Origin of the sequence: Floridaenema aerugineum BLCC-F46, assembly GCF_041929345.1 — a bacterium.
Taxonomy (GTDB): domain Bacteria; phylum Cyanobacteriota; class Cyanobacteriia; order Cyanobacteriales; family Aerosakkonemataceae; genus Floridanema; species Floridanema aerugineum.
In genome coordinates, this window is record NZ_JBHFNQ010000198.1 from 1 (window position 1) to 43,686 (window position 43,686).

Annotated in this window: 44 protein-coding genes, 1 tRNA gene and 1 pseudogene; 18 read left to right on the top strand and 28 right to left on the bottom strand. The window is 40.6% G+C overall.

What is annotated here, in order from left to right; translation table 11 throughout:
• Positions 1 to 446: 446 nt before the first annotated feature.
• The 3 genes from ACE1CC_RS25330 (at position 447) to ACE1CC_RS25340 (ending at position 2,818) form a co-directional block, all read left to right on the top strand.
• On the top strand, positions 447 to 704 hold the full coding sequence (locus ACE1CC_RS25330; RefSeq protein WP_413273211.1) for a hypothetical protein: 258 nt from the start codon (positions 447 to 449) through the stop codon (positions 702 to 704).
• 317 nt (positions 705 to 1,021) lie between these two features.
• Positions 1,022 to 2,074 carry a fatty acid desaturase gene (locus ACE1CC_RS25335; protein ID WP_413273212.1) on the top strand — a complete coding sequence of 351 codons (1,053 nt, stop codon included), beginning with the start codon at positions 1,022 to 1,024 and terminating at the stop codon, positions 2,072 to 2,074.
• A gap of 237 nt (positions 2,075 to 2,311) precedes the next feature.
• Positions 2,312 to 2,818, top strand: a complete 507-nt coding sequence (locus ACE1CC_RS25340; protein ID WP_413273213.1) for a hypothetical protein — start codon at positions 2,312 to 2,314, stop codon at positions 2,816 to 2,818.
• Here the strand turns inward: ACE1CC_RS25340 and ACE1CC_RS25345 are convergent.
• Positions 2,808 to 4,034: a glycosyltransferase family 4 protein gene (locus ACE1CC_RS25345; protein WP_413273214.1), complete on the bottom strand. Its 1,227-nt coding sequence runs from the start codon at positions 4,032 to 4,034 to the stop codon at positions 2,808 to 2,810. The two genes, ACE1CC_RS25340 and ACE1CC_RS25345, sit on opposite strands and share 11 nt — an antisense overlap.
• A gap of 173 nt (positions 4,035 to 4,207) precedes the next feature.
• On the opposite strand from ACE1CC_RS25345, the gene ACE1CC_RS25350 reads away from it, so the two are divergent.
• A complete protein-coding gene (locus ACE1CC_RS25350; protein WP_413273215.1) occupies positions 4,208 to 4,966 on the top strand; it encodes a hypothetical protein in 759 nt (252 codons plus the stop codon).
• Positions 4,967 to 5,040: 74 nt separating this feature from the next.
• On the opposite strand, the gene ACE1CC_RS25355 is transcribed toward ACE1CC_RS25350, so the two are convergent.
• Entirely contained in the window at positions 5,041 to 5,775 is a 735-nt protein-coding gene (locus ACE1CC_RS25355) for a ParB N-terminal domain-containing protein (protein WP_413273216.1), read from the bottom strand.
• Entirely contained in the window at positions 5,775 to 7,169 is a 1,395-nt protein-coding gene (locus ACE1CC_RS25360) for an AAA family ATPase (RefSeq protein ID WP_413273217.1), read from the bottom strand. The genes ACE1CC_RS25355 and ACE1CC_RS25360 overlap by 1 nt, the downstream gene beginning before the upstream one ends.
• Before the next feature lie 511 nt (positions 7,170 to 7,680).
• Between ACE1CC_RS25360 and ACE1CC_RS25365 the strand changes: the two genes are divergently transcribed.
• Complete coding sequence (locus tag ACE1CC_RS25365) at positions 7,681 to 8,613, top strand: ParA family protein (protein WP_413273218.1); 933 nt, start codon at positions 7,681 to 7,683, stop codon at positions 8,611 to 8,613.
• A 193-nt stretch (positions 8,614 to 8,806) separates the two neighbouring features.
• On the opposite strand, the gene ileS is transcribed toward ACE1CC_RS25365, so the two are convergent.
• Together ileS and ACE1CC_RS25375 are read right to left on the bottom strand one after the other, a co-directional pair.
• Positions 8,807 to 12,172 (bottom strand): isoleucine--tRNA ligase, encoded by a 3,366-nt coding sequence (ileS, locus tag ACE1CC_RS25370; RefSeq protein WP_413273219.1) that lies wholly within the window; start codon positions 12,170 to 12,172, stop codon positions 8,807 to 8,809.
• Positions 12,173 to 12,361: 189 nt separating this feature from the next.
• Positions 12,362 to 13,087, bottom strand: a complete 726-nt coding sequence (locus ACE1CC_RS25375) for a Ycf66 family protein (protein WP_413273220.1) — start codon at positions 13,085 to 13,087, stop codon at positions 12,362 to 12,364.
• Positions 13,088 to 13,237: 150 nt separating this feature from the next.
• Here ACE1CC_RS25375 and gndA point away from each other — a divergent pair, with 150 nt between their 5' ends.
• Together gndA and ACE1CC_RS25385 are read left to right on the top strand one after the other, a co-directional pair.
• Positions 13,238 to 14,740, top strand: coding sequence for an NADP-dependent phosphogluconate dehydrogenase (gndA, locus tag ACE1CC_RS25380; protein WP_413273221.1), 1,503 nt, complete (start codon positions 13,238 to 13,240; stop codon positions 14,738 to 14,740).
• 220 nt (positions 14,741 to 14,960) lie between these two features.
• Positions 14,961 to 16,718 (top strand): sensor domain-containing diguanylate cyclase, encoded by a 1,758-nt coding sequence (locus ACE1CC_RS25385; protein ID WP_413273222.1) that lies wholly within the window; start codon positions 14,961 to 14,963, stop codon positions 16,716 to 16,718.
• A 32-nt stretch (positions 16,719 to 16,750) separates the two neighbouring features.
• On the opposite strand, the pseudogene ACE1CC_RS36935 reads toward ACE1CC_RS25385, so the two are convergent.
• The 6 genes and pseudogenes from ACE1CC_RS36935 to ACE1CC_RS25410 all read right to left on the bottom strand — a co-directional run.
• Positions 16,751 to 16,879 (bottom strand): annotated as a pseudogene (locus tag ACE1CC_RS36935) (type II toxin-antitoxin system PemK/MazF family toxin); the annotation flags it as partial.
• The gene (locus ACE1CC_RS25390) at positions 16,857 to 17,084 is read right to left on the bottom strand and encodes a hypothetical protein (protein ID WP_413273223.1); all 228 of its coding nucleotides are present in this window, start codon (positions 17,082 to 17,084) and stop codon (positions 16,857 to 16,859) included. The gene ACE1CC_RS25390 and the pseudogene ACE1CC_RS36935, both read right to left, overlap by 23 nt.
• Before the next feature lie 367 nt (positions 17,085 to 17,451).
• Positions 17,452 to 18,399: a WD40 repeat domain-containing protein gene (locus tag ACE1CC_RS25395; protein ID WP_413273224.1), complete on the bottom strand. Its 948-nt coding sequence runs from the start codon at positions 18,397 to 18,399 to the stop codon at positions 17,452 to 17,454.
• A 90-nt stretch (positions 18,400 to 18,489) separates the two neighbouring features.
• On the bottom strand, positions 18,490 to 18,672 hold the full coding sequence (locus tag ACE1CC_RS25400) for a hypothetical protein (RefSeq protein WP_413273225.1): 183 nt from the start codon (positions 18,670 to 18,672) through the stop codon (positions 18,490 to 18,492).
• 224 nt (positions 18,673 to 18,896) lie between these two features.
• Positions 18,897 to 19,190, bottom strand: a complete 294-nt coding sequence (locus tag ACE1CC_RS25405) for a hypothetical protein (protein WP_413273226.1) — start codon at positions 19,188 to 19,190, stop codon at positions 18,897 to 18,899.
• A 121-nt stretch (positions 19,191 to 19,311) separates the two neighbouring features.
• Positions 19,312 to 20,226, bottom strand: coding sequence for a WD40 repeat domain-containing protein (locus tag ACE1CC_RS25410; protein ID WP_413273227.1), 915 nt, complete (start codon positions 20,224 to 20,226; stop codon positions 19,312 to 19,314).
• 155 nt (positions 20,227 to 20,381) lie between these two features.
• Between ACE1CC_RS25410 and ACE1CC_RS25415 the strand changes: the two genes are divergently transcribed.
• Together ACE1CC_RS25415 and ACE1CC_RS25420 are read left to right on the top strand one after the other, a co-directional pair.
• On the top strand, positions 20,382 to 21,530 hold the full coding sequence (locus tag ACE1CC_RS25415) for a tocopherol cyclase family protein (protein WP_413273228.1): 1,149 nt from the start codon (positions 20,382 to 20,384) through the stop codon (positions 21,528 to 21,530).
• Positions 21,531 to 22,206: 676 nt separating this feature from the next.
• The gene (locus tag ACE1CC_RS25420) at positions 22,207 to 22,839 is read left to right on the top strand and encodes a YdcF family protein (protein WP_413273229.1); all 633 of its coding nucleotides are present in this window, start codon (positions 22,207 to 22,209) and stop codon (positions 22,837 to 22,839) included.
• 11 nt (positions 22,840 to 22,850) lie between these two features.
• Here ACE1CC_RS25420 and ACE1CC_RS25425 read toward each other — a convergent pair whose 3' ends face one another.
• From ACE1CC_RS25425 to plsX, 7 genes are all read right to left on the bottom strand, one after another.
• The gene (locus ACE1CC_RS25425) at positions 22,851 to 23,894 is read right to left on the bottom strand and encodes an AI-2E family transporter (RefSeq protein WP_413273230.1); all 1,044 of its coding nucleotides are present in this window, start codon (positions 23,892 to 23,894) and stop codon (positions 22,851 to 22,853) included.
• Between the two features lie 83 nt (positions 23,895 to 23,977).
• Positions 23,978 to 24,289, bottom strand: a complete 312-nt coding sequence (locus tag ACE1CC_RS25430) for a DUF2288 domain-containing protein (protein WP_413273231.1) — start codon at positions 24,287 to 24,289, stop codon at positions 23,978 to 23,980.
• Between the two features lie 302 nt (positions 24,290 to 24,591).
• Complete coding sequence (locus ACE1CC_RS25435; RefSeq protein WP_413273232.1) at positions 24,592 to 25,230, bottom strand: lysophospholipid acyltransferase family protein; 639 nt, start codon at positions 25,228 to 25,230, stop codon at positions 24,592 to 24,594.
• Positions 25,231 to 25,390: 160 nt separating this feature from the next.
• Positions 25,391 to 26,275: an ACP S-malonyltransferase gene (fabD, locus tag ACE1CC_RS25440; RefSeq protein WP_413273233.1), complete on the bottom strand. Its 885-nt coding sequence runs from the start codon at positions 26,273 to 26,275 to the stop codon at positions 25,391 to 25,393.
• Positions 26,276 to 26,356: 81 nt separating this feature from the next.
• On the bottom strand, positions 26,357 to 26,491 hold the full coding sequence (locus tag ACE1CC_RS25445; protein WP_413273234.1) for a hypothetical protein: 135 nt from the start codon (positions 26,489 to 26,491) through the stop codon (positions 26,357 to 26,359).
• 35 nt (positions 26,492 to 26,526) lie between these two features.
• Complete coding sequence (locus ACE1CC_RS25450; protein WP_413273235.1) at positions 26,527 to 27,543, bottom strand: beta-ketoacyl-ACP synthase 3; 1,017 nt, start codon at positions 27,541 to 27,543, stop codon at positions 26,527 to 26,529.
• A 2-nt stretch (positions 27,544 to 27,545) separates the two neighbouring features.
• Positions 27,546 to 28,580: a phosphate acyltransferase PlsX gene (gene plsX / locus ACE1CC_RS25455; RefSeq protein ID WP_413273236.1), complete on the bottom strand. Its 1,035-nt coding sequence runs from the start codon at positions 28,578 to 28,580 to the stop codon at positions 27,546 to 27,548.
• A gap of 240 nt (positions 28,581 to 28,820) precedes the next feature.
• On the opposite strand from plsX, the gene ACE1CC_RS25460 reads away from it, so the two are divergent.
• Positions 28,821 to 30,212 (top strand): D-alanyl-D-alanine carboxypeptidase, encoded by a 1,392-nt coding sequence (locus tag ACE1CC_RS25460; protein WP_413273237.1) that lies wholly within the window; start codon positions 28,821 to 28,823, stop codon positions 30,210 to 30,212.
• Between the two features lie 103 nt (positions 30,213 to 30,315).
• Here ACE1CC_RS25460 and lptC read toward each other — a convergent pair whose 3' ends face one another.
• The 3 genes from lptC to metG form a co-directional block, all read right to left on the bottom strand.
• Positions 30,316 to 31,449, bottom strand: a complete 1,134-nt coding sequence (gene lptC, locus ACE1CC_RS25465) for an LPS export ABC transporter periplasmic protein LptC (protein ID WP_413273238.1) — start codon at positions 31,447 to 31,449, stop codon at positions 30,316 to 30,318.
• Positions 31,450 to 31,738: 289 nt separating this feature from the next.
• The gene (locus ACE1CC_RS25470; protein WP_073595429.1) at positions 31,739 to 32,350 is read right to left on the bottom strand and encodes a LabA-like NYN domain-containing protein; all 612 of its coding nucleotides are present in this window, start codon (positions 32,348 to 32,350) and stop codon (positions 31,739 to 31,741) included.
• Between the two features lie 97 nt (positions 32,351 to 32,447).
• Positions 32,448 to 34,052, bottom strand: a complete 1,605-nt coding sequence (gene metG, locus ACE1CC_RS25475) for a methionine--tRNA ligase (RefSeq protein WP_413273239.1) — start codon at positions 34,050 to 34,052, stop codon at positions 32,448 to 32,450.
• Between the two features lie 327 nt (positions 34,053 to 34,379).
• Between metG and ACE1CC_RS25480 the strand changes: the two genes are divergently transcribed.
• The 5 genes from ACE1CC_RS25480 to ACE1CC_RS25500 all read left to right on the top strand — a co-directional run bounded on the left by ACE1CC_RS25480 (position 34,380) and on the right by ACE1CC_RS25500 (position 37,540).
• A complete protein-coding gene (locus ACE1CC_RS25480) occupies positions 34,380 to 35,099 on the top strand; it encodes a lysophospholipid acyltransferase family protein (protein WP_413273240.1) in 720 nt (239 codons plus the stop codon).
• A 67-nt stretch (positions 35,100 to 35,166) separates the two neighbouring features.
• Complete coding sequence (locus ACE1CC_RS25485; RefSeq protein ID WP_413273241.1) at positions 35,167 to 35,991, top strand: alpha/beta fold hydrolase; 825 nt, start codon at positions 35,167 to 35,169, stop codon at positions 35,989 to 35,991.
• Between the two features lie 117 nt (positions 35,992 to 36,108).
• Positions 36,109 to 36,180 (top strand) — tRNA-Lys (locus ACE1CC_RS25490).
• Between the two features lie 440 nt (positions 36,181 to 36,620).
• Complete coding sequence (locus ACE1CC_RS25495; RefSeq protein WP_413273242.1) at positions 36,621 to 37,226, top strand: tetratricopeptide repeat protein; 606 nt, start codon at positions 36,621 to 36,623, stop codon at positions 37,224 to 37,226.
• Positions 37,226 to 37,540 (top strand): hypothetical protein, encoded by a 315-nt coding sequence (locus ACE1CC_RS25500; protein ID WP_413273243.1) that lies wholly within the window; start codon positions 37,226 to 37,228, stop codon positions 37,538 to 37,540. The genes ACE1CC_RS25495 and ACE1CC_RS25500 overlap by 1 nt, the downstream gene beginning before the upstream one ends.
• A gap of 70 nt (positions 37,541 to 37,610) precedes the next feature.
• Here the strand turns inward: ACE1CC_RS25500 and ACE1CC_RS25505 are convergent, their stop codons facing one another.
• The 6 genes from ACE1CC_RS25505 to ACE1CC_RS25530 all read right to left on the bottom strand — a co-directional run bounded on the left by ACE1CC_RS25505 (position 37,611) and on the right by ACE1CC_RS25530 (position 40,691).
• Entirely contained in the window at positions 37,611 to 37,994 is a 384-nt protein-coding gene (locus ACE1CC_RS25505; RefSeq protein ID WP_413273244.1) for a hypothetical protein, read from the bottom strand.
• Positions 37,994 to 38,320, bottom strand: a complete 327-nt coding sequence (locus ACE1CC_RS25510; protein ID WP_413273245.1) for a type II toxin-antitoxin system RelE/ParE family toxin — start codon at positions 38,318 to 38,320, stop codon at positions 37,994 to 37,996. Before ACE1CC_RS25510 ends, ACE1CC_RS25505 begins: the two co-directional genes overlap by 1 nt.
• Complete coding sequence (locus ACE1CC_RS25515) at positions 38,317 to 38,568, bottom strand: ribbon-helix-helix domain-containing protein (RefSeq protein WP_413273246.1); 252 nt, start codon at positions 38,566 to 38,568, stop codon at positions 38,317 to 38,319. The genes ACE1CC_RS25510 and ACE1CC_RS25515 overlap by 4 nt, the downstream gene beginning before the upstream one ends.
• Positions 38,569 to 38,602: 34 nt before the next feature.
• Positions 38,603 to 39,178 carry a Uma2 family endonuclease gene (locus tag ACE1CC_RS25520; RefSeq protein WP_413273247.1) on the bottom strand — a complete coding sequence of 192 codons (576 nt, stop codon included), beginning with the start codon at positions 39,176 to 39,178 and terminating at the stop codon, positions 38,603 to 38,605.
• Positions 39,179 to 39,317: 139 nt separating this feature from the next.
• Positions 39,318 to 39,872, bottom strand: a complete 555-nt coding sequence (locus ACE1CC_RS25525) for a Uma2 family endonuclease (RefSeq protein ID WP_413273248.1) — start codon at positions 39,870 to 39,872, stop codon at positions 39,318 to 39,320.
• Between the two features lie 39 nt (positions 39,873 to 39,911).
• Positions 39,912 to 40,691: an alpha/beta hydrolase gene (locus ACE1CC_RS25530; protein ID WP_413273249.1), complete on the bottom strand. Its 780-nt coding sequence runs from the start codon at positions 40,689 to 40,691 to the stop codon at positions 39,912 to 39,914.
• Positions 40,692 to 40,818: 127 nt separating this feature from the next.
• On the opposite strand from ACE1CC_RS25530, the gene ACE1CC_RS25535 reads away from it, so the two are divergent.
• The 3 genes from ACE1CC_RS25535 (at position 40,819) to ACE1CC_RS25545 (ending at position 42,989) form a co-directional block, all read left to right on the top strand.
• The gene (locus ACE1CC_RS25535; protein WP_413273250.1) at positions 40,819 to 42,168 is read left to right on the top strand and encodes a protein kinase domain-containing protein; all 1,350 of its coding nucleotides are present in this window, start codon (positions 40,819 to 40,821) and stop codon (positions 42,166 to 42,168) included.
• A gap of 73 nt (positions 42,169 to 42,241) precedes the next feature.
• On the top strand, positions 42,242 to 42,640 hold the full coding sequence (locus tag ACE1CC_RS25540; protein WP_413273251.1) for a DUF433 domain-containing protein: 399 nt from the start codon (positions 42,242 to 42,244) through the stop codon (positions 42,638 to 42,640).
• The gene (locus ACE1CC_RS25545) at positions 42,633 to 42,989 is read left to right on the top strand and encodes a DUF5615 family PIN-like protein (protein WP_413273252.1); all 357 of its coding nucleotides are present in this window, start codon (positions 42,633 to 42,635) and stop codon (positions 42,987 to 42,989) included. The genes ACE1CC_RS25540 and ACE1CC_RS25545 overlap by 8 nt, the downstream gene beginning before the upstream one ends.
• A gap of 63 nt (positions 42,990 to 43,052) precedes the next feature.
• On the opposite strand, the gene ACE1CC_RS25550 is transcribed toward ACE1CC_RS25545, so the two are convergent.
• Positions 43,053 to 43,686 (bottom strand): RpnC/YadD family protein (locus ACE1CC_RS25550; RefSeq protein WP_459563919.1); only part of this gene is annotated, 634 nt, incomplete at its 5' end.

The following is a 43,686-nucleotide window of genomic DNA, read 5'->3' on the forward strand; positions in this document are numbered from 1 at the left end:
GGGGTTAGGGGTTAGGGGGTAGGGGTTAGGGAGAGTTGAAAAGTAGTTAGTTAAATTATTTTCCCCCAACTCCCCAACTCCCCAAACCCCCCCCCCCCCCCCCCCCCCCCCCCACCCCCCCCCCCAAAAAAAAAAAACAAGAAAAAAAAAAGGAAATATTTTATTTTTTTTTTTTTTTTTTTTTTTGGGGGGGTTTTTGGTTGGGGGGGGGGGGGGGTGGGGGGGTTGGGGTAGTTGGGGAGTTGGGGGAAAATAATTTAACTAACTACTTTTCAACTCTCCCTAACCCCTACCCCCTAACCCCTAACCCCGTCCCAGTCCCCAGTCCCCAGTCCCCAGTCCCCGACTTTAAAAAAAATTAATTCTGGAAAAACTTAACTTTGCATAACTTTACAGGTTAAAATTACCGAATGGTGTGAGTAAGCAAATATAACTAAGCAAAGAAAATGTCAACTGGTTTATCTGCATCAACTATTCAACGTCCTGCGATCGCCGTTCAAGAAGCGAGCAATATGTCTGTAACACTCACTAATCAAGTCCGCTTGATGGAAAAGATGAAGTCCGTATATCAGGCAGATCAGCAACTTAAGCTTTTAAATCTGCAAGCCGAAGTCGAAACTTTGTTGCAACAGCTACAAAATCTCAAGCAACAGCGTTTAATAGAAGAAGATTCAGAAATCAGCAGTCAGGACGATCGAGGATAGAAGAAATTAGCACTATCCATCCTCTGCCGTTGATAAATGAGTACCCTAGCTTTGATTTTGGCTTAGGCTAAATTCTTTATGGGTAGTCAGCAGCCTCACCTTATGGTATAAAAAGAAAAGTTTCGCTACGAACACATCTGTTTTTCTACAGAAAACCCAGTATTGTTCTCCAGCCAGACTACTACTCAGATTTAGCAAAAAAAGGAAAATATCCGCCCATATTGCCTGTTAATGATTTAGTTCTAGTAGGCAGCTTTGCATTGCCTATTTTGCTACACACTGTACGGTTACGCAGGAAGTTTAAGTTAAGTTAATTCATGACTCTATCATTTGTAAAACCCCAAGATTCAGGAACGACCCTAGAAGTTTCCTCAAATTTCCGCCTCAGAGATATTTTGCGGACTTTACCAAAAGAGGTGTTTCTGAAAAATCGCCGGAAAGCTTGGACTTCGGTGGTAATTAATGTATTGCTGGTTTGTTTAGGCTATGCCAGCATTGCTTTTTCTCCTTGGTTTTTGTTACCATTCGCCTGGATTTTTACAGGAACGGCACTGACTGGTTTTTTTGTTATTGGTCATGACTGTGGTCATCGTTCATTTGCTAACCGTCGTTGGGTGAATGATTTGCTGGGTCATGCGATGATGTTGCCTTTGATTTATCCTTTCCATAGTTGGCGGCTTCTCCACAACCACCACCACGCCCATACAAATAAGATGGATGAGGATAATGCTTGGCAACCTTTGAAACCAGAGTTTTATGATAGTTTAAACTTGTTGGGACAATGGGTTTATCAATTAGTACGAGGTCGTTTTTGGTGGGTAGGATCGATCGGGCATTGGGCGCTTTTACACTTTAATTGGAACCGATTTGAAGGTAAAAAGCGGGAACAGGTAAGATTTTCGGTATTGTTGGTTTTGGGGTTTGCGGCGATCGTATTTCCCACTTTAATCGCGACAACTGGGATTTGGGGTTTTGTCAAGTTTTGGTTAATGCCTTGGATGGTTTACCATTTCTGGATGAGCACCTTTACTTTGGTACACCACACTTACGCTGATATTCCTTTTAAACCGGAAGCAGAATGGAATGAAGCAATGGCGCAGTTAGCGGGAAGCGTTCATTGCGACTATCCAAGTTGGGTAGAATTTCTCTGTCATGATATTAACGTCCACATTCCCCACCACGTTTCTACTGCTATTCCTTCCTATAACTTGCGCTTAGCACATCGCAGCATCAAGGAAAACTGGGGAGAGTATGTCCGGGAATACACTTTTTCTTGGTCATTGATGAAACAGATTACCGATGAATGTCACTTGTATGACCCGGAAAAATGCTACGAGTCTTTTGGGAATCATCATGCTAAAGAGAAATAATAAACAGGTCTGTTGTGACGACTTCAGTCGTTCTATTTAGCAAGGAAACGACTTTAGTCGTGACAACAGACCTGTACGACTTTAGTCGTGACAACAGACCTAATGGAAACTCAGCTGTTATGTCGGCTGAGTTTTTTACGATGTTTGTAAAATAGTATTTACGAGTAGCAACATTGCCTAATTAATCGCTAAACTACGCGAATAAGACTTGTAAAAGGTTTAAAATCCTCAGTTGGGATGATGAATATACCAAAGCATTCGAGCAAACTAGCTCTTGAGAGCAGAAAACTTAACTATCATGATGCTTATAGTTGTCCAGTCTGTCGCTATGGTCATATTTCGGTATTGACTCTCACGGAAGCTTTTGCTTGTGACTTTTGTCGCCATATTTTTACGGCGAATATAGAAGAACAAATACTGATTATGGCTGATAGTACGCCGCCGATGGCTTGGCGGTGGACTGGTCGAAATTGGAAGTTAGCACATCAAAAAGATTCGGAATTATCTTTTGTAGTTTGGCTGTTGGGAATGGCTTTGGTAATTTTCCCAACTTTAATTGTGGGAGTTTCTACTTATATTTTCCCACCGGAAGAAGGAAGTCAACACTCTTCTTTTCCTTTAATTTGGCTGGTTTTGACTTTTTTATCTCATTTAATTTTGGTACTTTGGCTGTTAGCAGAAAGTTACCAATTGCCGTTTTACACTTATTTAAAAGTCAAAATTCGCAATTGGCTTAATCGGTGATTACTTGTTCGTAAAGTTGTCCTGCACGTTCCCAGGTGTATTCTGTTTCTACCAAATATCGCCCATTTTTCGATAACTCTTGCCGCAATTCTGGATTTTCAAATAAGCGACTGATGGCGTTAATATATTCTGGGAGGCTATTAGCTCTTAATGCTCTTAATGGTACATTGGGAGTGTCAACGGCTAATCCTTCTAATCCGCGATCGCTACCTACTACCGGAGTTCCCGCTGCCATTGCTTCTAAGGTTTTATTTTTAATCCCATATCCCGCACGCAAAGGTACTACACAAACTGTACTTTCGTGAAGATATTCTACCATTGATGGTACTTTTCCCGTAACAATAACTCCTTTGGTTTCTGCGAGTGCTAAAACTTCCGGTGTGGGACGTGCGCCGACAATACTAAAACTAGTATCGGGGTAGGTTTTTTGCAGTTCTGGTAACACTTCTAAAGCAAAAAATCTCACTGCGTCGATGTTGTGGGAAGCATCCATTGCGCCGACAAATGCTAGTTTATGTCCTCCTGGATCGCTGGCACGATAAGGGAATAATTCCAAGTCTACACCGTTAGGAATTACAGGGATTTTAGCATCGGCACGATATTTGAGAAATTGTTGTTTGTCGTCTTCGGTGGTGACAACTAAGTAGTTAAATTTGGCGGAATAGCGTTTTTCATAGCGTTCTAAAAGTAGGTTGAGGTAAAGGCGATCGCGCAGCGCATTCGGTGAAGCACCCATATCTAAATGATCGCGTATCCAACCATAAACCGAACTGTGAATATCGACAATTGTTTTAACATTATTTTTAAACTCTGGACGCACATAAATTTCATTAACGCTATGTTCGCAGGTGATGACATCACATTTTCCCGATCGCACAAACTCATCTACCCAAGATTGAATTTCGGGAGAATAACGATATAAAACATTTGGTGGCGTTGCTTTAATTAAAGATTCCGAAAAGCGAGAAACTTTACCAAATAATCCTTTAATTCCACTTAATTGAATTGGTTCTGGTGGTAGGGTAAAAATAACTAATTCTTTCACCCATTGGCGCAGTTCTGCAACTTCGGTGTCAGTGACTCCTGAGTGGCGCTGAGTAACGAGGGTGATTTGATGACGTTGTTGCAGGTATTTGAGTAAGTTAAAAGTTCTAATTTCCGTTCCCCCGCGAGTTGGTGGGTAAGGGAAGGTGGAGGAAAGCATAAGGATGTTCATCGTACTTAGGTAAAAGAGGTGATTTAGTGCTAAGTTTGCCACTGGCGACTTGAGTTACCACTATGTTAATCTAGGTAGTCTAGATAATTTACTATCCGCATACAGAAACTAATTAATTTCTAAAAAATTAATGTTGGTTGGGATAAAGCAGGGAAATTTTAAGTGCTAATATAGTGAGAATTTTAGCTGTTTTACTTATGTATTACGGTGCATCCAGTAAACAAACATTATTAAAATTAAAATTTGAGTTGCGTTCTTTTTGCAGTTTGTATCCTCAATTGTTTTTTCCATTGCGATCGCTATTAGGCAAAGGAACGATACAAGAAGTACAAGAAAATACACAATTAGTTATAGAAGGATTTCCGCGTTCCGCCAATAGTTTTTGTGTAGCGGCAATTCAATCTGTACAGCCAGAGCCTTTAATAATAGCATCTCACCTACACGCAGCCGCACAAGTAATCCGCGCCGCTGATTTGTCGATTCCCACACTAGTACTAATTCGTCAACCAGCAGAGGCAATAATTTCCTTAAAGAGTTTAGAATTAGAAATAAGTTATCGATTTAATATGGATTATCCTTGTTGGGGAGCTTCTGTTAAAAGTTATTTAAAAGCTTGGGTAAATTTTTATTTAAAAATATTGCCTTATAACGAAAATTATGTAATTGGATTATTTGATGAAGTTACTAATGATTTCGGTGGAATTATAGAGCAAATTAATCAACGTTTTTATACAAATTTCGCTAAGTTCAAACATACAGATGCAAATGTTAAAAGAGTTCATGAATTGGTAGGGTTCCATTCTGGGCCATCGGAAAAGCGTGAGTATTTAAAAGATTTGTTCATCAAAGAGATAGAAGAAGATCATTTGATACCTCTGTTGTTGAAAGCAGAGGCTATTTACCAGGAATTTGAGATATTAGCGAAAAGATGAATTTCTTTCCTCCGTGAGTGGGTGGGTAGGGGAATGTGGAGGAAAGAAATTGAGGCAAGCTTTTATTTGCTTAATTAAGTGCGTGACCAAGTATCAATTATTTCCAGCATTTTTTTGATGCTTATGGCTTTCACATCTTTTTTCCCTCTTCTAATGTGTACTCGTTCTACTAAATCATTCAATGATTTAAAAGCTCCTTTTTCTCTTTCCTTTGCAATACCTTCTACAACTTGTTCGGCTTTTGAGCCACCAAAAGCGCTACTTAATCTAGAAACTAAGAGAGCTTTTTTATTCTTAACATTGTTAAACAGCTCTAATGGTTCAGGATTTTTTTCTATTCGCTCTGTTAATTCCTTCAATTGGAATTTTAGCTGTTGATTGTCTAAAGTTTTTTGCAGGATGTCATTAATCCTCTTTTCTAGCCTAGATTCCAGGTTGGTTAAGCGATTTTCAATTCTTTCTGTTGCAACAGATCCTCCATTGACAGGAGCAATAGATTTAGGTTTTCTCAGTAATTTGATTTGCTCTATTATAAACTCCTCTTTTTCGTCTTCAATAATGTAGGCACTGACCATTTCTCCTCTAGCTAAATCAATTTCTCTTGCCCTAGCAGCAGCGTAATATTCAAAGTGTCCGTCAATTACCTCATAAGATTCTAAACTTGTTCGGCGAACGATGATAGGGTTAATTATTCCTTCTGTTTCTACAATTAACTTAGCAACCTTTTCTATCTCGTCATCTGGAAAAGTTGAACGAGGAACGTTAGAGGTAATTTTCCTGACAGCTACAAGCGAAGTGGATAGTTTCATTAATTCATTCCTATTTTTTCCAAGACTTCCATAGCTAGTAATTCAAATTCTTGAGATGCAACTGAATCAGGTTTAAAATCAAGTACCGATATGGGATCAGGAATTTCTAAATCTCCTACAATCATAACTCTTTCAGCACATTTCGCTAGATCATCTCTCTCATAAATTACGGTGTCCAAAACAGGAATACCATATTTTTTATCTATCTTTTCTAGGCGATTTTTTAAAGTGTGCTGAATGAACTTACTGTTAGTAGATATTTTGCAAGCTACAACTCCAATTATTTCTAGTGTTGGTTTTCCTATTTGTTTTCTAAATACATCAACTTTTTTGACCAAATCTTTAACATTAACTAAGCCTTGATTCGCAAAAGGTTTTAAATCGGAAGGAATGATTAGATAATCAGCTGTAATCAAAGCTATTCTTGCATACAAGTTCAAAGAAGGAGGTGTATCAATAATAACAATATCATATAGTTCTTTTACTGCCTCTAACTTTTGACCAAGCATCCATTTACAGTAATCTATTTGGGTTAACAGATGTTCTTCATTCATCAAACTTATATGAGAAGGAACAACGCTAATTTCAGGATTAGTAAATTGGGACTTTTTAGCAACTTGTTGGATTGGATATAATTCCTCAGAGCGCAATACATGAAGAATATTGCAATCTTTAATATCATCCATTTCTTCATCATCAAATTTAATTAATCCTGTAGCAAATGTTGTATTGGCTTGGCTATCCATATCTATAACAAGGACTCGCTTACCTTTCTTGCTCAATGCTGCTGCCAGATTGACTACAGTTGTGGTTTTACCGACTCCGCCTTTATTGTGATAAACTGCGATCGCTTTCATTGTATCTTTCCTCCTAGTTTCAAGATTAGGTTTAGAGATTTGAACAGTAGGTTTTATTTGTTCATCTTGAGATTTGATTATCACAGAAGGAACTTCCGTAGGTTTTTCTTTCAGGCTACCTCTGCCAATTAGAGATTTAATCTCATCTATGTGACTATCAAGTGCTTCGCCGGAACATTGATAAATCAACTGGATATCATCGTTGAATCTTTCATAAATTCTAATTTCTTTGGCATTTGTCAGTAGCGCATATCTGAGATTCAAACTGATTAAGTATCGCTTGAGTCTGGGAATATGCTTATCTAATTTTTGCTGTGGATGTTTGGCTTCCATCACTACGCCTAATGGCGAGTCGGCATCCAAGACAAAGGGGATTTTTTGGATGGCAAAAGCTAAAAAATCTAGACGAATTCTGCCGAAAGCGACTTCTTGATGCCAAGTGTCGGGAGTGTAGCCTAACTTAGGTAACAAATAATTGACGATAAGCTTACTTTCAACTTCGCTTTCGTTGCGGCAAAGTTGAGGATTAAAAGTCAAAATTTTTTCCTCTCTAGTGCAGCATTTATCAGAGATAAGCTGACTTTGATTCTATTGTCGATCAGAGTGTGGTCAGTTGATTCGGGGAAATTACTGATTTTGCGATCGCACCCATCACTACAAATTCCCAGCGAGATCCCCGATGAAAGCAGAAGTTGTCGGGGATCTGTCTTGATCTGTCTACCCTGCCCCCCTGCTTGCCTTAACTAGCAGCTTAGATGAATAACAACTGCTTATCTGTTGGGGAAAGAAAAGCTGCTTTACCAAGTGGCGAAAAATTTGCCAAGATTGTAGAGCTTATTGGCTAAAATAATCCAGTTGCCTAAAAGTTAAGGTTTATGGGAAAATCATCATCCGTTGACTCATCTATCTCTAAGGGGAAAGTTTCACCAGTTAACGCCCTTTTGCGCGACAAACATATTAAATTTATTCATGCGTCTTGATCGATGTGTTATCTAGGTATCTAAACACAGGTTGAAAACAGGGCGAAATTTTGGAGAGGACTTAAGGAATGGGTTTAATAATTGCAACTGCTAATATGAAAGGCGGCGTGGGTAAAACAACCCTCACTGTAAATTTAGCTGCTTCTTTAGTAAAAGATTTCGGTAAAAAAGTTTTGGTGGTAGATTTGGATAACCAAATTAGTGCCACTTTGAGTTTAATGTCTCCTCAAGACTTTTCTAAGCGGCGACGTGATAAACGAACATTAAGACATTTAGTAAATAGAGCAATTAAACCGGATATTAAGCTAACAATACCGATCGCAGATGTAATTAATCCATACATTTGCTCAATCAAAGGATTGGATTTACTACCGGGTGACTTGGATTTATATGATGAATTTTTAGTATCGGAAATGCTTTATGAAAAAGCAGTTCGTGCAGGTAGCAGTAACTTTGAGCAAATTTGGATTGACTTTGAAAGAGACTTGGTAAGAAATATTCTCACCCCTGTAGTTAAAGATTATGATTTCATCATTCTTGACTGCGCCCCAGGTTACAATCTTTTGACTCGTAGCGGTTTACTTGCCAGCGATTTCTACATTTTACCAGCTAAACCCGAACCTTTATCTGTAATTGGTATTCAGCTACTAGAAAGACGCATTGCTCAACAAAAAGAAGTTCACAGAAATGAACCTGATGTGAGAATTCAAATGTTGGGAATTGTCTTTACTATGTCCGCTAATTTATTAACAGGCAGATACTACAATCAAGTAATGCGAAGAGTTAATGAAGATTACAGTGCTACTAAATTGTTTAAAACTCGCATTCCTGTTGATGTGAATGTTTCTAAAGCAGTTGATACTTTTATGCCTGTGGTTTTGTGTAATCCCCAATCACCAGGAGGGAAAGCTTTTACTCAATTAACTCAAGAATTTCTCCAAAAAATTACGGTTGTTACTAATACGAAACAGAATCCGGCGAAAATTGATTTTGATGAGTAAGGGAGTGGGGATATTAAATCCAATTTTTCACCTCTATACGTAGGGTGCGAAGCGTGCTAACGTAACGCACCATTCTATCCTACGTATAGGAGAAGAGGTGATTTAAACATTGGGAAACTGAAAACAGGAAAAATGAATTTTCATCCTCAAATTATTTCCCAGTCCCCAGTCCCCAATCCCCAGTCCCCTTTTACTAAAACTTCCCTTGTAATGCAGGGACGCAACGTTCACAAAGTAGGGGATCTGAAAGAGATTTGCCTACATTGATGGAGTAGTTCCAACAACGATCGCACTTTTCTCCATCCGCCTTAACTATCCCAATTCCCAGCTTTTCTGTCTGCAATTTATATTGCAAATCTGCTAAAGCTTCCGGTGAATCTAGCAATTCCACTTGGGAAGAAATGAACAGATAACGCAGTTCATCTACTCCTTTAAGAATTCCTGGATCTTGGGGAAGAGTCTCAACTTCTAAAGTAATTGCTTCTGGTTCATTAGCTTCGGGTAAAAGTTTTTGTTCGCTAATTTCCGCTGTTTTACCCAGAATTTCTTCTTGGTAAGTGCTAATTTCTGCAAACAATTTTTCGCGGTCTTCTGCTAATAGTAAATACCTTCTGGCATACCACAGTGAGTAGAAAATTCCCACTATTTTGAAAAATGGTTCTAGTAGCGGAACTCGGTTAATTACGCCTAAAGTTCCCCCAATTACATAGACAGTGAGAATTGCCACCACAATTAAACCAACCGTGATTAAAGGTTGATTGTAATTGCGGAAAAAATCTCCGAAATTAACATTTAATTCTTGCAAAACAGGGGACTTTTTAGTACTAACAATTGCCCCCGGTGGCCTGTATGGTTCAACATCAATTAGATTGGTTTCTGCTGGTGATTCAGGTATATATTCGACAATTTCCGGGTTTAATTCCGCCAATTGTTCGCGCAGTTTTTCATCAGCAACATAAAGCAAAACTTTCGCTTCTAAAGAAGAACCGATCGTCTTTTCACTTCGCGCCTGTTCCATGACTTTATTTACTTCTTGGCGCAGTTGTCTTAATTGTTGCCATTTTGCTGCTAATTGGGGATTTTTCCAGCGTTCATCTATTTTTACCCAACCTGCTTCAAACACAGATTTGTCAGAAGTTGAGTAAGGGATAAATTGCCAAATATCTTCGGCTGTGTGGCATAATACGGGTGCGATCGCTTTAGCTAAATTTTCTAGTGCGATCGCTAAAACCGTTTGACAGCTGCGACGACGATAAGCATCAGGCGCACTAATATACAACCGATCCTTCGCCACATCCAAATAGAAATTAGACAAATCAACCACACAGAAATTTTGCACCGTTTGGAAAAATCGGAAAAATTGGAAACTCTCAAAAGCAGCTTCCACCTCACCGAAAACCTCCGTCATTCGATGCAACATATAACGGTCTAATTCCGGCAATTCTTCAAAAGGAACCGCATCTTTTTCCGGGTCAAAATCATGCAAATTCCCCAACAAAAACCGCGCCGTATTGCGGATTTTATTGCGGATATCGCCCATTTGTTTCAACAGATTTTTCCCCAAAGGCACATCAGTAGAATAATCTACCGACGACACCCACAAGCGCAAAACATCAGCACCATAAGGCGGTTCGTCTTTTTGATTTTTCCCACCTTCAATGACAATAGTTGGATCGACAACATTCCCCAAAGACTTACTCATTTTCCGGTTCTGTTCATCCAACACAAAACCATGAGTTAAAACAGTTTTATAGGGAGCACAACCATTACTCGCCACACTAGTTAATAAACTAGATTGAAACCAACCTCGATGTTGATCGGACCCTTCCAAATAAATCTCTGCTGGATAATGTAATTCCGGGCGTTGATTTGCCACAGCTGCCCAAGAAGAACCAGAATCAAACCACACATCCATTGTGTCAGTTCCCTTGCGGTACTTCTTGCCATTCTTGCGGAATTTTTCCGGCAAAAGTTCCTCAACAGAAAGTTCCCACCAAGCATCAGAACCTTTTTCGGCGACAATACTTTGAACGTGAGAAATCGTCTCTTCAGTTAACAGCGGTTCCCCGGTTTTTTCATCATAAAAAACCGGAATTGGTACGCCCCAACTGCGCTGACGAGAGATACACCAATCAGAACGTTCCGCTACCATTGGCGTAATCCGATTTTCCCCTTGGGCGGGAATCCATTTCACTTCCGAAATTGCCTTTAACGCAGCTTCGCGGAAACCAGCAACCGAAGCAAACCATTGTTCAGTCGCCCGATAAATCGTTGGTTTTTTCGTCCGCCAATCATAAGGATATTTGTGTCGATAAGGTTCTTCCTTCAGCAACACATTTTCCTTCGCCAACGCTTCCACAACAGCGGCGTTACCCTTATCGAGAACATTTAAACCTGCAAATTGTCCTGCTTCTTCGGTGAAATTTCCATCAGCATCGACGGGAGAAAACGCAGGTAAATTGTAACGTTTGCCGACTTGAAAATCCTCATCCCCATGTCCGGGTGCGGTATGAACTAAACCAGTACCCGAATCAGTGGTAATGTAATCGCCACCGATGACGATGGGACTGATGCGATCGAAAAGTGGATGCTTATAAGTACAATTTTCAAAAGACCGACCCACGCCAACAGCGCGAACCGTCAACTTCACCCCAAAAGTAGTAGCTAACCGTTCCACCAAATCATTAGCAACGATTAAATACTTAAACTTGCAGAGTTTTGCGCCTTTTTTGTCAAGTTCTACCACAGCGTAAAGCAAATCAGGATTCACTGCCACTGCCATATTCGCCGGAATAGTCCAAGGCGTAGTCGTCCAAACCGCAACTCCCAACTGGGGCAAATAAGGTGCTAGTGCTTCCTGCAACTCATCTGCTACGCTGACCACAGGGAAAGCAGCGTAAAGACTGCGGGAAACGTGAGTCGGATTGCCCTTTTCATCTTCAGGATATTCCAATTCCGCCTCTGCCAAAGCAGTTTTAGAACTCGGACTCCAGTGAACAGGTTTTAAACCCCGATAAATGTAACCTTTCAAAACCATTTGCCCGAAAACGCCGATTTGCGCCGCTTCGTATTCTGGTTTTAGAGTTAGATAAGGATTTTCCCAATCTCCCCAAACACCGTAACGCATAAAGCTGCGCCGTTGTTCGTCAACAGTTTTCAGGGCGAACTCTTTTGCCTTTTGGCGAAGTTCCAGAGGCGTGAGGTTTTTCCGTTCCTCTGGTTTCATTTGCTGCAAAACTTTTAATTCAATGGGCAAACCATGACAATCCCAACCAGGAACATAGCGCACCTTGCGCCCTTTAAGTAACTGGTAACGATTAATAATATCCTTGAGAATCTTATTCAGGGCATGACCAATGTGCAGCGAACCATTGGCATAAGGTGGCCCATCGTGCAATACAAATATATCGCCCGGATTGTTTTGGGACAATCTTTCGTAAATCTGATTTTCGGCCCAAAACTTCTGGATTTCTGGTTCCCGCTTGATAGCGTTCGCACGCATATCGAAGTCAGTTTTGGGCAAATTAACGGTGTCTTTGTAGCTTTTAGTTTCTGTCACGGTCGGAATGCCGGAAAAACAATTATGAAATGAAATGAGTCAATTTTTGGAACTACATTTTCCCAATGTATCAAAATTGGGAAAAAGAAAGGCAGAAGGCAGAAGGCAGAAGGATTTTTCAAGGCAGAAGGTAAAAGGGAAAAATTCTCCTTGTCCCCTTGTCCCCTTGTCCCCTTGTCCCCTTGTCCTTTAACTCCCCGACTTTTCAATCTTGTCAAAGGGACTTGGAGGTGAACTAGGCAGATTTTTCGCCTCTGCATCTTCCACAGCTTCTTCCACCAGTTTAGGGTCTGGAGGGTTGGGGCGGACTAGTTCCGGTGTTTCGCTTGAAGTTGTCTCTACATTTAGTGTGACATCAAGTTCCGGTTGTGGGTTTGCTGGGGTAATTTCGGTGATTGTCACCTCAGCTTTAGGAGGAGTTGTTACTCCGGCTGCGGAACTTGCAGCGGGAGGGGTAACAGTTGGTTTAACTTTGGGTGGTTTTGCGGTTTTCGGTTTTCCGCCCGCAAATAAACCGATGAGTTTTTGGGGTAGTTGGGAAACTCCTTGTGGTAAGGATACCTTAGAAGCTTGAGATTTGAGGTTTTCGGTGAGGTGTTTTGCCTCAGATAACACTTTTTCGGTTGCTTCTTCGGTACTGGGTAACTCGGTTTGTTGTGCTTTAGGGGTTAATTCTCTGCGTAATGTCAGGGTTTGCCAACCAAACCAACCTAATAAGGCAACGCTAGCAACTTGTCCTAGCAGAACTCCACCTGTAATTCTGCCAGCACAAATCCACAAAACTAAAGCATAAAACAATCCGACTCCACTCCAATAAAAATCGCTCTTACGGTGGATTTCTGGTAGGAAAAATGCGGCAAGGTAGATACCAAGACTACCTGTACCGACGACTAATGCCAAGATGTATGCGAGCATAAAACTCCCATCTAGTTAAACGGCTTATACCCGCTAATTTTACCTTTTCGATCGCAGTCTTAATTTCTTCTTCCAGGACAACACAGAAAGTTACCGCTAACCTGAAGGAGACAACTTTCGTAACAACAGCAGAATTAAGTAAAAAGTCCTATGGCACTACAGAGTTTCGGTGTAATTGGTTTAGCAGTGATGGGTGAAAACCTAGCATTAAACGTCGAACGTAATGGTTTTCCCATTTCAGTGTATAACCGCACCGCAGAAAAAACAGATGCTTTCATGCAGACACGCGCCCAAGGCAAAAACGCCGTAGCAACTTACACTATTAAAGACTTTGTTGCGTCCTTAGAACGTCCCCGCAGAATCTTGATTATGGTGAAAGCTGGTGCGCCTGTGGATGCAGTAATTCAAGAGTTGAAACCTTTTTTGGAAGAAGGCGATATCATCATCGACGGTGGTAACTCTTTATATGATGATACCGCACGTCGCACCCGTGAGTTAGAACCTGAAGGTTTCCGTTTCATCGGGATGGGTGTTAGCGGTGGTGAAGAAGGGGCGTTAAATGGCCCAAGTTTAATGCCGGGTGGAACTACGAGTTCCTACGAATATCTTGAGCCAATTTTTACCAAAATTGCGGCACAAGTGGATGATGGTGCTTGCGTAACTTACATTGGCCCCGGTGGTGCTGGTCACTATGTAAAAATGGTTCACAATGGCATTGAGTATGGTGATATGCAGCTAATTGCGGAAGCTTATGACCTACTCAAAAATGCGGCGGGTTTGAATGATAAACAGCTGCATGAAGTATTTGCAGAATGGAATACTACTGACGAACTCAATTCTTATTTGATTGAGATTACCGCTGATATTTTCAAATACATTGACCCAGACACAAACCAAGCTTTGGTGGAAATGATTTTGGATGCGGCGGGACAAAAAGGTACGGGTCGTTGGACTGTCCAAAGTGCTTTAGAATTGGGTGTTTCTATTCCCACAATTACGGCGGCTGTAAATGCCCGGATTATGTCTTCTTACAAGACGGAAAGGGTAGCTGCTTCACAAGTTTTGACAGGCCCAACTGCTAAATTTACGGGTGATGTTAGTACTTTTGTGACGCAAATTAGGGATGCGCTTTACTGCTCAAAAATCTGCTCTTATGCTCAAGGTATGGCACTTTTGAGTTCGGCATCTAAAGCTTATTCCTACGATTTGAATTTGAGTGAAATTTCTCGAATTTGGAAAGGTGGCTGTATTATTCGGGCGGGATTTTTGAATAAGATTAAGTCGGCGTTCAATGATAATCCTGAGTTACCGAATTTGCTGTTAGCTCCTGAGTTTAAACAGACAATTTTGGATCGTCAAGGTGCGTGGCGCGAGGTGTTGTCTCAAGCGGCGTTGTTAGGAATTCCGGTTCCGGCGTTTAGTGCTTCTTTGGATTATTTTGACAGCTATCGGCGCGATCGTCTACCGCAAAACCTCACTCAAGCACAACGCGACTATTTCGGCGCACACACTTACGAAAGAGTCGATAAATCAGGCTTCTTCCACACAGAATGGACTAAGGTTGCTGAAGAGTCAGTACAAACTTCAACCCCAGAACCTTTGCAAGCTCAAGAACCCGCTAAAGTAGCAAGTACTGCTGGTTCTGCTGAATAATTATTCATGGGTGGGTGATTCCCACCCTGATTTTTTTTCAGTCGATAATCGCGATCAAGTCCTTCGTTTTCTGGTGCATAACCTTTAAAAAATGTTTTATAATGGCTGCTTGCTTTAACTTTTGTTATCTAAAGGCATTTCCGACGATAATAAGTTAAAATTGTATATTAAATTACATCTATGAAAAGATTTTTCGTAGATTCACGCTCGGTTACATCCAGTGAGAAAAAAATTTGTAGATTTGATCTGCCGAATGGTTGGGATTCAACCTATCAGTCAACTAGAAGCTCAATTAAAGAATAGACACCTCGAACTTCAGGCGATCGACGAACAACAAAAAGCAGTTTACCGAGTGATTAGTAAGATTCGGGCATCTCTTGACCTGGATATAATTTTTCGCACCACGACAAAAGAAACTTGTAAACTGCTTCGAGTGGAGCGGATAGCAGTCTATCGATTTTCAGATGACTGGGGAGGTGAGTTTGTTAGTGATTTTGAATTTGCTGAACCTGGTTGGGATTTCGGCAGATTTGAAGAAAATACTGTCTGGAATGATTCATATCTGCAACAGCATCAGGGAGGACGATATCGCAACAATGAATTCTTAACGGTTTCTGATGTTTATACCGCAGGTTTATCGCAATGCCATCTAGAAATTTTAGAGCAATTTCACATCCGTGCATACGCCACAGTTCCGATTTTTATTGGGCAAAAGTTGTGGGGAGTTCTAGCTGCTTATCAACATTCCCAAACTCATGAATGGCAACATCAAGAAATTCAGTTTTTATCGCAAGTGGCAAATCAACTTGGGTTTGCGGTGAAGCAAGCGGAACTGATGGCGCAAACTGAGCGAAAAGCGGAGGAATTAAGGTTAGCTAATGAGCAACAAGAGATTTTATCTAATATAATTGCCGAAATTCGTGAGTCGCTGGATCTCAAAACATTATTTAAAACAACAACTCGTGAAGTTCGTAAAGCGTTGCATACCGATCGCGTTGGGATTTTTCAATTTAATATTGAGTCAAACTACAACTCTGGTGAATTTGTAGCTGAGAATGTATTGCCGGAATACGATTGTGCGATCGGAGTTAAAGCGAATGACCATTGCTTTGGAAACGAATACGCAACCCAATATCTTCAGGGACGGGTACAAGTAATACCAGATATCTATCAGGCTAGACTAAAGGATTGCCATCTAGAATTACTGGAAAAATTTCAGATTAAGGCTCAAATTGTTGTTCCTCTAATCAAAGGAGATACACTTTGGGGATTGCTATGTGTTCATCAGTGTCGTCATCCTCGGATTTGGAAATCCTCTGAAATTACATTCATCAAACAGTTAGCTACCCAGTTCAGTGTTGCCTTAAGTCATGCAGAATTACTGGCACAATCTCAATCTAAAACTAAACAACTTAATCAGGCGCTTCAGGAACTCAAACTAGCTAATGAAAAGTTAGAAGAGTTAAGCAATATCGATTCCTTAACCCAAATCTCGAATCGTCGATTCTTCGATCGGACCATAGAAAATGAGTGGCAAAGACTGACGCGCACAGCACAGTATCTATCTCTGATTTTATTTGATGTTGATTATTTTAAGGCTTATAACGATTGCTACGGTCATCCATCTGGAGATAAATGTCTGATTGAAATTGCCTGTGCAGCTAAATCAGTTGTGAAGCGGATCACAGATGTTCTAGCTCGTTATGGTGGAGAGGAATTTGCGGTGATTTTACCAAACACCGATCGAGCAGGTGCAGTTAAGATTGCCGAGCAAATCCGAGATGCTGTTAAGGAGTTACAGATTCCTCATAAATGTACGCAAATTGATCCTCCATACGTCACCATTAGTTTAGGTATTGCTAGCCAAATTCCTGCTAATGAGCGATCGGTTCAGCACTTGATTAATGAAGCTGATAAAGCGTTATATCAAGCCAAGAAATTAGGACGAGATAGGTTAGTTTGTGCAGATTGTATTTAATCAAACTGCCAAATTTTAATAGTAGTATCCTCAGTAACTACTGCGGTTACGACATCATCCCCATCTAACCAAAGTACAAGTACTGGGCGTTTTTTGAACCCTATACCACTTGTAAAGGTAACATTTGCGACCCAAAATTCACCCGGTTGGATAGTCGTCATAAAGCCCTTCGTCTTCTGGTGCGTATCCGTTTAAAAAAGCATCATGACTGCGGACAATGACTGGTGTTTCATCTTTTGTAATAGGCTGAATTGTAATTAAGCATCGTCCTGGGCTAAGACTTTCTGTTAAAGAGTCTGGGAGAGTTATTTTGTCTCCTGGCTGAACTTCTATTTCGTAAGTTAGATTGACTAATTTACTTTTCATAGGCTATGAGTGAGTTCACACTGTTAATTATAAATGTCTTCCGGGAAATTATCCTAATTTCTTTATATCCTTAATCAAATTGCCAAATTTTAATAGTCATGCCAAAAAATGCTTAACCGAGCAGTATTGACTCACCCCCTAACTTATACACAAATTTCGTTTACCTGTAGCTATTGTTCTTGTGATAAGAATACGAATATTAAGTAGGTGCAAATAAATAAAGTGGTAATCGTTATATGAGGATGGGGCGGGCTAGGAGAGCCCACCCCACAGTAGGGGCAATTCATGAATTGCCCCTACTGTGGGGTGGGCATCCTGCCCGACGAGAGTTTTCACTTTATTGACATCTACCTACTTACTGACTATTTCAATCACATCGCCAAATTTTGACTGTCATATCATTACTACCACTAACAATTCTATTTCCTTGAGGACAAAAAGCAACAGAATTAACCCAGTCAGAATGATCCCTAAGAATACAAATTATTTGTCCTGTTTCAATCTGCCATATTCTGATAGTGCGATCGGCACTTCCGCTAGCTAATATTTTACCATTGGGATGAAAAGATACTGACCAAACATTACTATGATGTTTGTTTAAAGTGGCTAGTTCTTCACCTGTGCTTACCTGCCATAATTTTATAGTTTTATCGTAACAACCACTAGCAATAATTTGTCCGTCTGGACTCATAGTTACAGAAGTAACCCAAGTTGAATGACCTGGAAAAGTTTGCGAAAATTTCCCTCGTTTTAGAGAACCTAATTTTATTGTTTTGTCATAACTTCCACTAACAAAACTTTGTCCATCAGGGCTAATAGCAAGAGAGTAAACAGAGTCAGAATGTCCTTTTATAACTTGTAAAATTTGCCCCATTTCTAAATGCAAAACTTTGATAATACCATCCTTGCTACCAGTAATAATATTCTGCCCATCTCGACTAAAACCAACAGACCAAACTGGGGCTGAGTTTATTGTAAAAGTTTTGAGTAATTTGCCTGTATTTACTTGCCAAATTTTAATACTGCTGTCATCACTTCCACTCACAAGAGTTTGACCATCTGGACTAAAAGCAAGACACCTCACCCATGCGGCATGACCATCTAATGTGTGTAATAATTTCCCTGTATCAAGATGCCAAATTTTTACACTTTTATCTCTACTAGCACTAGCGAAAATTTCACCATTGGGACTGATAGCAACAGCAAAAACCCAGTTAGCATGACTTAAAGTTTTTACACATTCCCAGGTTTGACAAAAGTTTGTGTTTTCGGGGTTTTGGGGTTTTGTAGAATTGGGGTTAAGGCAATAACTCATAATAGGAGGTAGATTAACTCAGTCTACAGTTAGTATTCCCTAGAGTTTGTTGAATGTAACAGTGCGATCGTACTTAACCCCAAAAATTCCTCAAATACTATTTTTCAACGTTGATTTCAACCTTTCCAAACGCTGTTGCCGACTTTGCTGTTCTAACATATCAATAGCTGCTTGCAGTTCTAAACCAGCTATTTCCATTTCTTGAATAGCACGACGAGCTTTGGCACTGGTTTGTTTAACTTTTTCTGGGTCGGGCATGGTAAAGTTAGTCATGGTAAACTCCAATCTTGTTTGATTTCTTGAACACTGCGCTGTAATGCTGGAATGCGAACTTGGGCGTTAGTTATTTTCTCATTTAAAAACTGTAGCAAATCCCCAGAGGCGATTGGTTGAGATTGGGCTATGGGTAACTGAATATGGCTCTCCCGGATTTATGGTGATAACAAAATCTTATTTAAATGTAGGGTGTGTTAGGCACGGGCGATAAATTCAGCATTTCAACCCATAAATAAGTTCCCGTGCCTAACGCACCGTTTCCCTAGTTTGTAACAAAAATGAACATTTTTCCCCATTAACCCGAAAGAGCCCTGAATATTAGCAAACTGTGAAAAGCGAGTCGATGCTTGTTCAGCTATATCCCTGAGATCATTAAGGGGAGTCATAGTCTCCGATGTTTCACCAAATCGCTCAAATAATGTTAACTCCGCTGCTGTAGCTTCATCAACAATATCTAATAACTGTTGTTTTAACAATGCAATATTTTGGCTAATTTCAGGAGTTAACTTTGCCATATTTTCAGGAAATAGAGATTACTGAATATTTTAATCACAACGCTAAATTATAATAGTAGTGTTTTCGCTACTATTATAATTTTACCATGTAACCAAGCCACTTTACAATGAAATAACCTTTTTACAAATCAACAGGCAAAATCGTAATATTTTTATCTCCACCCCCGCTAGCAAAATACTTACCATTAGGACTAAAAGCCACAGAATAAACAGCCTCTTGATAATTGATACTACCAATAATTTGCCCAGTAGCTAAATCCCATAACTTGACCGTTTTATCTTTACTAGCACTAGCCAAAATCTTACCATTTGGACTAAAAGCTACAGAACAAACCCAATCAGAATGACCTTGAAGAGTGTGAATTTCCTTACCATTTTCTCGCCCCCAAATCTTGATAGTCTTATCCTGACTTCCACTAGCAATAATTTTACCATCAAGGCTAACAGCAACAGAATTTATCCCAGCAAACCAATCAGAATGTCCTGCAAGAGTAAGCAATTTTTTGTTTGCTAAATACCAAATCCTGATAGTTTTATCATTACCACCAGCACTGCTAACAATAGCCCGATCGTCAGGAGTAAAAGCTACAGATAAAACTGCGTCTGAATGTCCATTCAGCGTTAATATTTGCTCTCCATTCTCTATGCGCCAAACTTTAATAGTTTTGTCATGACTGCCGCTAATCAAAAATTGCCCATCGGGACTAATAGCAACAGCACAAACTTTTTCTGAATGTCCTGAAAGAGTAAAGATTTCCTCTCGCTTACTCACATCCCATATTTTAATAGTTTTATCATCACTTCCACTAGCTAAAAGTTGCCCTTTTGGACTAAAAGCAACAGCATTAACTCCGCCAAACCAATCACTTTTTCCATGCCCTATCAAAGTATCAGATTCGCCATTAACCAAATGCCAAATTTTCACAGTTTTGTCTTGACTTCCACTAGCCAAAGTTCGTCCATCTGGACTAAACGCAACAGACATCACCGCAGAAGAATGCCCCTTAAGAGTATTGACAAAAATCAAATCTTGCATGGTTAACTTTACTGTAAATTGAGCGACATTCTGAGTATTCCCAAAAAATGATCGATACTAACAGATAACCCTCTCCTCTCTTCCTTCGCGTTCTTCGCGTCTTCGCGGTTCAAAAAAATTGCTCATACTAAAAAAGGTGTCAGTTAATTGAAGTTATGCCAAATCCACTACAAACACCCCATAGTGGCTATCATTGGGACGGAAGCGAAAGGCGTTTTTTTGAAGGTTGGTATTATCGAGTTACCCTACCCGAACATCGGCAAACATTCGCCTTCATGTACTCCATTGAAGATCCGATCGGCAGTAAACTACACAGTGGAGGTAGTGCCCAAATCCTCGGCCCAAATGATGAATATATTTGCCGCAGTTTCCCCGACATGAAAAAATTTTGGGCATGGCGAGACAGCTTAGGACTAGGACATTGGGGAAAAACGGAATGGCTTCCCCCTTTTCAAGGGGGACGGGAGGGGGATCTCTTAAACTTTCCTCCCCCTTACCAAGGGGGACAAGAGGGGGATCTCTTAAAACCCCGCCTTCTCCCACCAGAAGACTTTACACGCCACATCCAGCAAGGATACCAAGGAACAGCAAAATGGCATCAAGGAAGCCTTCACGACCCCGGCACAGGTCACACAGCCCATTGGCAATACGAGATCCAACCCATTTACGGTTGGGGAAACCCCGGACAACCACAACAATCAACCGCTGGCTTCTTCTCCTTCCTGCAAATATTTGAACCCGGATGGCAAATCTTAATGGCGCACGGTTTAGCCACAGGTTGGATAGAGTGGAATGGCAAACGCTACGAATTCACCAACGCGCCAGCTTACGCCGAAAAAAACTGGGGTGGCGCATTTCCCCAAAAATGGTTTTGGCTAAATTGTAATTGCTTTGACGACCAACCAGACCTCGCCTTAACTGCTGGCGGTGGTAGACGTGGAATTCTTTGGTGGATGGAGTCAGTCGCAATGGTAGGAATTCATTATCAAGGCAAATTCTACGAATTCGTTCCCTGGAACTCCCAAGTCAGTTGGCAAATTCAACCTTGGGGAAAATGGGAAATGCAAGCCAAAAACTCCCAATACGAAGTGGAATTATTAGGAACTACCGACTTACCCGGAACACCTTTGCGTGCTCCAACTCGTGACGGAATGCAATTTGTTTGTCAAGATACCATGCTGGGAAATCTCACCTTAGAATTGCGCGAAAAATCCCAAACTATCCTGAAAGCTAGCAGTTCCCTTTGTGGATTAGAAATTGGCGGTAGTCCTTGGGAACAACCCTGGATGTCTAAATCAGATTAAACTCAGATCCCCCAACCCCCTTACAAAGGGGGCTCTCTTAAATTCCCCCCTTTGTAAGGGGGGCTAGGGGGGATCTAGGTTTGGGGCTTCACTGCATAAATCCGATTAATTTTTGCTATGATGGCTTTGTATTTGGGGCTGTGGCTCAGCTGGATAGAGCGAGCGCCTCCTGAAATTCGGGCACCATAGCAGGAAACTCTATGTGTGAATGTGGTCAAAGTCGGTGAAACCTAAAAAGTGAAAAGAACCTTATTGAATTGTTGAGTGTTCTTACACTTCATGGCAATACCGAGCCAAGCCTGACTCCCTCCGACAAACTATTAACAGTAGAGGTTCGAGTCAGGAAGGTGTAGAGACAAGACGGCTACCACCTAAAAGCTTTTAGCTAATGGTGAAGGTATAGTCCAGAGAGTGGGGAAACTCACACAAATCTGAAGCGCTAGGTCATGGGTTCAAATCCCATCAGTCCCGTTATTCAATTTTAGATTTTGGATTTTCTAGATTTAGATACCCGACTTCTTCAAGAAGTCGGGTATCTAGGAAGCGTCCCTTCATCTGATACTCTCGAATCATCACTTTTTTTTCAGCAGATTGCATTTGGGGTTGAAGCTAAACCTCTAGTGGGGTATCATCGGCTGCGTGATTGCGAAAATTTAGCGTATTATTGTATCGATTCATGGTTCTCAAGATTCAACCCAGCCGGCGAAGAAAGAAGTTACGAGGTAAATCTTCTCGTAAATTCAGCAGCAGCCTAAAGTTACTGACGTTACTTTCACCCTTATTGTTTTGGTTTAGCTATAAGCAAATCAGAGGCTTAGAAACACCCCAAGCAGTTTTAATGCTGGGTGGTTCAACCTCTGCTTTGGAACGGGAAAAGTTTACCGCCCAATTTGTCAGGAAACAACGGAATTTAGAGAATTTAGAGATTTGGATTTCTTCGGGTGGTTCAGGAAAATATAATAATTATGTCAGGAGAATTTTTATTAAAGCGGGAATTAATTCAGAAAAAATTCACTTTGACGATCGAGCAGTAGATACAGTTACAAATTTTACAACCTTAGCCGATGAATTAAAAGCTAAAGGTATTACCAGTGTTTATTTAGTTACCTCTGATTATCATATTCGTCGTGCTCAAGTTATCGGTGAAGTAGTGCTAGGAAGTCGAGGAATTGTGTTTAAATCTGTCCCAGTTCCCTCCCAAAAATCTCCCGAACCAATCGAAAAAGCCCTCCGCGATGGAGCTAGAGCTATATTATGGGTAATTACTGGTAGTACTGGGGAAAATTTCAGCCGATATTTTTCTCAATAGCTACTTTTAATTTAATCCCAATTGATTCTTCTTTTGTTCTCAATACCAAACCAGCTGAGAAATACTCCTGCAATAGGAGTGGCGAGGAAAATTCCCAGTAACCCGGCTATGCGATAACCAACTAATAAAGCAAAAAAGCCTATTACTGGGTTAATATTTAGCGAATTTTGCATAATGCGGGGTGCTAATAAATTATCCTTAATTTGCTGAAGAATAATGGAAGCTATGAGAACATTAAATGCTAAACCAACACTTTTAGGTAATAAAATTAAACAGACTAAACCAATCCCTAAAGTAGCTCCAATTCCGGGAATTAACTGAAACAATCCGACAATTACCGCTAAAATTAAAGCTAATGGCACCTGGAGAAATAAAAACACAATAAAAGCAGCTATAGTAAAGAATAAACTTAGCAGCATTTGGCCCCGAAAAAATCCGACAAAATTACGTTTAACTATAAGTGTGAACCTTTTCCTTGAATGCTTGGGAACTACACGCAACACAAAAGACCAAAGTTGTTCGCCATCTAACAACATGAAAAAAGCCACAACTTCAATTAAAACCAATTTTACCAAGTAATCTAAGACTATTTGGGAGGTGGTAAAACTAGCATTAATAAAAGTGGGTAGTTGATCTCGCAAGGATTTTTCCAGGGTACTAAAATCAACCTGTAAGTGTCGAGAACGCAGATAATTTTCTAGTTGTGCTACTAAAGGCGTAAAGGAATTAACAAAATCAGGTAAAGTATCCAGAAGTTGTTGCCCTTGAGAAACAATTGCTAATCCGACAGTAACAGTAAACCAGCCAAAAATTACTAAACTTGACAAAAAAACTAAACTAACGGCTAGTCCATGAGGTAAGAAACGCTTCAGCCAGTTTACAGGATAGCTGAGGAGAAAGGCGAGGACTGCTGCTAAACTAAAAATGACAATGATGGTTTCAAAGTATGCTAAACATTGTACTAAAGCCCAACCGGAAGCAAATATTAATAAAAAGCGAACTAAAACTAAGTTATTAAGTCGCTCCCAGAAATTATGTGGAGGTGGTTCACTCATATTTTTTAAAGTTAGATGCCCAAAGGGGAGCAGGGGAGCAAGGGAGAGCGGTTAAGGTTTTTGAAGCAATTTTCCCTATATGTTTAAGGATAATTTTGGTTAGTTGCTGGGAGTTCTTGGATTAATACAAAAGGCTGCACTATTAGCGCATTAAACCTTTTACTCATGTTAGCTTGCCATTGTGTCATCTGATTTAAGGAGGGTTTAGAAATCAGTTGTTCGTTAATCCAATTTTCGACTAAAAGAACGTTATTATTTGCGATCGCAACTCCCACATCAACTATATTTAGTCCAGGAGTAACAATAATCAAAGAATCACGAGCAACATGAGGCAATAACCATTGCCATTCTGCTTCATCTAAGGATGCTGTTAATTCTGCTTTTAAATCTTGCATTTGTTAAAAGTAATGGTTGAGTGATTTGTCAAAAGTCAAAAGTCATTTGTCAAAATCTCAAGACTTTTGTCTAATAATCAATGACTTATAACAGCTGACCAATGACTAATAAAGTTAATTATGGCTTATTCTAACTTGCTATTTCTCAAAGGTAACTCTTTCTGACTACAGAATTTTGCCCGGTGCAAGGGGACTGGGAACTAGGGACTAGGGACTAGGTAAGTTTTGAGTTTTGAGTTAATGAACTTACCCTTGTCCCAATCCCAAGAGTTCTCAGCAATCACCAGTCCCCAGTCCCCAAGTTACCGTCCTAAGTCATGTAGCGCATTAATTACAGCAGTGCATTTTTGGGTTATGGCTTCTAATTCATCTTTACTGTTGGAACTAGGAGGCTGGATTATTTCGCCTATTCGTACTGTTACTGGTACTACTTGGGGAATGGCTGAACCTTTTTGCTCGATTTTTTCTGTACCCCACAAACTGACTGGTAATAAAGGCGCTTTTGCTTTGGCTGCAATCATCGCTGCACCTAATTTTGGTTCGGTAATCTTACCATCGGGAGTGCGAGTGCCTTGCAAAAATACACCTGTCGCCCATCCTTGTTCTAGATATTGTAAGGCGGAACGAATGGCGCTGCGATCGGCAGACAACCGATTCACCGGATAAGCACCATACAATCGAATCGCCTTACCTAAAACTGGCACAGCAAACAACTCTTCTTTCGCCATAAAAGCTACCGGACGACGCACAGAACAGGAAACAATTGGTGGGTCAAAATTACTCGCATGATTACTTACTACTAATAGTGGCCCTTCTTTTGGCACCTGTTGGGCACCATAAATTTTCCCCCGAAAATAAAGGTGTAACATAGGGCTAACCACCGACCATTTAAAGGCGTGGTAAAGCATCAAACTAACCAAAGGTTCTCGGTTTCTGGGCATAATTTCGTAACTTTATTGTTAAGGGAGCAGGGGGGCTACAGGGGGTTGTTAGACATCTCCAGAAATTAAAGGTGCGTTACCACCGAACCCTTGTAGAGACGTTTTATACAACGTCTCTACAATCTTTGAAAGCGTCTCTACAATCTTTGAAAGGAGATGTTTATTGGGTTGGTAAATCGGCGGCGCTAGTAATATTTTCTAAGTTTAAATTAGGGCAGGTGCGTTTAATTAAACCTGTGAGAACTTTTCCGGGGCCAATTTCTACTACTTTTTCTACACCTGCTTCCGGTAAGGCTAAACAAATTTCTCGCCAACGTACTGAACCTGTCATTTGTTGGGAAAGGCGTTGTTTTAAAACAGCTGCTTCTGTTGCTGGTGTCGGGTCAACATTTGACATTACTGGAACTTGGGCATCGTTGAAGGTAACAGCATCTAAAACTTCTTGAAATTCGGCGGCGGCTGGTGCCATTAATGGGGAATGAAAAGCGCCAGAAACATTCAATTTAACAGCCTTTTTCGCTTTGATTTGGGATAAGGCAATTTCTATTGCTTCGGGAGTTCCAGAAATTACTACTTGAGCGGAACTGTTATCATTTGCTAACACTAAATCTGGCGTTTTTTCGATTACTTCTGTTAACTGCTTTTCGTCAAATCCGATTAATGCCGCCATCATGCCTCCGGCGGCACTATCCATTAATTCTGCGCGTTTTTTGACTAAGCGCAAACCTGTTTCAAAGTCAAAAACTCCGGCAACTTGCAGGGCAACATATTCGCCTAAACTATGTCCAGCAACTAAGTTTGGTTGCTGTCCTTTTTCTTGCATTAGTTCAGCCAAAATGCTTTCTATTACATATAAACAAGGCTGGGTGTAAAGGGTGTGTGAAACTTTATCCTCTTGACTTTGGCAAATTTCTCTGACTGACCAACCTAGTATTTGTTCGGCTTGATAAAATTTATTTTTGCCATGAGGAAATTCTACTAAATCTCCTCCCATACCTATTTTTTGTGAACCTTGTCCGGGAAACACCCATGCAGTTTTTGTCATTGTTTGTTATTGGTCATTGGTAATTGGTAGTTGGTCATTTGTTAATCATCAACAAATGAACTAAGGAAAACATAAACTTTTTTAATCGAAGACGGGAGGCCATAATTCAGTTATGGGCAATTCCCAGCCAGGAAATAATTCTGGAATTTTGTAATCCTCATATTCTGGGGAGAGTTGCGCTGGGAATTTTTCTAAATCCCGGACAGTGAAAGTCATAGTAATTCTCCTGGGTTGATTAGCTTTTTTTTAGCTTATTTACCCCATTGAAAGATTGCGGCACCCCAAGTTAATCCTGCACCAAAACCTGCGGTGGCGATCGTATCTCCTGCTTTAATTTTGCCACATCTAACTGCTTCATCTAAGGCGATCGCAATTGATGCCGCAGAAGTGTTGCCATAATTAGCCAGATTACTGATGACTTTTTCGGGGGGAATTTTCAACCGTTGCGCCACAGCATCAAGTATTCTTTGGTTAGCTTGATGTAAGATTAACCAATCTATTTGGTCAACTGTTAAATTGGCGCGAAACAGGGCTTTTTCAATTACTTCTGGGACTCGTTTGACGGCGAAGCGATAAACTTCTTGTCCGTTCATAGTGATTGGTTGAAAATTGCCTTGATTAATCGAAACTCCTGCGACTAATTCTTTAGCTTCGCTTTTGTAACTGAGGTTGAGATAATGATTTTGGGTGCCATCACTGCGGATTTCAAAACCTAATAAGCGGTCGCTCACTTCACTATCTGACTCAGTTGCTTGCATTACCACCGCCCCAGCACCATCGCCAAATAGAATACAGGTGCGGCGATCGGACCAATCCACCCAACGAGAGAGGATATCCCCCCCGATTAACAGTACGTTTCGATAAACGCCGTTACGGATGAACTGAGCACCTGTCACCAAGGCGAAGACAAAACCCGAACAAGCAGCTGTGAGATCGAACGCTACTGCTTTAGTTGCGCCGATTTTCCCTTGAATTTGGCTGGCAGTGCCAAATAGGTCATCTGCGGTAGAAGTCGCCAGGATAATCAAATCGATATCTTCAGGAGAGATCCCAGCCATTGCGATCGCCCTTTCTCCGGCAATGCTAGCCAACTCACACAAAGATTGACCGGGGACAGCCAAACGCCGTTCCCGAATGCCTGTGCGCGTAGCAATCCATTCATCAGAGGTATCGACAATCTGACTGAGATCTTGATTAGTTAAAGAAACCGCTGGTGTTGCGGCACCACTTCCGATGATGGCAACGCCTTTTCCTAATTGCTGCAACATTATTACTCGACCTCAGCCGCTGGTGCAGCAGGTTGGTGATAGTTGGATGAAATTCTTTCTAGTACTTGGTGATCGATCGCTTCTTTAGCCAACCGAATTGCATTAAAAATCGAAGGAGCTTGTGACGATCCATGACTAATAATACAAATTCCAGCCACACCTAAAAGCAACCCTCCACCATGTTCGGCATGATCTACCCGTTGCTTAATCCGTTTTAGGTTAGGTTTAAGCAAAGCAACACCCATAAAACCATGCAAACCTTGAGGCAATTCTTCTTTGAGGATTTGCAACATTACTTCGCCCACAGCCTCAGCAAATTTGAGCAAGACATTACCAGCGAAGCCATCACAAACCACCACATCAAAGTTACCCGAAAGGATATCTCGACCTTCCGCATTGCCCACAAAAGAGATTTTTTGATTCTGTTCGAGCATTTGGTGAGTACGAATTGCCAAATCGTTACCCTTACCCGGTTCTTCACCGATATTGAGTAAGCCGACTTTCGGTTCTGCCACACCTAGAACATATTGGCTGTAAATCGATCCCATGACAGCGAACTGTTCCAAGAATTTGGGACGACAATCGACATTTGCCCCCACATCGAGAAGTAGCACCGATTTATCAGCCAAGATGGTCGGTAAAACTGCGCCTATAGCTGGTCGATCGATTCCTTTCAACCTTCCTAAGCGCAACAAAGCTGCTGCCATTGCTGCGCCAGAATGTCCTGCCGAAACCACTGCATCAGCCCGTTTTTGCTTCACCAAATCCATTGCGACGTTGATGGAAGCTTTCGGCTTGCGTTTTATACCGCTCAGTGGTTCTTCGTGCATTTCGATCGTGCCTTCTGAAGGCACAATTTCGATCGGAAATGAGTTTGCTTGTTGACCTAGAGCCGCTTCGATTTGAGAAGAATCGCCTACCAGTAGAACTTCTACGTCTAATTCTTCTCTTGCTCTAAGTGCGCCAGCGACTATTTCGGCGGGGGCATGATCCCCACCCATCGCGTCTATTGCAATTCGTGCCCTAGCTGATCCCATTGATCAATGTAGTAGAAACATCAAAGATTTTACCAGATGGCTTCGATCCAAAAATCAACCTTTACGGAAGAAAGTTTTGATTTGGGAGGAGGGGGTAGGGGTTAGGGGGTAGGGGTTAGGGAAAAACTCCCCTACCCCCTACTCCCGTTCCCTGTTCCCTTATTTTGAGGCAAAATCTAAATTGCTAAAAGTAAAATCTAAAATCTAAAATCTAAAATTCGTGTTGAGGAGCGTTTCAAAGTGTTGGAATTATTTAGTTCTGGGTTAATGTCTGCGTGGTTGGATATGGCAGGAATTCGCAGTTCTGGGTTGAATACTGCACAAGAAATGGTTTGGCCTGGTAATGCGGGATTTGTACTCGCAGCTGCGCCGGAACCGCAGACGGCGAGTATAGTTGAGCAATATTTAAAGGAGTTAGGGAAACAACATCCGATCGGACAACAAGCAATTTGGATGCAGTCGGGGCCAGTAGTTTTAGCTAATAATCAAGGTTCTATTCCTTTGCCTGCTGCCTCTCTGACGAAGATTGCTACCTCTTTGGCTGCCCTATCTACCTGGGATCATTCCCACCAGTTTGAGACGCTCATTAGTGCCACCGGGCCGATAAATAACGGGGTATTACAGGGAGATTTACTTGTCAATGGCAATGGCGATCCGTTGTTTGTTTGGCAAGATGGCATTGCAATGGCTAATTCTTTAAATCGCCTGGGAATTAAAAAAGTCACGGGAAAATTGGTGATTCGGGGGAGATTTGCGATGAATGGCAACCGGAATGCTTTGCCATCGGGTCAAATGCTCATGCAGTCTTTTAATTTTCGCACTTGGTCTAGATCGCTGATTTTGAGATATTCCCAAATGCCTCAAGGTACTCCCAAACCTCAATTGGAAATTTTCGGTGGTGTAAAGGTGGAAAACCCCGAAACAGGCCCACAACAAACTAAACCAAACTTATTATTACGTCACCGTTCTTTAACTCTAACTCAACTGTTGAAAGAAATGAATATTTTCAGCAGTAATGAAATGGCAGAAAGTATTGCTGAATCTTTGGGAGGGGCGCAAGTAGTAAGGAGATTGGCGGCGAGTGCTGCGGGTGTGCCTTTGGCAGAAATTCAATTAATTAATGGTTCTGGTTTAGGTGTGGAAAATCGGATTTCTGCCAGGGCAGTTTGTGGAATGTTAATGGCACTACAACGGAAATTGCAACCTTTAGGATTGACGATCGGCGATTTTTTCCCGGTTTCTGGTAGCGATCGCAATGGTACAATGTTGCATCGTCACATTCCCCAAGCAACTGTGATTAAAACAGGGACTTTACGAGATGTCAGTGCTTTAGCGGGAGTGATGCCGACACGCGATCGCGGTTTGGTGTGGTTTGCGATCGTCAACCGAGGTAACGATGTTTTAGGTTTACGCGCCAAACAAGACCTTTTACTACAAAATTTGAGCCAAAAATGGGGAACCACTTTAACTCCGCCTGTAGTAGTCCTTCCCACTCGCGCTAGCCTCAACTACGTCAAACGCATTGGGGCAAGCGATCGTAACCAAATTATCCTCAAAGGCAGAACAAAGGCAGAAGGCAGAGGGCAGAAGGCACAAGCAAAAGAAGGGGAAACCGAAAAGCTTAAAGGGTAAAGGGAATAAAGGGAACAGGGAACAGGGAACAGGGAACAGGGAGGTGGGGAGAGTTGTTTATGTAGATTTGGGATTCCCCCCATCTCCCCATCCCCCCATCCCCTCATCTCCCCTGCCGCCCTGCCCCCCTGCCCTGTGGGACAATTTCAGTGATGACTGGAGAGTTATTACCATTTCCAGTAATAGCGATTTTTTGCTCTTTGAGGTTTCCAAAGGCTTTGGGGCCATTTAAAGTTAATGGTGGGTCAGTTTGTTGATAGAAAACATTGCCATTGGCGGCAAATTGCTGAGTTTCTAAATACCAAGTCATTTCATCAGTTCGCAGGTTGGAAGGTGGTTTTTGACCTGTACCTTGGACACCGCCGATTAAGTAAGCAATTTGTGGGGTTAATTCAACTCTACCTTGACTAGCGTTTAAGGTGATTTGTTGTTCTCTTTGGTAAATAGTTACTGGTTGATTTGAGGAGACTATTTTAGTATTTAAATTCCAGACAATAGCATTACTAGCAATTTGCATTGGAGGTTCGTCAAAGGTAACTTGTCCGTTTTTTCCCAGTTTGGCGATTTTGTTTTTTAAGTCTACTTCTCCTTGATTACCTGTGGCGCGGTCGGTAATCTTTTGTCCATTGTAGCGGTCAATTTGCGTAAAGCGATCGCTAAACATTTTCTGTTCTTGCACTTGCCAAAATAACTTTTCGGTTTTCATGATTAACGGGGGATCGATCGCTTTTGCCACCACTTGTCCAATAAATTCTATTTTCTTCGCCCGACTAAACGCCCTCGCTTCTTGCGCTGATGCTTGTACTTGTTTATGAGTTCCAGTTAATTGATTCCGTACAATTAAAATATCTTCTTCTGGTCGCCATTCTAATTCATTACCTCGCAACACTACACCATTTTGTATATCTGTAGCAACAATTTGACCTTTGAGAAACATTTGTTTGCCATCTTCTTTAATCTCTCCGGTTTGACCGCTAACTTGATATACTAATTTGCCATCTTGAAATAAATCTCCAATGGGACTTAAAATTTTTGCATCTTTTTTATCATTACTATAAACAGCTTGTTTGGCTTTGATTTTCCACAAAGTCCGACCTGAATCATCAACTTTATCGAGGATGACATCGTTCAATGTCAGGTTACTATCTGATTCTTTGGCTAATGCTCTTTCTTGAGCTAGTCTACTATCTTCAGCTAGCTTTCTGGCTGTCCTCCCTTCACTATCACAGGCTACCATACCAAACAATAACCCGATTAAGATTAGTTTTAAAAAGATTAGTTTATTCAGAGTAATTTTCCTCAAACTCATCATTTCAGAGAAATTATAGCTACAAATCGCTTAAACTCAGATCTGGCACTCAAAGGAGGTGGAACCTCCCTGATCCTCGTTCCCAGGTTCAAGCTGGGAACGAAGAATGGAGGCTCTGCCTCTTGGCGCAAGATCTGAGTAAACAGATCCCCGACTTCTTGAAGAAGTCGGGGATCTAGGCGACAGTAAATTTTAAATGGTTGTTTTTATTTGTTGTTTAATCGTCGTCTTTTTCGTCATCTAATAATCCAATTCCAGACAATGGGCGATAGATATAACCTCCTTGACGCTGGGTTTTTTGGATATCTTCTTTGATGTTTTCTAGGTCAATATAGCGATCGGCAACATTGATTAAACTATCGCTAGTCATGGAACGCAAACTGACAACTTCTACGCGCACACCGCGATAACTAACTGCATCTACCGCATAAGCTAAATCGCCATCACCACTAACTAAAACTGCTGTATCATAAGAGCCTACTAAAGCCATCATATCTACAGCAATTTCCACATCTAAATTGGCTTTTTTAGAACCATCTGGTAATTGCACTAAGTCTTTAGCAATGACGCGATAACCATTGCGCCGCATCCACAATAAAAAACCTTGTTGTTTTTCATTGGTGCGATCGACTCCTGTATAAAAGAACGATCGCAACAACCGAGAACCAGCCGTCAACCTACACAATAACTTGGTATAGTCTATTTCTATTCCCAATTGCAAGGCTGCATAAAACAAATTTGAACCATCAATAAAGATGGCGACTCTACCTCGATTTTCCAGAACTTGTTCTGGCGTGAATAGAGAGTCTTTTTCCAAATTATTTAACATGATTATTATGCCTCATTTTTTATCAGTCAAATCGAGCAAATCAATGTACTCCTAATTTTTCCACATTTATATAGCCGGGAATGGCTTTAGGGTTTAATTAAGAACTAGTTTCCGCAACTTCCAATTTTTGAAAAATCGGACGAGGTTCGCCTAACTTTTGTTTTGCAGGTAAGGTTCCCCAACTAGCATGAACCGTAAAGTCTGCTGTATTAGATAATTGAGTTTTGTCATTAAAATTTGTACCAAAGCCTAATTGTTGATAAATGTCGTTGCTGATACCAGGGATAATTGGTGACAATAAATAAGCTGCCAATCGCACAGATTCTAAAACAGAATAGAGCACTTGCTCAACTGCTGGCTGGTTTCCTTGTTTATACAATGTCCAAGGTGCTTGTTCATCGATATACTTGTTACCAGTGCGAATCATGCCCAGAACAGCTTCACAAGCGTTGCTAAAAGCTAAATTTTCATAAGCTTGGGCAACTTGTGTACCTAATGTCAAACCAATTGTTTTTAAGGGGTTTTCTGCGGGAATGTCTGCACCATTTACATTGGGAACTTCACCACCACAGTATTTGTAAGCCATTTTCAAAGTACGATTGAGCAAGTTGCCCAAGTCGTTGGCTAGGTCGGCGTTAAGAATGGGAATAAACCGATTTACTTCGTTAAAGTCGCCATCTTTGCCGAATTCGATTTCTTTCATAAAATAGTAACGAACTGCGTCGGCTCCATAGCGATCGACCAAAGCGATCGGATCGATCGTATTACCGAGAGTTTTACTAATTTTCTGCCCATCTTTGGTTAAAAAGCCATGTCCAAACACTCTTCCTGGTAAAGCAACATTGGCTGACATTAACATTGCAGGCCAGTAAACTGCATGAAATCTCAGAATGTCTTTACCAATCAAATGTAAGTCGATCGGCCACCATTTAGCTAAAGCATTCTTAATGGTCGGTTCTTCATCCGGTTCCAGAAGGGCGGTAACATAACCTAGAAGGGCATCAAACCAGACGTAAATGGTATGTTTGGGATCTGTAGGTATGGGAAAGCCCCAATCTAAGTTAACTCGCGAAATCGAGAAGTCTTGCAAACCTTGACTCACAAAATTGAGGACTTCGTTGCGGCGAGTTTCTGGTTGAATAAAGTCTGGTCGTTCTTGATAGAGTTTTTCCAGTTGAGTTTGGTATTTGGAAAGGCGGAAGAAGTAGTTTTCTTCGTCGCGCCACTCAACTTCTTTGTTGGGGTGAAGGGAACAACGCCTGCCTTCGAGGAGTTCGCGTTCTTCTTTAAATTCTTCACAAGCTACACAATACCAGCCTTTTTGTTGACTCAGGTAGATGTCGCCAGCATCCCAAACTCGGTGAAAGAACTCTTTGACGATCGCATGATGCCGTTCTGCTGTAGTCCGACTAAAGCGATCGTACTGGATATTTAGCTTTTGCCAAAGTTTCTCGAACCCAGTAACTATTTCATCGCAGTGTACTTGGGGTGATAGTCCTCTAGCTTGGGCAGCGCGTTCAATCTTTTGTCCGTGTTCGTCGTTTCCGGTAATTAGCAACACCGAATTTCCTCGCATTCTCTGGTATCTGGCTACTACGTCGGCTGCGATCGTCGTATAAGCGCTACCTATGTGAGGTATATCGTTTACGTAATATAGGGGTGTTGTCAGAGCAAAGGTTTTTTTACTATCGGTATAATTCATGGAAAAAAATGGCAATAAACCCTCATAAACTGCTTTTAATCATACATGAGGGTTTTGAATACAGGTTTTCTGGGTATTTTTTACATTTATTATAATCTAATCTGATATTGTAACAATTGTATAAAATTTTACTAGATTAACCTTTCTAATATACCTCAGCTGTACCTATTGCGTCTCTATCGGAAGATATTTGTCAATTTAGCTGAAAGAAAGTTAACAATTATTAAGGAGTGGAGTTACACTTAGTCAAAAATATTAGCCAAACTATCGAAAAATTATTTATTCAACTATCCCTTATTATCTGGTTGTAGTGAATTAGGACAAGTTATGTATTCCGAACCATTGTTAGTTTCACAACTATTGCTAGCAGCTACCAAAACCAAGCTGTTTCTCCATCATCAGGAGCGTATCCCTCCAGCAGGGTCTATGTTAGTGGTGAGTAATCATCGCAGTTTTATGGATGCGCCATTGCTGATGTCAGCGATCGGTCGTCCGATCCGGTTTGCTTGTCATCATTATATGGGACAAGTGCCAGTGATGCGGGATTTGGTGACTAGATTAGGCTGTTTCCCTTTGGAGGAGATGGGAAAACCGCAAAAGAAATTTTTCCAACAGGCTATTAATTTGTTTGAGAAACAGCAAGTGGTAGGTTTGTTTCCTGAAGGAGCACAACCAATGGTAGAGTTTACCAAGCCGGAAACGATGGGGGAATTTCACAGGGGTTTTGCTCATTTGGCGTTAAGATCTCCGGTGGAAAGGTTGTCTATTTTACCAGTGGCGATCGCTTCTCTGGAAGAGAATGTGAGTTCAGCAGTACCATTAAAACTGTTAAGCTGGTTTGATCCTTCAGAACCGTTCTTTAATAATTCTGGTTGGCATCCTTTAGTAGTGTATCAACGAGTTAATGTTTTAATTGGTCGTCCTTATTGGATTACCTCTTCTGTAAGACAAGGATTCAAAGGAAAACAGATGAAAACCGTCGTTGCTGAACTGACAGATTACTGCCAAACTGAAATTAGCGAATTACTGCGTCAAGGCTGTAATTAAGTTGTCAGTTTTGTTCTGTATTTTGGGTAAACTTAATTGAAAATAGCTGTTTAATATCGATTTAAAAATGCCACAGATTAAAAGTCATCCCTGTTTTTTAACTCCCACACAAATTAAGCAAGATTTTCCTTTATTCATATTTTTGCCAGGAATGGATGGTACAGGTCAGCTGTTACGTTGTCAAACTGCTGGGTTAGAACAAGGATTTGACATTCGTTGTTTAGCGATTCCGCCAGATGATTTAACTAGTTGGAATGAACTTACCGAACAAGTAATTAATTTAATTGAAGCTGAATTGAAAACAAATCCCCGTAAATCTGTTTACTTATGTGGGGAATCTTTTGGCGGTTGTTTGGCGATGAAGGTTGCTGTGAAAGCGCCTTGGTTGTTTGACAAAATAATTTTAGTTAATCCTGCTTCTTCAATGAGTCGTCGTCCTTGGATGTACGCGGCAATTCCTTTAACTCAATGGGTACCAAATTCTTTTTATCAATTAGGATCGTTGATTGGTTTACCTGTGTTAGCAGCTATGGGTAGGATAGCACCGATCGATCGCCAAGCGTTAGTTCAAGCAGTACAAATTGTCCCCCAAAAAACTTCGATTTGGCGACTTTCTCTCCTCCAACAATTTCAAGTTCATCCTAATGAGTTACGCCGGATTACTCAACCAGTGTTTTTAATTGGCAGTGCTGCCGATCGCCTGTTACCATCTGTTTCAGAAGTGCAGTATTTAGTACAAAATTTTCCCAATGCGAAGATGACAATTTTACCAGATAGCGGTCATGCTTGCTTGTTAGAAACTGACGTGAATCTTTATGAAATTTTAAGGGAAAATGATTTTTTACCGGAGAGCAAAGGGCAAACTCAAAAGGTGTTCTCCACAGCAAATTAAGCTGCAATCAACGAAGTTGAGAACTGTTTAATTAGCCAAAATTTCAAAGTTTTGTGAAAAATTTTTCACTACTACTTCCAAAATCCAGCTAAATTTGCTATGATAATAAATCTAAACGGGCGACTAGCTCAATGGTAGAGCAGTAGACTCTTAATCTATTGGTTGCGGGTTCGAGTCCCTCGTCGCCCACTCTACACCCTAACAATATCACGGTTTTTGCAATTTGCGATCGCGCAGCGCTGCGCGATCGTTTGATGCCTTTGATGGGTGATTGATGCGTCACAAATCTGGAAAGTCTACCGAAGTAACCACACCTGCATAATGTTGTCAAATAGTTTGCGGACTGTTCCCAACCCATAAAGCAATTTGAGCGATCGGAATATCCGATTCTAGGCAATGACTTATAGAAAGTGTGGCGAGTGTTGTATAGCAACAGACATATCGGTTAAGGCATAATGTTTTGATTAAAAGGCAACAGGGAACAGGCAACAGGAAAATAAAGAATGCCTTAACCGCCTTGGCGGTTGCTATATTATGGGCGATAGGGAATTGGTAACGACGACAAGCTGGATATTAATTAGTGCAACCGGACTGGGAATTATAGGTATGTACTTTCCAGTACTCAGGTTATGTTCAAACGAATATCAAGCACTCTAATACTTTCGGTTTTAATTGCTCTACCAGCATCGGCCCAGTCAGCTAAAGATTTGTTCTGTCGTGGTGCCATTGAATTACACGACAATCGGCACGGTGAAGCTATTACCTCGTTCTCTCAAGCGATTCGCATCAATCCCAGATTTTCAAATGCTTACTTTTATCGGGGAATTGCCCACCATTCTAAAAATCGATACACAGAGGCGATAGCCAACTACAACCAAGCATTGAGCATTGGCAGTAATCGACCAGCAACAATTTTAGATAACCGGGCAGAGGCACTAGCAGCACTAGGCGATTACAAACAAGCTTTAGAGGATTGGAAATTAGCTGCTAAGTACGATCCAAGTGATGTAGGCATACAGCATTCAATGGTTTATGCTTTCCTAAAATTGGGTAGCCGAAAATCTGCGATCGCTATTCTGGAAAAACTGACAGAGAGATATTTTCGACAAGGGAACAATCAGCTGTACTTGATGACTAGAGATGAGCTTCAAAAAGTGCGATCCGGTAAAATGCCTCGTTCCCGTATCGGCGGTTTTAGTGCGGGTGGTTCAGCATTTGAACAGGAGTGCCCATAATGGTTCCAGTTAGCGTATTACTTGCCTTGCTGATAGTAGGATTCCTTTGGTATCGGATCTTAACCAAGATGGGATTTAAAGGATCTGCGCTTTGGATATTGCTAATTATGCTTTTCTTCCCTGTTACGGTTCTGGCTGCATTCATTTACTTGGCGCTTTTCCCCTGGCCTGTCCAGAAGGAATTACAGAAAGCTAAAGCTCAACGATCGCACTCGCAATTGCCTCAACCAGTAGACGAAATTGATGTCGAGTTGGATCGAATGCGTGGTGAGATGGGACTGAACCAGATGAAAAAACGGAAACGAGAAAATTGATTCCAAAACAGAAAGCGCTGGTCAACGCCAGGGCTTTCTCCAATAATCTCACTTTTCAACTCACCTGCTTTTATTGTTTCTTTTGTTGTAAAAACTCAGCAAAATCACGAACTTCAGCAACTAAATCATCGGATAAACTATCTAAAACTGCTGTTAAATGTTCTCGAACTCCCATTGCTTCACGAGCAGGAATCGTTAAAACTAATTGATGAGGATAAACAGTTTCTACTCCAATAGTCTCCATAAATGAGCCAGGTTCATCTTGAGTCGCTGGGATAAAATCTCCATGCTCATCATACTTAACCCAGTTACCAAACAATTCTACAAGATACGCCTGTCCATTCCCCAAAACTTCCACAACTGCGCCGACAGTTCCTACCTGCGCCACTCCGCCATCAGTTAAGGGAATATTTTCAGTTAACTTAACCTCATCAAATAGTTGAAAATTAGCCATTACAATCCCTCTTCTTGTTCCAAAATCGCCTCAATATCTCGTGTAGCATGGAGAATTCTTACAATTTTAATATCCGCATCAAAAGACAAATAAAAAATCAGATACCGATCAAATCCCTTAACTGACCATTTCCGCAATCCCTCCAAACGAGAATTATTAACTGGATAAAGGCGACCCATACCAGACATTTGAGCTAATCTAGCTAATGTCTGACGTACTGCGTCAAAAAATCGCAATGCTGTATCAGAATTATTCCCAGAAATGTACGCAAAATGGTCATCTATATCCTGACTCGCTTTTGGGGTGATAAAAATCTTCTTTGTCATTCTTCTATATCTTGAATACCTTGCACCAATTGAGCGCGTTTTTGCTCCCACCAATCATCTGTTACTTCAAGCAATTCACCACTATCTAACCCTTCTAATAAGAGGGACTCAATCTGTGCAATCTTCACTTGTTCTTGATGAATGAGATGTAGAATATACTCATTTGCGTTACTATAACCTCCTTTTGTCACCTGTTCCTCAATAAATGCTTGAATTGATTCAGGTAGTGAAATATTTAACATAGCCATGATTCATTTACCGCTCCCGAGCTATAACTTCATGCTAACCAATATTACCAGCCGCTAATACTTGTTCAACTGTTAATAGTAACTCTGGAAAAGTCCGAAAAACAATATTTTGATTACCTGTAAAAACCGTTTCTTCATATAAACCTTCTTCCCACAACAAAACTGTAACTTTTGACTTCATCGGATCGACAATCCAATATTCGGGAATCTCTAACGCTGCATATTCAGAACGCTTAAAACGATAATCTCGACTCACAGATTCAGGACTGACAACTTCAACTGCTAACAATGGTGGTATTTCAGTAATAGCCGATCGATCCAAAAATTCCCGCACTTGTTCAACAGGTACAATATAAAGATCAGATAATCTCGACTTTCGCCATCCCGTTCTAATTCCCGCTTCTCTAAAACATACCCAACGTAAACCTAAACGTTTGATTTCGGTATCAAATATTTGTTCAGCAAACTTAGCAATAAGCAAATGCCTAAAAGTTGGAGGATTCATCAGTTCTAACCTTCCATCAACTAATTCATAGCGGTTATCTGTGCCATCGTCATAAGCTAGATATTCTTCAAAGGTAAACAGTTTTTCTGCAACTTCGCTTTTCATTATCTGCCATTAAACCTTTAGTTTATTATACCTGAAAATCTTCGCAAATAGGAACAGGTTATGGAATAGGAAAACTATCTTTTTGGAAACCTTTTAGATGGAATGCGATCGCTTTTTGCTCAATCTCATCCTAACAACATTAAAGCGTCAACCAACTAAAAACCTGTTCAACAGTTAACTCTAAATCAATTCCTTGAAGGATTGGTAATTTAGTATTTCCTTCCAATAGTTGTACTTTGCGATCGCCAAAAACAATCAAAATACTTTCTTCCTCTGGATCAATCAACCAACCTAACTCAGTACCATTTTCACAACAATGAAGCAGTTTTTTTAGTACTTTAGTTTGACTTTGATCCGGTGATAAAATTTCAATTGCCCAATCAGGGTGAATTTCAAAACGATTAACAATTCTTCCTGAAGTACTAAATGGAATTCTTTCCCAACGAAACACTGCTACATCTGGAACGATCGAATCTCCCGCAAAAGTACAGCGTAATTCTGGAAAAGCATAAGCAATTTTCCTGGGTTTAGTTACTCGATTAATCGCTTCACATAATTCTCCTTGAAGTACACTATGTTCTCCCTGTGGCATAGCTTTTTGGATAATTTCTCCCTTGATTAATTCAGCAGCAGGTTGGGTTTCGGGAAGTTGTAAAAATTCCTCTAAACTTATCGTTTGGGTAGCAGTATTCATGATTTTACTTTACTATTAACTCTTCAACTAGTAAACATTTTAAAACCATCCTTTTCCTACGGTTGGTTCTAACAACCAAGTTAACATTTCTGGTAAACGTTTTTGCCAAGCAGTTTCGTGATGAATCTCATCTTCACCGAGGACAAAAGATAATTCTTGTTCGCTGTAACCTAAATTTTTCAAATGTTGATAGAAATACTCGTTAATCGGAACGAAATCTAATTCAGTTCCATAATAGTTGTATTGTTCAGCACTACCGACGTACAAAAGAATTTTTGACCAAAACCGAGTGTGTCTATCCCAATAGCGAAACATGAAATCTCCACCAAACATTAAAGCGGGAGAAATACCGCCAATGCGTCCAAAAAGTTGGGGATAAGTTTTGCCGATATACAAAGCAAATAATCCCCCCATACTTGAGCCTAAAATTGCTGTATTCTGAGGGTCTGTGATGGTGCGATATTGGCGATCGATATAAGGTTTTAAACTATTGACTAAAAACTCCGATGTTAAATGTCCCCGTCCATCTTGCCAAGGGGAATATTCTTCCATTCGGTTGGGTAAGTGATCGATCCCGACAATAATCCAAGGGTCGATAGTCCTTTGAGATATTAACTCTTCTAGAGCAATATTGGCGCACCAAGTATCATAAACCGCAGATTCCGGGTGAGAAAAGATGTTTTGCCCATCAAACATATAAAGCACTGGAAACCGCCTGTAAGGTTGTTCCTGGTAAGCGTCAGGGGTAAAGATGCGGAGGGTGCGATTTGTTTGTTCGGAAAATGAGTAGAAGTCGCGGATAATTTGAATGTCGCCCATTGTTTTGTTAGTTGGTTAGGTTTGAATGATAAAAGTTATTTTTTGTTGGGAAATAGCGATCGCAACAAAGTTATAGTTGTAGCATAGATTTGGAAGCTAGTCAGCAAAAATGAACCTGTGAACGCCAATGATACAGGAACTTCTGAATAACCGCTATCTTTTACTCCGAAAATTGGGTAGTGGTGGTTTTGGTGAGACTTTTTTGGCAGAAGATACCAATATGCCATCGAAACGCCGCTGTGTAATTAAGCAACTGAAACTTATTGAAAATAAACCCGAAGTTTACCAGTTAGTCAAAGAAAGATTTGCACGGGAAGCCGTAGTTTTAGAAGAATTAGGTGATGGGAATCAACAGATCCCTAAATTATACGCTTATTTTACCATTGATGACCAATTTTATTTAGTTCAAGAATGGATTGCTGGAGAAACTTTAGGTAAAAAACTACAATTAGAAGGTGCTCAAAGCGAAAGTTTTGTCCGGGAATTTATGCTGGATATTTTGCCTGTTTTAGATTATGTTCATAGCAAAAGGATGGTGCATCGAGATATTAAACCGGACAATATTATCATCAGACAAACCGACGGTAAACCTGTTTTAATTGATTTTGGTGCAGTCAAAGAAATGATGGGAACTATCATAAATTCTCATGGTAGTACCACCAGTTCTATTGTCATTGGAACCAGTGGTTTTATGCCTGCTGAACAAGCGGCGGGTAGACCTGTTTATGCTAGTGATTTATATAGTTTAGGGATGACAGCAATTTATTTGTTAACTCGTCGGAGTCCGAAAATTTTGGATATAGATCATCAAACGGGTGAGATTTTATGGCAGAAATATGCTGTTAATATTAGTCCTCGTTTAGTGGCAGTTTTAAATAAGGCTGTTCAGTCTCATTGGCGCGATCGCTACCAAACCGCCAAAGAGATGTTAGCAGCATTAGAATTAGATACTACTATTATACCTTCAACTGTAACTTTATTAGCCACTAATTCTCCAAAAAAAACTGATGAAACTCAGGAGCAAAATACTGCCCCCATAGAGCAAATAAACCAAAAAAACTTGCTGATTATTGGTAGCATGATTATTATGACTTTAGTTAGTATACCGATAATCTATAAAGCATTTTTCAACCCTATTCCCCAATCAAATTTAAAACAAAGTATAGCTGTTACTCCGAAAATAAACTTTCCCAAAAATTACGATTTTACCTGGATTTCCCAAAGACAAGTTACTGATGCAGATTTATTTGATAAAAATGCTTTAGAGTTAGATGTTTTGCGAAATTCAATTTATGCCCGTTATGGCAGAAGGTTTAGAAGTCAGGAATTACAAAAATATTTTAGTAGTCAATCTTGGTATCGTCCAATTTATTCACCAGAAAGTTTTCCTGATAATTTGTTAACACCTTTAGAACAAAAGAATGTAGCGTATATTTTAGAGTATCAAGAACGAAATGGTTTAAGGTGGGTGAGGTAAAGGAGAATTTGAAGTGTTGAAAAGTCAAGAATTTATGATATAATTTATTGTGGTATTGTCAGGTTAAAAAACAATGACAAATTACTCGTTAAACTTACCAATTCAATTGCAGCAAAAAGCAGAGAAATTTGCCACAGATCAAGGGGTTTCTCTGAATGAATTTATTTTATGGGCTGTGGCGGAAAAAGTAGGTGAACTAAGCCAACAATTTGATATGGCAAAATTCCCTGATATTACATATCGTTGGGGTGCTAGCGGTGAGTTAGTACCAGTATTGCGTGGTATTGGCTTGCGGGTGCAAGTAATTGCGATCGCTAACCAAAAATGGGGTTTATCTACAACAGAAATAGCTGGGGAGTATGGCATTACAGAGAAGCAGGTAAATCAAGCTTTGGCTTTTTATGCTGTTAATAAGCAGGAAATAAACGAGGCGATCGCATCAGAGCAAACTTTGGAAGCAGCTAATGTCTAAACCAAAGTTACATTTAGATGCGGATACCTCTATTAAAGCATTACAACAAGCTTTAATTTCTCGCGGACATGATGTGACTCGCACACCGACTGATTGGATGCCTTTAGACGCTAACGATCAAACTCAATTGTTAGGAGCAACAAATCAGGGAAGGTGTATTTTTACTTTTAATATCCGGGATTTTTTGGTTTTAGCTGAACGCTATTCCGAACATTGTGGTATTATCTTAGCGGCTCAAAACAGTTGGACACTTTCTGAGTTGATTTTTGCGTTGGATAGGTTGCTGTCGGAAACCGAAGTAGCTGATTGGATTGGGCAAATACGATGGTTGAATCAGTGGAGGAACTGAGGGAAGGTTTAAGGGAAATTTGGCGATCGCACTTACCTCTAACCCAATCATTTACTAACAAATTTATCTGTAAATTTGCCGCAACTCATCAAGAGTATTTAAGGTTTTAATTCCTTGCACAATTGCTTCTAATGTCGCCACATCTTCTATTTGTTCAATTTCTGGCATTAGCTGTAAACCTTCCGTGCCAAATTTCAATTCTAAACCCAAAGCGATAGTAGAAAATAGCCCTTGTCGTAAAGTTTGTTCTCTACCTAGTTGTAAACCTTGTTCCACACCTTTTTGGAGAATTTCTTGATACCAAGGAGATTCACGTAAAACTGCCATATCCCACCTCATAATTTGCTGAACTAAGGGAGTTTCTAAGACAAAGCTAGCAAAAAATGCTAGCAAAGATTCTAAATCATTTAACTGTTCATCCGTTCGTAAAACCTGCAAAGCTTGTCGGACTTTCGATTCGTTACCACCACCTTGGAGTATTGGAACAAAAGGAATTAAGGAAGGAAGAGGTTGTTGAAAAACTAACTCTGCGTCTACTTCCCAAAGGTTAATTACTCGATAGTCTTGTCGCGCTTGTAAACCTCTGAACTGAGATTCATAGCGAGTGGGAATGCTGACAGAAGAAGCGGGAGGTAGGATGTTGATTAAGTAGGTGCAAATAAATAAAGTGATAATAGTTATATGAGGATGGGGCGGG

What these genes read in the sequence shown, in the direction of transcription:
- ACE1CC_RS25330 (WP_413273211.1), top strand. Translation starts at nt 447, where the DNA reads ATGTCAACTGGTTTATCTGCATCAACTATTCAACGTCCTGCGATCGCC.
- ACE1CC_RS25335 (WP_413273212.1), top strand. Translation starts at nt 1,022, where the DNA reads ATGACTCTATCATTTGTAAAACCCCAAGATTCAGGAACGACCCTAGAA.
- ACE1CC_RS25340 (WP_413273213.1), top strand. Translation starts at nt 2,312, where the DNA reads ATGATGAATATACCAAAGCATTCGAGCAAACTAGCTCTTGAGAGCAGA.
- ACE1CC_RS25345 (WP_413273214.1), bottom strand. Translation starts at nt 4,034, where the DNA reads ATGAACATCCTTATGCTTTCCTCCACCTTCCCTTACCCACCAACTCGC.
- ACE1CC_RS25355 (WP_413273216.1), bottom strand. Translation starts at nt 5,775, where the DNA reads ATGAAACTATCCACTTCGCTTGTAGCTGTCAGGAAAATTACCTCTAAC.
- ACE1CC_RS25365 (WP_413273218.1), top strand. Translation starts at nt 7,681, where the DNA reads ATGGGTTTAATAATTGCAACTGCTAATATGAAAGGCGGCGTGGGTAAA.
- ACE1CC_RS25375 (WP_413273220.1), bottom strand. Translation starts at nt 13,087, where the DNA reads ATGCTCGCATACATCTTGGCATTAGTCGTCGGTACAGGTAGTCTTGGT.
- gndA (WP_413273221.1), top strand. Translation starts at nt 13,238, where the DNA reads ATGGCACTACAGAGTTTCGGTGTAATTGGTTTAGCAGTGATGGGTGAA.
- ACE1CC_RS25390 (WP_413273223.1), bottom strand. Translation starts at nt 17,084, where the DNA reads ATGAAAAGTAAATTAGTCAATCTAACTTACGAAATAGAAGTTCAGCCA.
- ACE1CC_RS25395 (WP_413273224.1), bottom strand. Translation starts at nt 18,399, where the DNA reads ATGAGTTATTGCCTTAACCCCAATTCTACAAAACCCCAAAACCCCGAA.
- ACE1CC_RS25400 (WP_413273225.1), bottom strand. Translation starts at nt 18,672, where the DNA reads ATGACTAACTTTACCATGCCCGACCCAGAAAAAGTTAAACAAACCAGT.
- ACE1CC_RS25405 (WP_413273226.1), bottom strand. Translation starts at nt 19,190, where the DNA reads ATGGCAAAGTTAACTCCTGAAATTAGCCAAAATATTGCATTGTTAAAA.
- ACE1CC_RS25410 (WP_413273227.1), bottom strand. Translation starts at nt 20,226, where the DNA reads ATGCAAGATTTGATTTTTGTCAATACTCTTAAGGGGCATTCTTCTGCG.
- ACE1CC_RS25415 (WP_413273228.1), top strand. Translation starts at nt 20,382, where the DNA reads ATGCCAAATCCACTACAAACACCCCATAGTGGCTATCATTGGGACGGA.
- ACE1CC_RS25420 (WP_413273229.1), top strand. Translation starts at nt 22,207, where the DNA reads ATGGTTCTCAAGATTCAACCCAGCCGGCGAAGAAAGAAGTTACGAGGT.
- ACE1CC_RS25425 (WP_413273230.1), bottom strand. Translation starts at nt 23,894, where the DNA reads ATGAGTGAACCACCTCCACATAATTTCTGGGAGCGACTTAATAACTTA.
- ACE1CC_RS25430 (WP_413273231.1), bottom strand. Translation starts at nt 24,289, where the DNA reads ATGCAAGATTTAAAAGCAGAATTAACAGCATCCTTAGATGAAGCAGAA.
- ACE1CC_RS25435 (WP_413273232.1), bottom strand. Translation starts at nt 25,230, where the DNA reads ATGCCCAGAAACCGAGAACCTTTGGTTAGTTTGATGCTTTACCACGCC.
- fabD (WP_413273233.1), bottom strand. Translation starts at nt 26,275, where the DNA reads ATGACAAAAACTGCATGGGTGTTTCCCGGACAAGGTTCACAAAAAATA.
- ACE1CC_RS25445 (WP_413273234.1), bottom strand. Translation starts at nt 26,491, where the DNA reads ATGACTTTCACTGTCCGGGATTTAGAAAAATTCCCAGCGCAACTCTCC.
- ACE1CC_RS25450 (WP_413273235.1), bottom strand. Translation starts at nt 27,543, where the DNA reads ATGTTGCAGCAATTAGGAAAAGGCGTTGCCATCATCGGAAGTGGTGCC.
- plsX (WP_413273236.1), bottom strand. Translation starts at nt 28,580, where the DNA reads ATGGGATCAGCTAGGGCACGAATTGCAATAGACGCGATGGGTGGGGAT.
- lptC (WP_413273238.1), bottom strand. Translation starts at nt 31,449, where the DNA reads ATGGTAGCCTGTGATAGTGAAGGGAGGACAGCCAGAAAGCTAGCTGAA.
- ACE1CC_RS25470 (WP_073595429.1), bottom strand. Translation starts at nt 32,350, where the DNA reads ATGTTAAATAATTTGGAAAAAGACTCTCTATTCACGCCAGAACAAGTT.
- metG (WP_413273239.1), bottom strand. Translation starts at nt 34,052, where the DNA reads ATGAATTATACCGATAGTAAAAAAACCTTTGCTCTGACAACACCCCTA.
- ACE1CC_RS25480 (WP_413273240.1), top strand. Translation starts at nt 34,380, where the DNA reads ATGTATTCCGAACCATTGTTAGTTTCACAACTATTGCTAGCAGCTACC.
- ACE1CC_RS25485 (WP_413273241.1), top strand. Translation starts at nt 35,167, where the DNA reads ATGCCACAGATTAAAAGTCATCCCTGTTTTTTAACTCCCACACAAATT.
- ACE1CC_RS25495 (WP_413273242.1), top strand. Translation starts at nt 36,621, where the DNA reads ATGTTCAAACGAATATCAAGCACTCTAATACTTTCGGTTTTAATTGCT.
- ACE1CC_RS25500 (WP_413273243.1), top strand. Translation starts at nt 37,226, where the DNA reads ATGGTTCCAGTTAGCGTATTACTTGCCTTGCTGATAGTAGGATTCCTT.
- ACE1CC_RS25505 (WP_413273244.1), bottom strand. Translation starts at nt 37,994, where the DNA reads ATGGCTAATTTTCAACTATTTGATGAGGTTAAGTTAACTGAAAATATT.
- ACE1CC_RS25510 (WP_413273245.1), bottom strand. Translation starts at nt 38,320, where the DNA reads ATGACAAAGAAGATTTTTATCACCCCAAAAGCGAGTCAGGATATAGAT.
- ACE1CC_RS25515 (WP_413273246.1), bottom strand. Translation starts at nt 38,568, where the DNA reads ATGGCTATGTTAAATATTTCACTACCTGAATCAATTCAAGCATTTATT.
- ACE1CC_RS25520 (WP_413273247.1), bottom strand. Translation starts at nt 39,178, where the DNA reads ATGAAAAGCGAAGTTGCAGAAAAACTGTTTACCTTTGAAGAATATCTA.
- ACE1CC_RS25525 (WP_413273248.1), bottom strand. Translation starts at nt 39,872, where the DNA reads ATGAATACTGCTACCCAAACGATAAGTTTAGAGGAATTTTTACAACTT.
- ACE1CC_RS25530 (WP_413273249.1), bottom strand. Translation starts at nt 40,691, where the DNA reads ATGGGCGACATTCAAATTATCCGCGACTTCTACTCATTTTCCGAACAA.
- ACE1CC_RS25535 (WP_413273250.1), top strand. Translation starts at nt 40,819, where the DNA reads ATGATACAGGAACTTCTGAATAACCGCTATCTTTTACTCCGAAAATTG.
- ACE1CC_RS25540 (WP_413273251.1), top strand. Translation starts at nt 42,242, where the DNA reads ATGACAAATTACTCGTTAAACTTACCAATTCAATTGCAGCAAAAAGCA.
- ACE1CC_RS25545 (WP_413273252.1), top strand. Translation starts at nt 42,633, where the DNA reads ATGTCTAAACCAAAGTTACATTTAGATGCGGATACCTCTATTAAAGCA.